Here is a 57,671-nt window from a genome sequence, read left to right as displayed (position 1 = left end):
TTTTGCGGCAGCAAGGCCACCTGAAAGCCCGACATCAAATATTGCAGAATTTCCATTGATACCCACCTTTCAACCGAAAAAGCCCAAAGGCAGGGGCACATCCAAGGCCAAGTCGAACAGCGCGTAAAACAACGCGCCCAAAACCATGCCCGACACCGCGCAGGGCAGCGTGCGCCCGCCGAACAGCCTGCCGACACCAAACGCCATCAGCGCGGTGGCGAGCGGAAAACCCAACACTTCGAACAACGCCGCATAGGCACTCAAAAACACAATGCACAGGCCAACTTTTTTCAAAACAGCAGGGGTGTAACCCAAGTTGATGTGTCCGCCGCGCGGCCGCACCGCCAAAAACAGGCAGCACAGTGCCAACAGCGAAAGAACCAGCATCGGATAAGGGCGGGGGCCGAGAGGGTCGTAAGACACCGGCGCGGTATAGCCGAAAGCCAGGCAGAGCAAGCCTATCGCTGCCGAAAACAGCGCGGCAGAAAACAAACGTTCGATTTTCATCACAATACACTCCGTTTGCAGACAGAAAATAATGTTGTTTGCGGTTGTTTCAGACGGCCCGGGCGGCTCCGCTCAAGGCCGTCTGAAAAACAACCGCAAACAACGGCATCCCGGTTATCTCCGGGTTATTTGACCAACTCAAACTCTTCAGACAACGCGCGCATTTCTTTAGTGGACTGCTCAACATATTGTTTCAACTCGTCGCCGGTAAGCTCAAACGGCAGCAGGTCGCGCCGGCTGCGCAGCTCTGCGAATTTCGGGTCTTTGAGCATCGCGTCAAACTGGGTTTTCCACCAGCGATAAGATTCATCGCTCACTTTCGGCCCCATGTAATAGCCCCGGATAACCGGCCACTGCACATCGAAGCCCTGCTCTTTGGCAGTGGGAATATCTTTGAGCTTGCCCTGCAGACGCTCGGGCGAAAACACTGCCAGCACACGGATTTTGCCCGCCTCAATATGCGGTCCCATCTCGGCGATGCCCGCGCTGACCACATTGATATGGTTGCCCGACACGGCAGTTACCGCTTCGCCGCCGCCTTCCAGTGCAACATAAGCCATATCTTTCGGATTAACGCCGGCGGCTTTGGCCACCATTGCCGTTTGCAGCCAGTCTTGGCCCCCCACGCTGCCCCCTGCGCCGAAGCTGACCGATTTTGGATTCTTTTTCAGCGCATCAACCAAATCCTGCAGGCTTTTCAGCGGAGAATCGGCATTCACCGCCACCATGCCGTAGTCGGTGCCCACAGCCGCCAGCCAGCGCACGTCTTTTTCGGTGTATTGGCCGAACTTGCCTTGCGCCAGGTTCAGCAGCGAGCCGGTAGAAAACGCCACAATGGCATCGTTATTGGCAGGGTCGTTGGCCACGATTTTGTTATAGGCAACCGCGCCCACGCCGCCGGGCATATAGGTTACGCGCATCGGCTTGGCGAGCCGGCCGGTGTCTTTCAAACCGCTTTGCGCAAGTTTGCAGGTTAAATCGAAACCGCCGCCGGGCTTGGCGGGGGCAATACATTCCGGCTTGGCCGGCGCACCCGCTTGACCGCCGTCTTTCTTGCAGGCACCCAACGTTAAGGCTGCCGCAACCGACAAAGCCAATACGGTGTATTTTTTATGATTCATGGCAAATTTCTCCTTGATGGTTATATAAAAAGCCGCCACAGCAGCTTTAAAGGGGGGGGTGCGCACAAAAATTAAATGAGTCTTTGCGCTTTGTCAATATTGCCCAGCCACTGCAAACAAAATCATATCTATCGGCAATATTTGTTAGCAGCACGCTCGAACAGCAGTTGAAAAAAACGGCTGCGGCAAAGCTTCGTAAAAAACAAACAGCCGGTGGATATCGTGATGTTCAGACGGCCTGAGGCCGTCTGAAAACACACGCAACAGCGCCTGCGGTTCCACCTTTCAACCGAACCTGTTTTCCAGTCCCCACGGACAGGCCGGCGCTTGATTGCTGCCCGCTCGTGCAGTTTGCGGCGGCGTGCCTGCCGAAAAAAACAGAGATAAGCAGAAACCGCGCTGCTGTGCAAACATCGCAGGCAAACGGGTTTTCCCAAACCGACACCCCGATCTTGACACCCCGATCTTTCAGACGGCCTGCCCGTGTGTGCGGCTTGCAGGGCGGCCGGTTGATGTTTGATACCGGCTGCCGGCTTTCTTCAGCCGCGATTCTGGCGGATAATCCCTACGGTCGGGTCGATACGCCAACCTGTCGGGCGGGAGCCGACAGCGGCATGCGCCGTGTCCGGTAAACCGCCCCTGCGGGTTTGTCGGGCCGGGCTCTGCCAAAACGTTGGCGGCCTGCCGCAAAAGCATTCGGCGAAAGCCGCTTTTTAACTGAAATTGATTGAAATACTGTTTGAGGCCGTCTGAAAAATCTTTCGGGCGGCCGGCGGAAAATATTATGCAAACCCTGATCCAATCAGCCCTGCACAAGCTTCAATCTGAAAAACGGCAGGCCGTTGAAGCCTACTGCGCCCGGCGGCAGGTGCCGGTGTTTTTCGAACGCCACACCCAGGCTGTCGAGCGCGCGCTGGCGGTGTTGTGGACGGCACTTTTCTCCGATAACACGATGTGCCTGCTGGCCACCGGCGGTTTCGGGCGCGGCGAAATGTATCCTTATTCAGATGTGGATTTGGCGCTTGTGTCGCCCGAACCACTCACAGAAAAACAGCAGGAAAAAGCCGCAATCTTTGTGCAGGCGTTGTGGGATATGCAGCTGGCACCTGCCGTGAAAAGCGGCAGCGTGGAAGAATTGTGCGAAAGTGTATGCGAAGACATCACCGGCGATACCGCTTTTCTTGAGGCGCGTTTTCTGTTTGGCAACCATGATTTGGCCAAGCAGCTTTTGCAGCAACTAGACTTGCAGCGCGACACTTCTGCCTTTATCGAAGCCAAAATGCTGGAAATGCAGCAGCGGCACGCCAAATCGCAAGGTTCGGGCGCGCTGCTCGAGCCCAACATCAAAACCTGCCCCGGCGGCCTGCGCGACATCCACACCATGCTGTGGCTGGCGCGGGTGCAGGGCTTGGCTATGCCTTTAACCACGCTGATTTCGCAGGGTGTGGTCACCCGCCCCGAAGCCGTTATGCTGCTCAACAGCCATAAAAAACTGGCTGCCATCCGCATCGATCTGCATCTGGCGGCAGGCCGCAGTGAAGACAGGCTGATTTTCGACCTGCAAACCCAGGTGGCCGAAAACATGGGCTGGCACGATGACGAGCACCGTATCAAAAGCGAAAAGCTGATGCGTGTGTTTTACCGCGCCGGCAAAACGGTGATGCAGCTCAACGGGATATTGCTGCCGATGCTGCGCGGGCGCGTGTATTCGCAGGCCGGCCGCATCGTCTGCCGCATCGACGACGACTATTACCAAGTGGGCAACCAACTGGCGGTGTACGACAAAAAACTGTTTACCCGCCGCCCCGAGCATCTGTGGAAAGCAATCGGGATTCTGCAGACACGCAAAGACATTCTCACACTCGCCCCGAAAACCCTGCGCAACTGGTGGGCGGCTTCGCGCAAAATCAACCGCGCATTTTACGGCAACCCTGAAAACCGCCGCCGCTTCGCCGGTTTTTTCAAGCACGGCGAAGGGCTCACCCATGTGATGCGCTTTCTCAATCTCTACGGCGCGCTCGAACGCTATCTGCCGGCGTGGGGAAAAATCGTCGGCCTGCTCCAACACGACCTGTTCCACATCTACCCTGTTGACGACCACATCTTAACCGTGCTGCACAATATGCGCCGCCTGGCGATGGATTCGCGCAGCCACGAGCTGCCGTTTGCCTCGGCGCTGATGCACGCATTCGAAAAACAACATATTCTCTATCTGGCCGCCCTGTTTCACGACATTGCCAAAGGGCGCGGCGGCGACCATTCGATAGAAGGCGTTGCCGATGCCCGCCGCTTCGCTGCCGACCATTTTCTCAGCAAAGAAGAAAGCAGCCTTTTGGCCTGGCTGGTAGAAAACCATCTGCTGATGTCGGCAGTGGCGCAGAAAGAAGACATTCAAGACCCCGATGTTATCGACAGCTTCTGCGAGCGCGTGGAAACACAAGAGCGGTTAACTGCGCTTTACCTGCTGACCGTTGCCGACATACGCGGCACCAACCCGAAACTGTGGAACAGTTGGCGCGCCGGCCTGCTGGAAAACCTGTTTCACGCCGCCGCCCGCCGCCTGGCCGGCGAAAGCGGCAGCCGCACTATGGTTGTGGGCCGCCGCCGGCAGGGTGCGGCCGACCAGCTCACCCGCGCCGGCACGCCCGAAAAGCAGCAGCGCCAACTCTGGCAGGCGCTCGGCCCGGCCTATTTCGTGCGCCACGAACTGCGCGAAATCCTCTGGCACACCGCCAATCTCGTCCACCAAACCGAAGCCCCGCAGGTGCGCAGCCGCATTCTGCCCGACAGCGGCACGTTGGAAGTGATGGTGTTTATGCCCAATCAACCGCGCCTGTTTGCCCGCTTGTGCCGCATCTTCAGCCGCCACAGTTTCGATATTCTCGCCGCCCGCGCTTTTGTAACCGAGCACGGCTATATTCTCGACACCTTTATCGTGCAGCTGCCGCCCGGGCGCGCCGCCGCCGATTATCCCAACGTGCAGAGTGCGCTCGAAGCCGAAATCAACAACTTCATCCACGGCTGCGACACCACCGCCGGACACACCGCCTGCGGCATCCGCAGCCGCCGCAGCCGCCACCTGCCCATCGCCCCGGGCGTGCACCTGAGCGCCGAGCAGGATTCCCCGGGCTGGTACACGCTCGAAATCGTGGCCGCAAACCGCCCTTATCTGCTGGCCGATATTGCCGAAGTGCTCTCCGATCAGGAAATCAGCCTGCGCTACGCCAAAATCGCCACCCTCGATGAGCGCGTGGAAGACAGCTTTGTGCTGTTCAGCCCGCATCTGGAAAACCCGAAAAAACAGCTTGCCTTGAAGCAGGCACTGCTGGCGCAGTTATCGGCCTGAATGTGGGAGCCGAAGGGCTGTTTTTGCCGGGGTTAGACAAAATCTGTTCAGGCCGTCTGAAACCTTTCAGACGGCCTGAATGAATGCGCCCCGTTTCCGTTACGGCAGGGGTTGCGCCCGGCCCAAACAAAACGGTGTTGCCGCCGCATCGGCAGCAACGGAACCGGCTCCGCAATCTTTGCGCCGCCTGCGGTTTGCCGCCCTGCGCAAAAAACAAGGCAAACCCACATCACGGAAAGACCGGGCTTCGGAAAAACCGTTCAGGCCGTCTGAAAGTTTTCAGACGGCCTGAACGAATCCGCTTCATTTCTGTTGCGGCACGGTGCGCTCGGCTCAAAACGAACGGCCTTGCCGCCGAACCGCGGGCCCCATGCTCTTTATACTGCCTGCGGTTGCTGCCCCGCCGAAAATAAAGCAAATCCACGGTAACCGGCAAATAAACGGTTTCAGTTTTATCAACCGGCTCCCCAAGTTTTCAGACGGCCTGTGCCGTTAATCGGCCCAATGCTTTTTCTTGGAAGTTTTGCCGATGCCGGGATTGAAACTGTTGGTGGGGTCGAGTTTGCGGTAAAACTGCTTGAGCGCGGGTTGGGCTTCGTATAGGTGGCCGACATTGTGTTCGGCGGGGTATTGTGCGCCGCGTTGGTCGAGCAGGCGCAGCATTTCGTGTTCCAATGCCTGGCAGTCGTGGCCTTTTTTCACGATGTAGTCTTGGTGGAACACGTGGCACATAAAGTGGCCGTAATAGAGTTTGTGGCTGATTTTATTGTCGATTTCAGGCGGGAGTTGCTCAAACCAATCGTTATCGTTGCGGCGCAGGGCGATATCGAGGGCAACGATGTCTTCCACTTCTTTGCTGTGTACGGCGCGGTAGCGCACGGCGGCGGAAGCAACGGCAAAGCGGTGCAGCATGGCGGCTTGGGTTTCTTCGGGGCTGCACTCGAAATAAGCGCCTGATTTTCCGTTGAAATAGTCTTTCAGAAAGGCGCGCGCTTCTTCCACGCCTGCGCCGCCCATTTTCAGAATCAGATGGTGTTCGAAGCGGTTGCGGTAGTCGCGCAGGGATTGCGGCAGGTGTTCGGGCAGATATTTGCCGGCAAACTGCAGGGCTTTGTCGCTGAAATGGGTGGGCAGAATGCCGATCTTTTTGCCGAAGCGGTCGATTTTGGCTTTGAAGGCAAACAGTTGCGGCAGGCGGTGGGTGCCGAATTTTTTGATTGTCCAAAAGGTGTCTTTGCCGTATACCGCCGCTATATCGAAAGCATCGCGGTGGATATACTCGCCGGAAACGGGCAGGTTTTCGAATTCGGCCAGCACGGCGCGGCGGATGGCGGTAAGCTCTTCGGTGCGGTTGGTGCCGATATAGAACACGGCGGTGTGTTTTTCGAGAGGAAAGGTGTCCAGGCGCACGGCAAACACCATCAGTTTGCCCGCGCAGCCCGAGGCTTCGTAGTGGCGCGCCGGGTCGGCATTGAAGCGGGCGGCACTGGGTTCGTCAATCTGGCGCACATGGTTGCAGTAGGCATGGTCGTGGCCTTTGCCGGCATCGGGCGTGATGTCTTTCTGCTGATAATGATGGCCTTGCAGGTTGGTGAGGATTTCTTCGGGCGTGCTGCCCAAATCGATGCCCAAATGGTTGATAAGATGCAGTTCGCCGTTTTCGTCTAATTGGGCAAACAGCGCCATTTCGGTGTAGGCCGGCCCGCGCTGCACCAGCGCGCCGCCGGAGTTGTTGCACACACCGCCGAGCACCGATGCGCCGATACACGATGAGCCGATAACCGAGTGCGGCTCGCGCCCTAAGGGCTTAAGCAGCAGCTCGAGCTGGTTGAGCGTGGCACCGGGCAGGCAGACGACTTGTTCGTTGTTGTTGATGGGGCGGATGATGTTCATGCGCAGGGTGTTAACAATCACGATGTCGCGGTCGTAACCGTTGCCGTCCGGCGTGGATCCGCCGGTGAGGCCGGTATTGGCGGCCTGCGTGAGCACAATAACGTCAGCCGCCACGCAGGCTTGCAGAACTTTCCACTGTTCCAGCAGCGTGCCCGGCCGCACCACGGCCAGCGCGCGGCCTTCGCCGAAGCGGTAGCCTTGGCGGTAGGGTTCGGTTTGGGCGGGATCGGTGATAATGTGGGGCGTGCCGACAATGTCGGTTAAGGTTTGCAGTAGTTGTGTGGCAGTCATGGCGGCGGGCTTTCCGGGGGATTGAAAATGGCAAGTTTGCAGTTTTTTTGGGGTTGGGTCAAATAGGGTTTTGAAACCTTTCGTTGAATGCGTTGAAACAGCCGAAAGGCCGTCTGAAAACCGGTTGCGGGCTTTCAGACGGCCTGTTTTCAATATTTCAATAAATGTTGTGCCTCAGCGTTTGCCATCCTGCCGCCAAACCTGCCACAGCAGCAAACCGGCGGCGGCGAAGATGCGGTGTTTCCAGCTTAAGGGCAGCAGCAGGCTTTTCCAAAGCAGGCTTTGCGGGGGCGCATTGTCGGCCAGACTGAGAACCGTATTGAACCCGGTGTCGATCATGTTTTTCCGTTCCCGCGCCCGCTGCATTTTCAAACGTGCGGCGGTGATTTTCAAGCGCGCCAGCTCGGCCTGCATTGCTAACAGTTTACGCTCTTCATTTTTGGAGGCCATCGCTTTTTCCTTCCTTGTTCTGCACCATGCCGCGCAGACAGGCAATATCCTGCTGCATCTCGCGCAATGTGGCGGCCACTTGTGTGTTTTTGTTTTTCCACGATGAAAGCGACCATGCGGCCAAAACTGCAATTGCCAACAGGCTGCAGACAGACAAGCCGAAAAACACCCAGATTTTGGCTTCGTTGCTCAAAACGTGGTTCAACCCCAACAGCAGGCTGATCATGCCGAACGCAAACAATGCGCCCATCAGCACCACGGCGGCAAAAATCCTCACAATTACGGCAGCTTGGCCGCCCACATCCAGTTGCAGCATACGCAGGCGCAGCAGAAATAAATCTACGCCCCGGTTCAGCAATACTTGGAAATGGTCGATGCGTTGTTTCAAGTTCATGGCTGTCTCTTTGGTGGTTGCAGGCCGGCCGCAATGCCTGCCGGTGAATGGAGAATAACACAAAAAGGCCGTCTGAAAAGGTTTCAGACGGCCTCGGCTGCTGTGTTAGCGGCGGTTGAGCAATACGCCCACCACCAAGCCGGCCAAGGCGGCAAAACCCATCGCATAATAGGGTTTTTCCTGTACCAGCTCATCGGCTTGTTTGGCAGTATGCTTCACTTTGCGGGCGGCCTGCTCTTCAAAATCATACAGCTTGGTTTTGGCCGCGCTCAATTTGTCTTGCAGTTTGGCTTTCAGGGCTTTGGCTTCTTCGCTGCCGCTTTCCACGCCCTCTTGGTATAACTCTTCTACATCATTGAGTACGGAGCGGATTTCTTTCATCAATGCTTCTTTTTGCTGCTCAAAATCGTGTTTCATAAAGCCTCCTTGCAGGTTTTCGGTTAAAAAAGGGTTACAGCGTAATCCCATATAAGGCTGAAATACATATATTCAACAGTATATAGCGAAATTGCCGGCTGCTTTAAAAAAATGGGCTTTCCGCCCATTCCGCCGTGCGCGGTTTATCCCGCTGTTTAAAAGGTGTATAGTTTAAAAGGTGTATAGTAGTATCGGACAAGCCGTCTGAAAACTTTTTCATTTTACTTTAAAGAAAAGATAAAACAGCTTCCCAACCTCAACAGGAGATGAATCATGACTCAAACCGTACAAGGCTATGCAGCCCATTCGCACGACACCCCGCTAGAGCCTTTCAGCTTCGAACGCCGCGATCCGCGCCCGGACGATGTGGTGATCGATATTCTTTACACCGGTGTGTGCCACAGCGATTTGCACACCGCCCGCAACGACTGGGGCTTTACCACTTATCCCGTGGTTCCCGGCCACGAAATCGTCGGCCGCGTAACCGCCGTGGGCAGCGGAGTGGATAAATTCAAAGTGGGTGATTTGGTGGGTGTAGGCTGTTTGGTCGACAGCTGTCGCGAATGCGAACCGTGCCGCAACCATTTGGAGCAATATTGCGACAACGGTTTTGTCGCCACTTACGACTCCACCGACAAACACGACGGCCTGCGCACCTACGGCGGTTACTCGAAAAGCATCACCGTGAGTGATGCTTTCGTGCTTAAAGTGCCCGAAAACCTCGACACCAAAGCCGTGCCGCCGATTTTATGCGCCGGCATTACCACATGGTCGCCGCTGCGCCGTTGGAAAGTGGGCAAAGGCAGCAAAGTGGCGGTGGTCGGCCTCGGCGGTTTGGGGCATATGGCCATCAAACTCGCGCACGCTTTGGGTGCGGAAGTGAGCCTGTTTTCCCGCAGCCCCGGCAAGGCCGATGATGCCTACCGTTTGGGCGCCGACAAGGTGATTTTGTCCACCGACAACGCACAAATGCAGGCTGCCGCCAACCAGTTTGATTTGATTATCGACACCGTGCCTTACGAACACGATGTCAACCCCTATATGCCAACGCTGAAACTCGATGGCACATTGGTGTTTGTCGGCCTGGTGGGCGACATCACCCCCGCGCTTTCCACCATTCCGATGCTTTTCAAACGCCGCAACGTGGCCGGTTCGCTGATTGGCGGTCTGAAAGAAACGCAGGAGCTGCTCGACTTCTGCGGCGAGCATAACATTGTCTCCGATATTGAAGTGATTGATATGAAAGATATTAACGAAGCCTACGAGCGTATGCTGAAAAGCGATGTGAAATACCGTTTTGTAATCGATATGGCCACGTTGTAAGTTTTGCTTTGGTTTAATCGAAAGGCCGTCTGAATGTTTTTCAGACGGCCTGAATCTTTGCAAAAACATTTTCAGGCCGCCTGAAAGTGCTTTTTTAAACTGATTGGCTATCAAGCTCCGGTTAAATCGGCAAAGTCAAGCCGAATAAAAACCCCTTGCAAAAGCTGCAAGGGGTTGGCGGATACCAATACGGTTATTTGACGCGCATATCGCCGGTTTCAACGAAACGCTGGTGCCATGAGAGGGCTTCCAACAGCAAATGCGGTGTGTGCAGGCCGCCGGCTTTTTCGGCGCGGTCGAAATAATCGTTTAATTGGTCACGATATTCGGGATGGGCGCAGTTGTTGATAATCAGCTTCGCGCGCCGGCGCGGTGATTTGCCGCGCAGATCGGCCATGCCTTGCTCGGTTACGATAAACATCACATCGTGCTCGGTGTGGTCGTGGTGGGAAACCATCGGCACGATGCAGGAAATCGCACCGTCTTTGGCCACCGAGGGCGACACAAAAAACGAGAAGAAGGCATTGCGGGTGAAATCGCCCGAGCCGCCTATGCCGTTCATCATTTTGGTGCCCATCACATGGGTGGAGTTCACGTTGCCGTAAATATCGGCTTCAATCATGGCGTTCATGCCGATGATGCCCAAGCGGCGGATAACTTCGGGGTTGTTGGTGTATTCCATCGGGCGCAAAATGATTTTGTCGCGCAGAAATTCGATGTTGTCGTTAAAGCGTTGCAGCGCATCGGGGCTGAACGAGAGGGCTGTGGCGGAAGCCGATTTCATTTTGCCGGCGATAATCAAATCGAGCATACCGTCCTGCAGCACTTCGGTATAACCGGTCAGATCATCAAACGGGGCATCCAAGAGACCGGCCAATACGGCATTGGCCACATTGCCTACGCCGGATTGCAGCGGCAGCAGGTTTTTCGGCAGGCGGCCGGCTTTGACTTCATGCGAGAAGAAATCGATGATTTGCGCAGCGATACGTTTGGAGTTTTCATCTGGATCGGCGAATTTGCTGTTGCGGTCGCCGCTCTCGGTGAGCACTACGGCAACGATTTTATCGGTATCGCATTCCAAATAAGGCGAGCCGATGCGGTCGAACGGGCCGGTAATCGGAATGGGTTTGCGGTGCGGCGGCACGCCGATGTCGTATGCAATATCGTGCATACCCTCGAGCTTGGCATTTTGGGCGGCATTCACCTCCACAATCACTTTCTTGGCCGCTTTGACCGCCTCATTCATATGGCCGATGCCCATGGCGGGAATGATTTTCCCATCGGCAGAAATGCCCGCTGCCTCAATCACGGCAACATCGAAATCCCCATAAAAACCCTGGCGCATCTGCTGTTCCACATGCGATAAGTGCATATCTTGATAGGCGGTGTTGCCGGCGTTGATGCTGTTGCGGATGCCGGGGTCGGATTGGAACGGGTTGCGGAAGCTCACGCAGTTTGCCGCAGCCAACACCCCATCGCACTCGGGAGCGGTGGAAGCCCCGGTAATCATACTGATGGCAAACGCTTCGCTGCGGGCATGGGCGGCTTTGGCACGCTCTGCGATGGCGGTGGGCAATGCTTTGGGGTAGCCGGCACCGGTAAAACCACTGACGGCAACGGTCATGCCGTTGTGTATAAATTCAGCGGCTTGCTCGGCCGGCATGATTTTGGCGCGCAGGCCTTCGTGTTGTACGCGTTCTGCTGCATGGGCAGTCATGGGCATCTCCTCTTGGAAATGGAAACCGCTTTCCCGGTTATCCGGAGCGGTTCCGTTAAACATTCAATAATATGGCGCTTGAAAAAACGGCAGCCATGTAGTGCGGCGTAGCCGGCTCATTGAGCAATATATAGCAAAGGTTTTACTGTGTAAAGAAGGCTTCAGCCGCCGGCCGAAAGAGGCTGAAAACCCATTGAAATGAAATCATAAAATGCCGGCGGGGGAGATTGCGCAAAAATGCCGGGAGACAGCGGACACCCTTCATTTCCGTTACCAGGCCGTCTGAAAGTTTTCAGACGGCCTTTCGTTTAACCCTGCCCTTACCCCTGCCCTGCCTGGCAGATTTTCACCCGACAGCCCTGCCTTGCCGAGATGAAACGCGTCTATCCGCAGGCCGGGGGCCGGCTCCCGCGCCCGAGTGTTTCCAATGCCTGTTTGACCTCGGCGGTTTCTTTCAATGTGCGGATGCGCGAAAACCACTCTCCGGCTTGGGGGTAAACGTGTTTCATCATGCCCAGCCATTGTTTCAGACGGGCAACGGGATATTTGCTGCCGGCTGCTTTGGCGGTGCACAAATCGAAAAACAGCCGAATCCAGCCGGCGATTTCGGTGAAATCTGCTTCCTGTGCGCTGCCGTTTTGCCCGTATTGCTTAATCTGCCGCGCCAAATCAGGGCGCATCACTGCGCCGCGGCCGAGCATAACGCTTGTGCAGCCGCTCACGGTGGTAATGTCGAGATAGTCTTGCAGGGTAAACACATCGCCGTTGGCGGTAACGGGCACGCTGACGCTGTTGCGGATTTTTCTTATCCATTCCCAATGCGCGGGCGGTTCGTAGCCTTCTGTTTTGGTGCGGGCGTGTACGGTGAGGCCGCAGGCACCGCCTTCGGCAATGGCCTGTGCGCATTCGATGGTGCGGGTTTTGTCTTCGAAACCCAAACGCATTTTGGCAGTGAGCGGGATATGTGCAGGCAGGCGCTCGCGCAGGGTGCACACGATGTGGTAAATCAGTTCGGGCTCTTTCAGCAGCACCGCGCCGCCTTTGTGTTTGTTGACGGTGGGGGCGGGGCAGCCGAAATTGAGGTCGATTTTGCCGGCGCCGAAACGCACGGCTTCTAAGGCATTTACCGCCATATTGGCGGCATCGCTGCCTAAAAGCTGCACGGTGCAGGGCACGCCGGCGGGCGTGAGATTGCGGTTGGCCATTTCGGGGGCGTATTTCAGCCAGGTGGGTCGGGAGTGGACGGTGTGTGTGATGCGCACAAATTCGCTCACGCATTCATCGAAACCGCCGATGCGGGTTAATAGGTCGCGCATCACGTCATCAATCAAGCCCTGCATGGGCGCGAGAATCAGCTGCATAGAGATTGGCCGTCTGAAAAAATGCATTGTATAGTAAACGGCCCGGGATAATACAGCATTGCCGGGTGCGGGCTTTAAAGACAATGCTTGCGCAACTGCGGATGCGGCAACAAAACTGTTGTTGTGTTTGCTCGTTTTGGCTTGGCGGCCTTGTTTCATTCTGTGTTGTTTTACCGCCATGCGGAAAAACCTGCAGCGGGTTTGAACATAAAGGCGGCGGCCCTGACTTGCCGCATTTTCCGTTCCGCTGCCTTGAGTTTGTTTGGACGGATTCACGATGAGTGTTTTCAGACGGCCTGAGGCCTTTGCAAAACTCATTCAGGCCGTCTGAAATATTCAACCATCGTCATTCCTGTGCAGGCGGGAATCCGGTCATTTTTTACATAAACTATTGAAATAAAATAATTGATGGTTTTAAGGCTGGATTCCGCCTGCGGAAGGAGGAGCGCAGCGGACTTGCGAAGCTAATAATAACGGAACTTAAGCATTTCAGACGGCATTAAGGGCATGCCTGCAAAGCTCCCGGTCTGTTGAATTTTGCCGAAACCGTAACATAACGGCCGAACACGACAGGGTGTCCGGCCGTTATGTTACAGAGAGAAAACGTTTCACACGGGGTTCATAAAATTCTCGATTTCTTCCAGGCTGATTTCCGGCGTGGCACCGTGATACGATGCCACCAGCGCGCCCAGCGCGCAGGCGAACGAAACGGCTTCCTGCGGCGGGGCGTTGTCGAGCAGTTTGTAGGTGAGGCCGGCCAGGAAGCTGTCGCCGGAGCCTACTGTGTCGGCCACTTTCACGCGGTAGCCGCAATGCCGGAAAAATTCGCCGTTTTCAAAATAAATCGCACCGTGGCTGCCGAGGGTAACGCAAATACGGGGCGTGCCGCTCAGTTTGGCGAGAAACAGGATGTTTTGCTCGATGGAATTGTGTTTGGAACCGTAGGTTTTCGACAATTCGTATAATTCGTCATCGTTGAGTTTGATCAGGTCGGCTTTTTTCATCATTTCGAGCAGACGGCCGGTGTCGTAGTGCGGTGGGCGCAGATTGACATCGAAAATTTTGAATTTGGCTTTTTCTGCCAATCGTGCGAGCGTGTTGCGGGAAACTTCATCGCGGGTAGAAAGACTTCCATAGATGAAAGCATCCGACTCTGCCACGCGCTGCAGGGCGGCTTCTTCCACTTGGATTCTGTCCCATGCGCAGGGATAAACGATTTCGTAAGATGCACTGCCGCAGGCATCAAGATGCACTTTCACCAGGCTGGTGGCTTGGTCTTTGCACACTTGCAGCAAATCGGTATTCACGTTTTTGCTTTCAATCTGGCGCAAAAGCTCTTCGCCGTCTGCATCATCGCCCCGGCTGCTGATCATGGCGGTGTCGGCACCGAGCGAGCACAGGCGGACCAAGACATTAAGCGGCGCGCCGCCGAGTACTTTCCCGCCGGGAAAGTCGTCCCACAATACTTCGCCGAAACTGGTTACTTTCATCATGAATCTTCCTTGATTAACGATTTAGACAATTCCTCCAGCGGCACGCCTTTTGTTTCGGGCATCAGAAAGATAACGAACAAAAGCTGCAATACCATCATGCCGGTGAAAATCATAAATACGGCGCCGGCACCGATGGTGCCGAATAAAAACGGAATCATGGCCGGAATGGCTGCCGCCAGCACCCAGTGGGTAGAGCTGCCGAGCGACTGGCCTTGCGCGCGCAGGTGGTTGGGAAAGATTTCCGAAATAAACACCCAAATCACGGCACCTTGGCCGACAGCATGGGCGGCAATAAACAGAAAAAACAACAAAGGAACAATCTGCCCGCTCCAATTTTGCGAAAATGCCAAAGAAATCAACCCGAGCGAAATAATATAGCCGAAAGAGCAGATATACATTAAAGTGCGGCGGCCGAGTTTGTCGATCAACACCAAGCCGGTCAAGGTGAATACCAAATTAACCAAGCCTACGCCCACGCTGTTGAGCAGGGCGGCATTTTTCCCCAAACCCGCAATTTCAAAGATGCGCGGCGCGTAATACAGAAAAGCGTTAATGCCTGAAAATTGGTTGAAAAAGGCAATCAGAAAAGCCAGCAGAACGATAAAGCGGTATTTAGACTGCCAAATGCTTTCGCTGCCGTGTGCGGCATCTTCCCTGCCCGCTTCGATCACACTGTCGATATCACGCCCGGGGTCGATTTTTTGCAGCACTTCGCGGGCTTCGCTGAAGCGGCCCTTCATCATCAGCCAGCGCGGCGACATCGGAACGGTACAGACCATTAAGGTGTAAATCAGAGCCGGCAGGGCTTCGATGCCGACCATCCAGCGCCATGCCGTGTCGCCCAGCCCCATCTTGGCAAAGGCATAGTTGGATAAAAATGCCGATAAAATGCCGAATACAATGTTGAATTGATACATGGCCACCAAGCGGCCGCGTTTGTCGGCAGGAGCAATTTCAGACACATAGGCGGGGGCGGCGATGGTGGAGGCACCGACACCCAAACCGCCGATAAAGCGGAAGAAGGCAAATGACCACGGGTCGGAAACCAATGCCGAGCCGATTGCGGATACGGTGTAGAGTATGCCGATAATAATCAAGGTTTTTTTCCGACCCAGCGCATTGCTGGGCCAGCCGCCGAACAGAGCCCCGATTACCGTGCCCCACAGGGCGGAGGCCATCACCACATTGCCGTGAAAGAGGGAAGCACTGCCGAACAAGGTGTAATGCCCCCACATTTCGGAAAGGGATTTTTCGGCACCCGAAATCACAACGGTGTCGAAACCGAACAGAAAACCTGCCAGCGCCACCGTAACCGACCAAAAAAGAAGTTTGGATTGGCTCATAAAGCGTCCTTTTCTTTTGAAAATTAAAAGAATTGCCTCTGACAAAAGCTGCCTGAAGGAGCCGGCAGCCAATGAAAGCGTTTCCGAGCCGGATAAGGGGCGGCAACGCCTTGTTAAACTTCTGTTTTTCCGGTAAGTGGTTCGGCACGGGCCTGTGTGTAATATTATTATGCTTGATGTAATAAAACACAAAAAACACTGCGGCTATTATGTTTTAAAATTCTGTGGCGGACAAGCGCGCAAAGAGAACTTGTGCTTGAAGTTTGATTCACGGCAAAGCTCTGCAAAAAACCGTCATAACACAATAAGGCTGCGCATTAAGGCTTTGTTTTGCAATATGGTGCAAACATTTGCCGCGCCAAAGTATGGCGGCAGGCGAAATGTAATTAACTTACAAAATGAGTGAGCTATATCAATGAGGCCGTCTGAAACATTGCTATAATAACGTTGTTTAATTACTCGTTTCAGGTAGCAATATGAGCGATTTGTATCCGGAGCAGATTCTGCAGGCAACGGTTGAAAAAGGCGTAGCGAAGGCAAAGGGGAGTGCTTTCACTTTAAGCATTTTGGGCTTTTTGGGCGGCATGTATATTTCGCTGGGCTATTTGGCCTATATCCGCGTAGTGGGCGGGATGCCGCACGATTGGGGCAGTTTGGCAGTGTTTGTCGGCGCGGCGGTGTTCCCCATCGGGCTGGTGTGCATTCTGATAGGCGGCGGTGAACTGATCACCGGCAATATGATGGTGGTGCCGGTGGCGTGGCTGGCGAAGCGGATTTCTCTGGCGCAATGGGGGCGGAACTGGCTGATTGTTACGCTGGCCAACCTTGCGGGCGCTTTTTTTGTCGCATGGTTTTTCGGCCATTATGTCGGCTTGACCGAAGGCGGAGTGTTGGAAAAAACCATTTCGGCGGCCGAGAGCAAAGTGGCTGCAGATTTCGGCCGCGCACTGGTGTCGGGCATAGGCTGCAACTGGATGGTGTGTATGGGCGTTTGGCTTTGCTACGGTGCGCACAGCTTTTCAGGCAAGATTCTGGGCATTTGGTTTCCGGTGATGATTTTTGTGTTAGTGGGCTTTCAGCACGTGGTGGCCAATATGTTTGTGATTCCCGCCGCGATTTGGGCGGGTGCCGATATTTCATGGGTGCAGTTCGGCTGGAACATGGTGTCGGTGTATTTGGGCAATGCTATCGGCGGTGCGGTGTTTGTGGGGGCGGTGTATTTCTACGCCTACCGCAGCAAGCTCGGTTTGAAGGCTTGAGCCCGTTTTAGAGGCCGTCTGAAACTTTCAGACGGCCTGCGGCCTTTGTAAACACACCAAATGCGGATGCAGTTCAAGGCGCAGCAGCGCAGGCATATCAGATAGACAGGCAAAGATAGATAGGCAAACGGGCGGGCAGCACACAACGCAGAAATACGCCGCAAATGGTGTTTTTACCAAAGTTCCAGCCTTGTTTTGTGTACAATAACGGCTTTACCGTTTAACCGTTTTCAGGCCGTCTGAAAACAAAAAAAGGATTGATTGATATGAATATCCGCATCGGACAGGGGTATGATGTCCACCAACTGACCGAAGGCCGCAAGCTGATTCTCGGCGGCGTGGCCATTCCGTTTGAAAAAGGGCTGCTCGGCCATTCGGATGCCGATGCGCTGCTGCACGCCGTTACCGATGCGCTGTTGGGCGCGGCGGGTTTGGGCGATATAGGCAGCCATTTTCCCGATACCGCCGCCGAGTTTGAAAATGCCGACAGCCGCGTGCTGCTGCGCGCAGCCTATCAAAGCGTGCAGGCGGCAGGCTGGCGGGTGGTGAATGTGGACAGCACCATTATCGCCCAGCAACCCAAGCTCGCCCCGCATATTCCTGCCATGCGCGCCAATCTCGCCGCCGATTTGGGTTTGGACGAAACAGCAGTAAATATCAAAGGCAAAACCAACGAAAAACTGGGCTATCTGGGAAGGCAGGAAGGCATAGCAGCGCAGGCCGCCGTGTTGTTGCAGGCCGTCTGAAAAAGCGGATACTGCGCGGTTGGGTAAAAACTGTTACCATGTTTGCAGACAGCAAACCAAAATCAAAACGGTATCAAGCGCAGAAGCCTCAGGGCAGCAACATCGTACGGAGCCGGTTCTGCCGCCGTTTCAGCGGCTTGCAAAGCCGTTTTCTTTGCACCGGGGCAGTGCCGTATCGTTTTTATTTTGGCTTATATAATGTTCAACCCGTTTCATTTCTGATGGAGAGAAACAGCATGGCATCACAAGACGAACTCAAACGCATGGCTGCCGAAAAAGCCGTAGAGCTTGTAAACGAAAACGAATATATCGGCATCGGCACCGGCACCACCGTTAATCTGTTTATCGAAGCGTTGGCAAAAAGCGGCAAAAAAATCAAAGGCGCCGTTTCCACCTCGAAAGGCACTTCGGAGATGCTGGCGCGTTACGAAATCCCCGAGGTGCAGATGAACGAAGTGTCGCACCTGTCGCTTTATATTGACGGCGCCGATGAGGTGAACCACTCGCTGCAAATGATTAAAGGCGGCGGCGGAGCGCATCTCAACGAAAAAATCGTGGCCAGCATTGCCGACAAATTCGTGTGTATTGCCGATGAAAGCAAATACGTTTCGCGTTTGGGCAAATTTCCGCTGCCGGTGGAAGTGATTCCGATGGCGCGTTCCATGGTTTCACGCAAATTGGTGGCTTTGGGCGGCCAGCCCGAGCTGCGCATGGGTTTCATCACCTTCAACGGGCACCAGATTGTCGATGTGTACGGCTTGAATATCACGCTGCCGGTTACGCTTGAAGACGAAATCAACAAAATCCCCGGTGTGGTGGAAAACGGCCTGTTCGCCCGAAATGCCGCAGATGTGCTGGTGTTGGGCACCAAAGAGGGCGCGAAAGTGATGGTGCCGGGCTAATCCGCAGCAACAGTTGCAACAAGGCCGTCTGAAAAACAAGGTTTCAGACGGCCTTATATATTGCGCGGCAACAATATTGCAACTTTTTCCGTTTTGCCGCACTTCTGATATTGCTCAATATCCAAGCTGTTTTACAGTTTTCATCTTTTGCGAAAAAGCGTAAGATTAACTTTGCTTTTTCTACAGTTTTCCTCCCACATTTCAGAAAGGTAGCATCATGTTTTTCGACAAAATCGAAGCCGCGCCGGCCGACCCGATTCTGGGTTTGGGCGAGGCATTCAAAGCCGAAACCCGCAGCGGCAAAGTGAACCTGGGCATCGGTGTATATAAAGACGCCCAAGGCAGAACCCCGATTGTGAAAGCCGTGAAAGAAGCAGAAAAACGCCTCTTGGAAACCGAAAACACCAAAAACTACCTCACCATAGACGGCGTGGCCGACTATAACGAGCAAACCCAAATGCTGCTCTTCGGCGCCGACAGCGAAATCATCGCTTCCAAACGCGCCAAAACCGCGCAAAGCTTGGGCGGTACCGGCGCACTGCGCGTAGCCGCCGAATTCATCAAACGCCAAACCGGCGCCAAAAACGTGTGGATTTCCGCGCCCACCTGGCCCAACCACAACGCCATTTTCAAAGCCGTGGGCATCAATATCCGCGATTACCGCTATTACGACAAAACCGCCCACTCTCTCGACTGGAGCGGCCTGATTGAAGATTTGGGCCGGGCCGAAGCGGGCGATGTGGTGCTGCTGCACGGCTGCTGCCACAACCCCACCGGCATCGACCCCACGCCCGAACAATGGGAAACTTTGGCCAAAATGTCGGCCGAAAAAGGCTGGCTGCCGCTGTTCGACTTCGCCTACCAGGGCTTTGCAGACGGCCTCGAAGAAGATGCCTACGGCCTGCGCGCCTTTGCCAAACTGAATAAAGAGCTGCTGGTGGCCAGCTCGTATTCCAAAAACTTCGGCATGTATAACGAACGCGTGGGCGCATTTACCATCACAGCTGCCGATGCCGAAACCGCCAACCGTGCCTTCAGCCAGGTGAAAGCCATCATCCGAACCCTGTATTCCAACCCCGCTTCACACGGCGGCACCACCGTGGCGATGGTGCTGAAAGACGAAGCCCTCAAAGCGCAATGGATTGCCGAACTTGACGAAATGCGCACACGCATCAAAGAAATGCGCCGGCAGTTTGTGGATTTGCTGCAAGAATACGGTGCTGGGCAGGATTTCAGCTTCATCGTGAAACAAAACGGCATGTTTTCGTTTTCGGGCTTAAGCCCCGAACAGGTTGACCGCCTGAAAGACGAATTTGCCATTTATGCCGTGCGCAGCGGCCGCATCAACGTGGCGGGCATCACCGCCGACAATATCCGCTATTTGTGCGAAAGCATTGTGAAAGTGCTGTAACGCGGTTTGAAACACACAAGGCCGTCTGAAACTTTTTCAGACGGCCTTTATATTACACCCCATAAAAAGGGGTACATTTTTACATTCTTTCTTTAAACCTACTACCCTGCCTACGGGTTTTCGCTCGGCAGTTCTGCTTCGCTGAGCGGCTCGATAAACCAAATGTTTTTGCAATAATCCTGAATTGAGCGGTCGGAAGAGAAATAGCCCATGTTGGCAATATTGATTAATGCCGAACGCCGCCATTTGGCCGGATTGCTGTAGTGTTTGTCGGCACGTTCCTGTGCTTCGATATAGCTGCGGAAATCGGCGGCAAGCTGGTAGTAGTCGCCAAAGCCGTGCATCACGTTGCTGTAGCGGCTGTGCTCTTCGGGCGAGAAGGTGCCGGTGGACACTTGTTTGATAACGCGGCGCAGGTCGCTGTCTTGCTCGAGATAAACAAACGGATCGTAGCCTTCGCGGCGCAGGGCTTCCACCTGCTCGACTGTGTTGCCGAAAATGAAGATGTTGTCTTCTCCCACTTTCTCGAGAATTTCTACATTGGCACCGTCAAGCGTGCCGATGGTGAGCGCGCCGTTGAGGGCGAATTTCATGTTGCCGGTGCCGGAGGCCTCGGTGCCTGCCAGTGAAATCTGCTCGGAAAGGTCGGCTGCTGGGATGATAATCTGCGCCAGGCTCACGCTGTAGTTGGGGATAAACACCACTTTGATTAAGTCGCGGATGCGTTTGTCGTTGTTGATCACCGCCGCCACATCGTTAATCAGGCGGATGATGCGCTTGGCCGCCACATAGGCCGATGCGGCTTTGCCGGCAAAGATAAACACGCGCGGCTGCCAGTTGGCATCGGGGTTTTCGAGAATTTTGTTGTAACGGTCGATGATGTGCATCACATTCAGGGCTTGGCGCTTGTATTCGTGGATGCGTTTGATCTGCACATCAAACATGGCCTGCGGATTAACCTTGATGCCCAGCTCTTTTTCGATGTAGTCGGCCAGGCGCTGCTTGTTGGCCTGCTTCACTTCGGCAAATTCTGCCTGCACTTCGGGGTCGTCCGCCAGCCCGTTGAGTTTGGCGAGGTGATCCAAATGCAGGCGCCAATCTTGCTCTCCGAGGGTTTTATCCAAAAACTTGGTCAGCGGGCGGTTGGCCACGGCAATCCAGCGGCGGGGGGTTACACCGTTGGTTACGTTGGTGAAGCGGTCGGGGAAAATTTTGGCGAAGTCGGCGAAAATCGAGGTTTTCATCAAATCGGAGTGGATTTTGGCCACGCCGTTCACGCGGTGGGAACCCACCACTGCCAGCCATGCCATGCGCACGCGGCGGCCGTTTTCTTCATCGATGATGGAAACACGGCGGATCAGGTTGGGGTCGGTTTTGCCGATGGCGCGCAACGCGTCCAAAAACTGCTCATTGATTTCAAAAATGATGTCGAGATGGCGCGGCAGCAGGCGGCCCATCAAATCTACCGGCCAGGTTTCCAACGCTTCGCTCATCAGGGTGTGGTTGGTATAGGAAAACACGCGGCAGCTGATGCCCCAGGCCTCTTCCCAATCCATGCTTTCTTCGTCCACCAAAATGCGCATCAGCTCGGGAATCGCCAAAACGGGGTGGGTGTCGTTGAGATGGATCACCACTTTGTCGGCCAGGTTTTTGAGGTTGGGGAAACGGCATTTGTGGCGGGCAATGATGTCTTGAATCGATGCCGACACCAAAAAATATTCCTGCTTCAGGCGCAGCTCCCGACCGCTGTCGGTGGAATCGTTGGGATAGAGCACGCGCGAGATGTTTTCGTCTTGGGTTTGTCCGCGCATGGCGGCGAAATAGTCGCCCTGGTTGAAATTGGCCAAGTCGAAAGTATCGCCCGCGTGCGCCGTCCACAGGCGCAGGGGGTTGGCCACGTTGCCGCCGTAGCCGGGAATCACTTCATCGTAGGCCAGCGCGGTGATGTGTTCGGCAGGTTCCCAATATTTGATGCTGCCGCTGCCGCACACCCGTCCGCCGAACGACACGGGATAACGTTTGGCAGGGCGGGCAAACTGCCACTGCATATCGTGATCCAGCCACAAATCGGGTTTTTCAATCTGCTGGCCGTCAACGATTTCCTGCTTGAACATACCGTATTGGTAGCGGATGCCGTAGCCCACGGCCGGAATGCGCAGCGTGGCCATCGAATCGAGAAAACAGGCGGCCAGCCGGCCCAGGCCGCCGTTGCCCAGGCCAGGGTCTTCTTCCTGCTCGCACACATCGGCAAAATCCAGCCCCAACTGCTCGAACGCTTCGTTAAACACATCATAAACGCCTTCGTTAATCAGCGAATTAACAAACGAGCGCCCCATCAGAAATTCCATCGAAAGATAATAAACCATGCGCTTGCCGTGGTCTTCGTGGCTGCGGCGGGTTTTCAGAAAACTCTCGGTAACCAGGTCGCGGGCAGCAAACATGGCGGCGTTGAGCCATTCCTGCGGGGTGGCGTTGCGGGGATCGACACCCAGAATAAAAATCAGCTTATACACAATGGCGCGGCGCACAAAATCGGCGTCGGGCTTGGGCATGGCATATTCGTATTCGGGCAGGGGGAGCTTGGAAATCATAAATCAAACCTTTTATATCAAAACTTAAATCATTGTTCCTGCGGGCAATTGTAAGGCCGTCTGAAACGCGCTGACAAATTTTCCCATATAAAAATGCCGATTATGCCCACCCGGCATTGAAACTGTTGGTAGTGGGCAACCGGCATTTCCGTTGTTTGGGCAAACCAACCCGTCAGCCCCGCAGGCTGCGGTAGCAGGCATCGTAGCTTTCGGCGGCTTTGTGCCAGCCGAAATCCTGCGCCATCGCCTGCCGCCGCACGGCCGGCCAGACACGCGGTTTGCGCCACAGTGAAAGCGCGTTTTCCAGCGCGCCGCCCAATGCGCCTGCGGTCGGCTCGTCAAACACAAAACCGGTGGCGGTTTTATTTTTCAGCGTTGCTTCATCGGTTTGAACCACGGTGTCGGCCAGCCCGCCGGTGCGGCGCACCAAGGGCAGCGTGCCGTATTTCAGGCCGTAGAGCTGGGTGAGGCCGCAAGGTTCGAAACGGCTGGGGATTAAAATAACATCACCGCCGCCTACCAATTGGTGCGCCAATTCTTCGTTATAGCCGATATACACGCCGACCTGCTGCGGATACTGCTCGGCCAGCCGCACAAATGCCTGCTCCAGCTCGGGCGCGCCGCTGCCGAGCAATACAAACTGCAAATCCGGGTTGGCGGGCAGCTTTTCGTGCAGCGATTCGAGCAGGAAATCTGCCCCTTTCTGCGGGGTAAGGCGCGACACCATCACGGTGAGCAGGGCTTTTTCATCAGCATTCAAACCGAAAAACTGCTGGAGGGCTTTTTTGCCCGCTTTTTTGCCCTGCATGGCTTTGGGGTGGAAAGGCTTGGGCAGTGCGGCATCGGTTTGCGGGTTCCAAACCGCATCGTCCACGCCGTTGAGCACGCCGCTCAAGCGGCCCTGCTGCCTGCGGGTATCCAGCAGCCCCGACAACCCGCCGCCGGCCGGCTCGCGGGTGATTTCATCGGCATAGGTGGGGCTGACAGTGGTAACGTGGCCGGCGTAAAACAGGCCGGCTTTCAAAAACGAAATCTGGCCGTGAAACTCCACGCCGTCCACATGGAACATCTCCCACGGCAGCCCGATTTCGCCCAAGTGTTTCGACTGAAACATGCCCTGATAGGCAATATTGTGGATGGTAAACACGCTCTTGATATAGGCGTTCCATGCGTTGAGATAGGCCGGCGCCAAACCGGCCTGCCAATCGTGCGCGTGAAGCACATCCGCCCTGCCCCACAAACCATCGAGGCCGGTGGCCACGGCAGCGGCCGCCCAGCCGAGTATGGCAAAGCGGATCACATTGTCGGCATAGTCGAAATAATGCTCGTTGTGGTAAGGGTTACCCGGGCGGTCGTAAAGATGCGGCGCATCAATCAGATACAGCCCCAGGCCGCGATAGTCGGCATAACGTATCTGCACGCTGCCGCCGAAGGTGTCGCGCACGGCCACCAAGGCGGCATCGGGCAGCACATCGCGCACATGGCGGTAATAAGGCAGGATAACGCGCACATCGTGCCCCTGCGCTTTCTGCGCAAACGGCAGCGAACCCAGCACATCGGCCAGCCCGCCGGTTTTGATCAGGGGGTAAAGCTCTGAAGCGGCATGTAGAATTTTCATAAACAGATTCCTAGAGATAAATTTTTAAAGCAGCGCGTATGGTTCAGACGGCCTGCGGTGCAATGCCTGCAAGCAGGCCGTCTGAAAGCTGCGGCCTTAGGGGCGGGTTCTGCCTGCTGACGCGGCATCAAGGCCGTCTGAACACGCTTAATATTGCTGCCCCTGCGGTGCGGTATGCGCCTTAGGCTGCCTTGCGGGCAGTTCGGCGGGGCAATGCGCTTTTTTCGGTTTTCAGACGGCCTGCGCTGAAAAGCCTGCAATCAGGCCGTTGGGGTGAAAACCGCATCAAGGCCGTCTGAAAATCCTATGTTCAGGCTGTGAAAATCACATCAGGCCGTCTGAACCCATGCCCGCCCTTTCAATGCGGCGTTCAAGCCGTCTGAAAGCCTGTACGCCTCAGGTGGGTTTGTCAGGCCTGCGGGTGCGGTATGGCAGCCGTCTGAACTGCTGCCTGCCTTGGAAAGGCCGCTGCTCTTGCGGTGCATCTGAACACCCATCAGCCCTTGCGGCGCAGCATTCAGCTTCGGGCTGCCGTTTGGGCGGCTCGGCAGGCTGCGCGGTTTTTTCGGTTTGTGTTCAGACGGCCTGCGCTGAAAAGCCTGCAATCAGGCCGTTGGGGTGAAAACCGCATCAAGGCCGTCTGAACCCATGCCCGCCCTTTCAATGCTGTGTTGCGCCTTGCAGCGTTAAGGCCGTCTGAAAGCGGCGGCACAGGGTATTGCCGTCTGTGCCGCCTGCCGGCAGGTGCGGTTATGCCCGCTCCAGCATGGCAGGTGTTACCAGCACAACGTTGCCGCCGGAGCTGATGCGGAAGCGTTCGGCATCTTCTTCGCGGTTTACGCCGATAACGGTGTTGTCGGGTATCACGCAGTTGCGCTCGATGATGCAGTTTTTCAGACGGCAGTTTCTGCCGATATGCACGCCCGGCAGTATCACGGCCGAATCAATCACCGAACCGCTGTTTACGGTTACGCGGTCGAATAAAACCGATGAGGTGATTTGGGCATCGGTGATCAGGCAGCCGCCGCCCACCAGAGAGTTGTCGAGCGTGCGGCAGTCGGTGTTTTTATAGAAAAACTTGGCCGGCATCGGCTGGGTGGGCAGGCCGATAACCGGCCAGTTGCGGTCGAACAGGTTGAGCTGCGGGTGTTCGGTAACCAAGTCCATATGGGCGCGCCAGTAGCTGTCGAGCGTGCCGACATCGCGCCAGTAGATGCTGCCCTCGGCGTTGCGCCCCATGCACGAACGCTCGAACGGGTGGGCGTAAAGCACACCGTCTTCAAGTGCGCGCGGGATGATGTCTTTGCCGAAATCGTGGTGGGTGTGTTCGTTTACCACTTCTTCTTCGAGCGTTTGGTAGAGATAGTCGGCATCAAACACATAAATGCCCATCGAGGCGAGCGAGTGGTCGGGCTTTTCGCGCATGGCCGGCGGGTTTTCGGGCTTTTCGACAAATTCCTGCACCTTGAGGTTTTCGTTCACGGCCATAATGCCGAATTCTTTGGCTTCGCTGCGTTTCACTTCGATGCAGCCCACCGTGCATTTGGCACTGCTGTAGATATGGTCGCGCAGCATCTGCATATAGTCCATTTTATAGATGTGGTCGCCGGCAAGTATCAGCACGTATTTGGGTTTGTAGTGCTCTTTCATAATCGGCACGTTCTGCCACACGGCATCGGCGGTGCCTCGGTACCACATGCTTTCGTCTATCTGCTGGCGCGCGGGCAGCATATCGACAAACTGTCCGCGTTCGCGCGGCATAAACGACCAGGCGTGCTGAAGGTGGCGCAGCAGCGAGTGGGCTTCGTATTGGGTGATCACGCCGATTTTGAGCAGGTTGGAGTTCAAACAGTTCGACAAAGTGAAGTCGATGATGCGCCAGTTGCCGCCGAAATAAACGGCAGGCTTGGAGCGGCGGTCGGTCATTTCGTGCAGGCGCGAACCGCGCCCGCCGGCCAGAATCAATACCAGGGTGCTTTTGGCAATGTCGGTGTTGTGCAGCATACGCTCAGGCTCGTAAGACAGGGGTTTTTCTTTGTGGTTGCTCATAGAGGCTCTCCAATGCGTGAAAAAATCCAAATGCCCATATCGGCTACGGTGCATTCGGGCGGGGAAACTTCGGCCTGCGAGGGGGCGAGGCGGCAGCCCCAACCGCCATCGGGCAGGCGGTAGGTTTGCGGGCTGCGCTTGGCGTTCACCAGCAGCAGCCACCTGTTGTCTATCAATATCTGCATCGATTTGGTTTCGCGGTTTTCCCAATCGCGGCCGTCCATATCGCGGCCGTCTGAAGCCAGCCAGCGCACGCGCTCTGCGCTCCACCATACGTCTTCGTTCAGCAGGCCGGTTTCGCGGCGCAGCGCCAGCAGGTTTTGCACATAGCGTTCCAAATCTTCATCGCGCGATGCCCAATCGATCCAGGTGGTTTCGTTATCCTGGCAATAGCCGTTGTTGTTGCCCCTCTGGCTGTTGCCGGATTCATCGCCGCCCAGCAGCATGGGCGTGCCGTTGGCCAGCAGCAGCGAAGCCAGCAGGGCTTTGGCGGTGTATGCCCTGGCCCGAACAACGGCAGCATCATCGGTTTCGCCTTCTATGCCGTGGTTCCAGCTCAGATTGTGGCTGTGGCCGTCGCGGTTGCCTTCGCCGTTGGCTTCGTTGTGTTTGTGGTTGTAGCTGAGCAGATCGCACAGGGTGAAACCATCGTGGGCGGTGATAAAGTTCACGCCTGCCGAGGGGCGTTTGCCGCTGTGTTGAAAAATGTCGGAAGAGCCGGCCAGCCGCTCGGCAAATGCGCCGAGATTGCCGCTTTCGTGCACCCAAAACGCGCGCATATCATCGCGGAAACGGTCGTTCCATTCGGCAAACGGGTAGGGAAACTGCCCCAACCGGTAGCCCCCGGCGCCGATGTCCCACGGCTCGGCAATCAGTTTGCGCCCCGCCAAAACGGGGTCTTGCGCCAGCGCCTGGAAAAACCGCCCGTGTGAGTGGAAATCCGGTTCGCGCCCCAACACCGTGCCCAAATCGAAGCGGAAACCATCGATGTGGAACGCTTCCACCCAATAGCGCAGGCTGTCCATCACCCAGCGGGTAACGTGGGTTTGCGACACTTGCAGGGTGTTGCCGCAGCCCGTCCAGTTGCAGTATCCGTTACAGGTCATCCAATACCATGCGGGGTTGTCGATGCCGCGCTGGCACAGCATCAGCCCGGTTTCCAGATCCTGCTCGGCGGTGTGGTTGTAAACCACGTCTAAAATCACTTCGATGCCGGCCGCGTGCAGGGCTCTGACGGCGCGGCGCAGCTCATCGGCGGCATTTTGCGGGTCGGCGGCATAGCGCGGTTCAACGGCAAAATGCGAATAGGTGTTGTAGCCCCAATAATTCACCAAACCGCGTTTTTGCAGGTGGAATTCATCGAGATGCAGGTGCACGGGCAGCAACTCCACGGCGGTGATGCCCAAATCTTTCAGACGGCCTATTACCCGTTTATCGGCCAGTGCGGCATAGGTGCCGGCATCGGGCAGGCCGGGCATCAGTTTGGTGAGGCCTTTGGCATGGGCTTCATAAATCACCGTTTGCGCCCACGACACATCGGGGAAGGCATCGCCCTGCCAATCGAACCCGCCCTCGCCCGTTACCACGCTTTTGGGCGCAACGGCGGTATTGTCGCGCGCATCGTCATAACGGAACCATGCCGACTCTGCTTCGCTGCGGTAGTGCGCGGTGCCTGCCACCGCTTTCGCATAGGGGTCGAGCAACAGTTTCTGCGGGTTGAAAAACAGCCCCGATGACGCATCGGCAGCACCGTGCACGCGGTAACCGTAACGCTGCCCTTCTCCCACGCCTTCGGCAAAACCGTGCCAGATATGGCCGCTGCGGGCAGGCAGCGGCAGACGGGTTTCGCCGCCGTGTTCGTCAAACAGGCAAAGCTCTACCTTGCTTGCGTGTGAAGAAAACAGCGCGAAATTGGTGCCGTCTGCCTTAAGGCTTGCGCCCATCGGATAAGGCAGGCCGTCTGAAAGAGTACAAACAGATTGCGTATGGTTCATTTCTATACCGTTTCGGATAAACCGTGCTGTCTTGTTTCAGACAACTTAAATGTTTTTCAAGCTGTTTTTCAGGCCGTCTGAAAAGCCTGCTGCAAGCCGGATATTATCTGCCGCCGTTGGCAGCAATGCCTTTCGGCTCCTCGGGCTTGCGCAATCCCGTAAGCCGTTCGGACGGCGCATCGATATCGACACGGGCATAGGCAGTGCCTGCAAAATCTTTGCCCGCGCTGCCCGATAACGCTGCGGTGATGGTGTGGTTCATGGTGTTTTCCTTATTGATTGCGGCAGTTATGTTTCAGACGGCCTCAAAGGCTTGGCAGGCCGTCTGAAAGAAAAAAACGGTTCATCTGAAACCCGCATTATTTCTCCAACGCCGGTCAAACCGCAGCCGGCGGCGGCCGGTATTTTCAGACGGCTTCAAGGCTTGGCAGGCCGTCTGAAAGGACGAAAGCGGTTAGCCTGAGCCCGCATTATTTCTCCAATACCAGCCAAACCGTGGCCAGCGGCGGCAGGGTCAGGCTCAGCGACTGCGCCCTGCCGTGCGATGCGGCGGCTTCGGTGCGGACGATCCCGCCCTCGGCCGTGCAAACGCCGCTGCCTTGGTATGGCAGGCCGTCTGAATTCATCACTTCGCGGTAGGTGCCGGCTTCGTTTACGCCGATGCGGTAGTGTTCGCGCACCACGGGGGTGAAGTTGCTCACCACTATCAAGCGGTTGCCTTCGCGGTCGCGCCGCTCGAAAGCAAACACGGAATGGTTGCCGTCATCTGCCACCAGCCACTCGAAGCCTTCGGGCCATTGGTCGAGCTGGTAAAGCGGCGCGTGGCTGCGGTAGGTGTGGTTGAGATCGCGCACACAATCCTGCACGCCTTTGTGCCACAGGCCGCCGTGGGCTTCTTCGAGCAGAAACCAATCGAGCGGTTCGTTGTAGTTCCATTCGCGGCCCTGGGCAAATTCGCCGCCCATAAACAGCAGTTTCTTGCCGGGATAACCCCACATAAAGCCGTAGTAGGCGCGCAGGTTGGCAAACTTCTGCCAGGCATCGCCGGGCATTTTGGCCAGCAGCGAGCCTTTGCCGTGCACCACTTCATCGTGCGAGAGCGGCAAGACAAAGTTTTCGCTGTATTGGTACATCATGCCGAACGTCATCAGATTATGATGGTATTTGCGGTTGATCGGGTCTTCTTTCATGTAGCGCAGGGTATCGTTCATCCAGCCCATGTTCCATTTGTATTGGAAATTCAAGCCTTCGGCGCGGGTAACGTTGGCAAACGAGGTGGATTCTTCGGCGATTTCGGCGGCGGCGGGCGTTTCGCGCTGCAACATGGTGTTGGTGTCGCGCAGAAAGTTGATGGCTTCGAGGTTTTCGCGGCCGCCGTATCGGTTGGGTATCCATTCGCCTTCTTTGCGCGAATAGTCGCGGTAAATCATCGAGGCCACGGCATCCACGCGCAGGCCGTCAAAGCCGAACCGCTCTATCCAGTATAGCGCGTTGCCTTGCAGGTAGTTTTTCACTTCGGTGCGGCCGAAGTTGTAAATCAGGGTGTTCCAGTCTTGATGGTAGCCTTCGCGCGGGTCGGCGTGTTCATACAGCGGCGTGCCGTCAAAATGGTTGAGACCGTGGTCGTCAACGGGAAAATGCCCCACCACCCAGTCGAGTATCACACCTATGCCTTCATTGTGGGCGGCCTGCACCAGCGCCTGAAGCTGCTGCGGCGAGCCGAAGCGGCTGGTGGGCGAATAAAGGCCGGTGGCCTGATAGCCCCAAGAGCCGTCAAACGGGTATTCCGACACGGGCAGAAGCTCGATATGGGTAAAGCCCATGTCTTTCACATAGGCCACCAGCTCGATAGCGAGGTCTTCATAAGTGAGCCAGAAGTTGTTTTCGAGGTTGCGCCGCCACGAGCCCAAATGCACTTCGTAAATGCTGATGGGGCTGTCGATGGCGTTGGCTTGGCGGCGGAACGCGGGCTCGGGCATTTTTTCGGGCAGGCCGCGCACCACCGAGGCAGTGGTGGGGCGCAGCTCCGAGGCAAAGGCAAACGGGTCGGCCTTTTGGCGCACATTGCCTGCGGCATCGCGTATTTCGAATTTATACAGGGCATTGAACGGCACGGCAGGGATAAAGATTTCCCAAATGCCGCTGGCGGCGTGGCGGCGCATCACATGGCGGCGGCCGTCCCAATTGTTAAACTCGCCGATCACCGAAACGCGCTGCGCGTTGGGCGCCCACACGGCGAAATTCACGCCGGCCACACCGTCAAATTCGGCCAAATGCGCGCCCAGGGCTTCATAAGGGCGCAGATGGGTGCCTTCGGTGAGCAGCCATTGGTCGATTTCCTGCAAATGCGGGCCGTAGCGGTAGGGGTCTTCGATTTTTTCAGACGGCCGCTCTGCGCTATATTGCACGCTCAAGGCATAATCGGGCGCGCCCTCGCGCAGCACGGCGGCGAAAAAGCCCCGATTGTCGAGTTTTTCGGCCGCCGCAATCAGCTTGCCGCTGCCGCGTTCCACAATATCCACCGCCAACGCATCGGGCACCAGGCAGCGCACCACTTCGCCGCTGTCCGGCAGCCTGTGCCTGCCCAGATAGGCAAACGGGTTGCCGTGGGTGGCGCAAAACAGGCTGTCGATGGTGCCGCGCTCTTGATCATCGAGCGGCGGATAGGTTTGGGTTTGGCTGTTTTTTCTCATACGGACCTCGTTGAGCATGGCGAGCTGCTGCTCGATGAAAGGGTGTTTGGAAAAGGCTTCGAGAGGCTGAGGCAGTTTGCGCGCCCAGTTGGGATAGCCTTCGGCGATGCCCGGCACGTTGAAATTTTCGGTCATGCCCAGCAGGTTTTCGATTTGCACCGCATAAAGTATGCAGCGGCTCTCGGCGCCGAAACGGTGCACGGCATGAATCATCGCGGCATCTGCCTGTTCAGACGGCCGGTATCCGCAAGGCAGACAGTGTGTTGCTTTCAGCGCGCGGATTAAATCTTCTTTATCGTGCCCGCGCTGCTGCAAGGCCGTCTGAAAAGCAGTTTCGTCCGGCAGCGCGCCCAGGGCATACATAGTTTGCAAATCGCTGCCCGCCCACCAGCCCGCCAGCGGGGCCACGTCGTGGGTGCTGGTAACGCACAACGCCTGCTGCGGGTAATGCTCGGGCAGCTCGAAGCCGTGGTCGCGGCGGCTGAAATACATCACCTTGTATGAAAAAATGCGGTAACGCTCGAGCAGGCGGCGGGTGTCGTCCGGCACGGTGCCCAAATCTTCGCCCACCACCACACAGCGGTTGCGGTGGCTTTCGAGCGCGAGAACGGCAAACAGGATTTCCTGCGGATAATGCACATAGGCACCGTTTGCTGCCGGCGCGCGCAGCGGCTCTTTACCGTGCGCCGCACCACTTCCACCGCCGTGCGCCAAACTGCCCGCATCCACGCCGGCGGCCTGCTGCGGCACCACCCACCACAAACGGTTGAGCGACATCACATGGTCTATGCGCAACACGCCGCAATGGCGCATGTTCTCGCGAAGCACGGCAATAAATTCGCGGCAGCCGCTGCGGCGCATTACCACGGGGTGCCACGGCGGCAGGTTCCAATTCTGCCCCAACGGCCCCAGCGGGTCGGGCGGCGCGCCCACCGACATTTCCATGCAGTATTGGTTGCGTTTGAGCCAGGTGTCGGCTCCGCCGCGCGCCGCGCCCACGGCCAAATCGCCGTAAAGGCCGAGCCGCACGCCGTGTTGCGCCGCCGCTTCTTCGGCCTGCCGCAGCTGCACGGCGCACAACCATTGCAGCCATTGGTAAAAACGGATTTCGCCCGCGTGCGCCTCTGCAAACGCCTGCACCGCTGCACTTTGCGGCAGATGAAATTCAGACGGCCACGCCCTCCAGCCGCGCTCCCCGCCCGCGCCGCCGTAATGTTGGTCTAAGGCCTCAAACAGGGCAAAGCCGTGAAGCGCTCCGCCTTTTTCTTCTGCAAACTGCTCAAAGGCCGTCTGAAAAGGCTGCGCGGCGCGGCTTGTGCTTTTTTCAAAGTCGGCAAACACCAGCAGCAGCGCTTCTTTTTTCAACGCCCACACCGCCGCATAATCCACCGTTTCCGCCGCGCGCACCGCTTCAATGCGGCTTTGCACCTCGGGATTTTCCAGCCACTTGCGCGCTTTGCGGGCAAAACGATATCCGCCGATGATGCCGCCCACATCGAGATACACGGCATTCAGCCACAGGCGCGATGACGGGCTGTAGGGGCTGGCGAAATCCGGCCGCGAAGTAAACAGCGCGTGCAGCGGGTTGATGCCGATAAAATCCAAGCCGCGCCCGCCGCAGAAAGCCGCCAGCCGCGCCAAATCGCCGAAATCGCCCACGCCCCAGTTATGCGCCGAGCGCAGGCTGTAAAGCTGCACGGCCAATCCGTTCATGCGCCCGCCGCCTGCCGTTTCAGGCGGCCGGTAGGCGTGTTCGGGCGCGGCCACCACTAAAACGCGGTGTTTCAGACGGCCTTTGCGAACCGTTAAACGGTAATAGCCGCTCTCTAACGCCGATAAAAAAACAGCAGACCGGCGGCCGTCTGAATCCGATGCCGTAACCGTCTGCTGCTCATCATATTCGTTGGTTAAAGAGTAGCCGCTGTAATTTTCGAAACCCGGCGGCAAAACAATCTCGGCAGGCTGCCGCGCCGTTACCGCCGCCACATCGTCAAACTCCCCCTCCGGCACACCTGTTTCCAAGCGCGCAAGCAACGCTTCCAGCACCGCTTCTTCAGCCGGGTGGTAAACGCCGTTGATGTCGTGGTAGCCCGCAGCCACCCCGCAACGGGCGGCACGCTCAAAAACCGAGTGATTGCTCATATTCATTAATATATTGTTTGTGAAGTTAATTTTTTGTTTAGTGCAGCTTGGGCAATAGTAATATAAATCTGCCGTTTTGTCGTAGGTAATTTCGTGTAGCAAGCGGATTAACTGATATAGGCCAAATCCAACACAGCCGCCTGAATCTGAAAACGTTTTCAAGGTTAATACCGGTTAACCCGCATACGCGTATTATTTAAAGAAATTAACCTGATTGCACAATCAGCGCGCCTGTTGCCATATTGTTTTACCGGCTGCAAACCCTATGTGCAAAAGCGTTGCCAAAAGTGCGGGTAACGCTTTTTTGTCGGGAAAATCCAGAGGGCGGCAAAACCGCCAAGCCGTTATTTCAGCCGTGGCGGCCGCAACACTGCCCGGGAATCTCTGCAAAACCCTCAAAAGTTTATCTGCCGTTATCGGCCCGGCAAGTCCGCTATGCTGCCCGCACGGGCAGGCTTGCCGGGCCGATAACGGAATTCAGCCATTTCAAACGGCCTCACAATAGTTTTGCCAAGACTCCAACCGATAAAGCCTTAACTGCCTTTGGGCTTTCAAACGGCCGCCGCTCCGCCGCGTGCCGGCTCTCAGCCCAAAATATGCTAAGGCCGTCTGAAAAATATTTTCAGACGGCCTTTGTTTTCAGAAATGCCTGCAGGGCTTTTCCCAAACTGAAATTCAAAAACAAAATTCAAAGCTGAAAAACGCTGAAACCGCCGTTATCTGCTTGGCGGTTCTGCCGCGCCACCCTCGATGTTCTCCGGCGTTTCGCTGCCCTGCTCCGGTGCGGTTTCCAAAAACTCGTCCACCCCGCGCCCGCAGCGGGTTTTCTTTTCGTTGAGTGTGGCTTTGAGCAAAGCATCGTTCTGCGGCAGCGCGGCGCGTTCGGCTTCGTGGTGCCACAAGTGGTAGGCTGCACCGCCGAATTTGAGGTTGTGCCGCTTCATGCCGCTATGGTAGCAGCGGGCGGCAAATTCGCTGTCTTCCCGCCCCCAGCCGACAAAATCGTTGTTGAATCCGTTCACGGCCAGCGCATCATCGCGGAAGAAACCCATATTGCAGCTTTTGATGCCTTTGTGCCCGCGGTTGCCGCGCCCGGCCAGCAGCTTCGACAATTTGGGCAGCCGCAGCGCGGAAAGGCGTTTTTTGATACCGCTGCTGTAAAACGACAAATCGGGCAGCGGCAGCAGGCGCTCGGCCAGAATTTCTTCGGTGCGCTGCCGGGAAACCAGCACGCGCGTGCCCTGAATCAAGCGGCCTTTGCGGGCAACGGCGGCATGGTCGGCGATAAACGAAGGGTCGAGCACCATATCGCCATCGATGATAATCAGGTAGTCGGACGAAGCGGCGGCAATGGCGCGGTTGCGCGCCCGGGCAGCGCGGAAGCCTTCGTCTTTCTGCCAGGCGTGTTTGACCGTTACCGGGCTGGTTTGGGCGAATCTGCCCACCACTTCGGTGGTGCGGCGGTCGGAGCCGTCGTCGGCGATGATGATTTCCTGCGGCAGGCGGGTTTGCGCGAGGGCGGATTTCAACACCAGTGCCAGTGCATCGGGGCGGTTGTAGGTGGTGACAATCAGCGACACGCTCATATTGCGGTTGTGTTCGTAGAGTTTGATATATTTGTAATACGAACCCTGGGCGTTGGCGGCGGAAATCATCAGGCCGTCTGCGCCGTAGAAAATGCCCCGTTTCAGAAAATAGTTTTTCAGAAACGCCGTGCCGCCGTGCAGCAGGGCTTTGAACACGGAAGAAGTTTTGCGGTAGCGGTTTTCTTCGGCATAAAGCGTGCTGTATTGCTGCATTTTCTGAATCAGCCCTTCGGCGTTTTGAAACGAATAATGTTTCAGACGGCCTTTGAGCGAGCGCAGGTGGTTTTGCTGCCCGATTTGCAGCGATTCGTGTACGCGCCGGTTGTTGAAACCGGCATAGTTGCGGTGGTAGAGGCGCGGCAGAATATCGGGATACCAGCCGCAGGCTTTGATCAGGCGGCCGTTATAGTGGTTGAGGCGCGAAAGGGTGTAAACGGTGTTGGGGTCGTTGTGCTCCACCGCCGCGCGTATGCTTTCGATTAATTCACGATCGGGCACTTCATCGCTGTCGATGCTGAAAATCCAGGGGTGTTTGGCCAGGGAGGCAGCCAGGTTTTTCATGGGGCCGAAACCGGTGAACCCGTGTTTGCACACGCGCACGTTGGCAAACCCTGCCGCAATTTCAAGCGTGCGGTCGGCCGAGCCGTTGTCCAGCAGCAATACTTCGTCAAAATCGGCCAGCGCGGCAAGCACTTCGGCCAGATAACGTTCGGAATTTTTAACCAGCATGGTTGCGCTGGCGGGTATTTTTTGTGTCGGCATAATCAAACCATTGCAGGCCGTCTGAAAACTTTTCAGACGGCATCTGTTGTGATGAATGTTGCTTGGCACCGGGCAAACTGTAGTGAATCGGCTTTGTGCCGGCACCGGGCAGGCCGCAGGAAATAATCAAAGTTGTACGAAACCGGCTCTATCGCCGCTTCGGCCGCCGGCCAAACCGTTTTCTTCGAAGCGGAGGCGCGGCAACGGAAATAAAGCGGCTTCACCACCAACCGGAGCGAAAAAACGCGCCGCCCGTTTCGTTCACCCGCTATATTTTTCCGACAGCCACGCCAGCGCCTGTTTGGCGGCTTGCTGCTCGGCGGTGCGGCGGCTGCCGGCTTTGGCGGTGGTGATGCAGCCCAGCTCGCCCAAATCGCAGGAAACGGTAAATTCAGTGTGGCAGCCCTCGCCGTGCTGCGCTTCGATGCGGTATTTCGGCAGAGCCAGACGGCGCGCCTGCAAGGTTTCCTGCAACAGGGTTTTGGCATCTTTGCCGCCCTGCCCTTCGGCATCGGCACCGGTCACCCGCTGCGCAAACAGGCGGCGCACGGTTTGCTCGGCGGTGTTGAAACCGGCATCGAAACTGATGGCGGCAAATATGGCCTCCAGCGCATCGGCCAGAATCGAAGGCCGGTTGAAACCGCCGCTTTTGAGTTCGCCCGACCCCAGAAACAGCGCCCCGCCCACATTCAGCGAAACGGCAACGCCAGCCAATGTTTCTTGGTTGACCAGATTGGCGCGCATACGCGAAAGGCGGCCTTCGGGCAGCTCGGGAAAGGTTTCAAACAGCATTTTGGCAACGGTGTAGTTGAGTATGGCATCACCAACAAACTCGAAACGCTCGTTGTTGCGTGAGGAAAAACTGCGGTGGGTGAGCGCCTGCTCCAGCAGCTCGGGGCGTTGGAAAGTGTGGCCGAGCCGCTGCTGCAACTGTTGCAGCGCAGGCTGTTTGACGGGGTCGGGCTTCATGGGGTTCTTTCGTTTTCTTCAGCCCGAATGCTTTTCCACACTTTAATAAAAGAATCAAAACGAAAATGCAGAAAAGGTTTAAGGCTGGTTAATCGTTACCGGCTGGAGATATTTCGGACGGCTTTGCATAAAGGCAGATATTTTTACCATACAAAAGCTTCAGGCCGTCTGAAACGCTGATGGTTTTCAAACGGCCTGCTATTGTATAACAAATGTTTATTTGCCCAAAGCGGCCAACACTTGCGCCTTCACGGCTTCAACGGCCTGTGTGCCGTCCACTTTGATGTATTTTGGCGCGCGCTCGCCGGTGATTTGGCTGTAAAAACCGATTAATACGGCGGTTTGCCCGTGATACACCTCAAGGCGTTTTTTCACCGTTTCTTCTTTATCATCATCGCGCTGGATTAAATCTTCGCCGGTTACATCGTCTTTGCCCTCGGTTTTCGGCGGATTGAACGCAATATGGTAGGTGCGGCCGGAGGGCAGATGCACGCGGCGGCCGCTCATGCGGTTTACAATCACCGCATCGGGCACATCGATTTCCACCACCGCGTCCAAATCCACGCCCGCCTCCACCATTGCTTCGGCCTGCGCCAGCGTGCGCGGAAAGCCGTCAAACAGAAAACCGTTTTTGCAGTCGCCCTGGGCGATGCGCTCTTTCACCATGCCGATGATGATATCGTCCCGCACCAGGCCGCCTTCATCGATGATTTTTTTCGCTTCCAAACCCAAAGGCGTGCCGGCCTTAATCGCCGCACGCAGCATATCGCCGGTGGAAATCTGCGGAATGCCGAAAGCGGCGGTGATAAATTGCGCCTGCGTGCCTTTGCCCGCACCCGGTGCGCCAAGCAGTAATACTTTCATGTGTGTTCCTTCAAACAAGTTGGTATGGCGGATAACCTTACTCCGGCGCAAAGCGGCAGGCCGCAGGCAGTATGCAGAAATCCGACCGCAGGCTGCCGCGCCGCATCAAAGCAAGTTTATCTGCCATAGGGGCAGAAATATTGCGGTATCTATCTTAATATGGTTGGCCGGTTGTGGAAAGGCCGTCTGAAAAGCAGATGAAAACTTTTTCGGGCAGGGGCGATTTATGCGATAATCTGCCCGAAATTTCCAACCGACATTCCACACGAGAACATCATGGCAGACGAAAAAAACAAATCCGAAAAAAACAAACCCGATGATAAAAGCAAAGCCCTTGCCGCCGCGCTGGCGCAGATCGAAAAAAGCTTCGGCAAAGGCTCCATCATGAAGATGGACGGCAGCCATCAAGACGAAAACCTGGAAGTGATTTCCACCGGCTCGCTCGGTTTGGATTTGGCCTTGGGTGTGGGCGGCCTGCCGCGCGGCCGTATCGTTGAAATCTTCGGCCCCGAATCTTCGGGCAAAACCACGCTGTGTTTGGAAGCCATCGCCCAATGCCAGAAAAACGGCAATATCTGCGCCTTTATCGATGCCGAACACGCCTTCGATCCGGTTTATGCGCGCAAACTCGGCGTAAAAGTGGAAGAGCTGTATCTCTCGCAGCCCGACACCGGCGAGCAGGCGCTGGAAATCTGCGACACACTGGTGCGCAGCGGCGGCCTGGATATGGTGGTGGTGGATTCGGTTGCCGCGCTGGTGCCCAAAGCCGAAATCGAGGGCGAAATGGGCGACAGCCATGTCGGCCTGCAGGCCCGCCTGATGAGCCAGGCATTGCGCAAACTCACCGGCCACATCAAAAAAACCAACACGCTGGTGGTGTTTATCAACCAAATCCGCATGAAAATCGGCGTGATGTTCGGCAGCCCCGAAACCACCACCGGCGGCAACGCCCTCAAATTCTACGCTTCCGTGCGCCTCGATATCCGCCGCACCGGCCAGATTAAAAAAGGCGATGATGTGTTGGGCAACGAAACCAAAGTGAAAGTGATTAAAAACAAAGTCGCCCCGCCTTTCCGCCAAGCCGAATTCGATATCCTCTACGGCGAGGGCATCAGTTGGGAAGGCGAACTTGTGGATTTGGGCGTGAAATACGGCATTGTTGAAAAATCCGGCGCATGGTATGCCTACAACGGCGCCAAAATCGGCCAGGGCAAAGACAATGTGCGCGTGTGGCTGAAAGAAAACCCCGCAGTTGCCGATGAAATCGATGCCGCAATCCGCACCAAAGCGGGCACCAACGTGCAGATTACCGAAGGCAGGCTCGATGAAACCGATGGCGACGCGCCCGAAGAATAAGCCGCCGACTGCAATCAAGCAGGCCGTCTGAAACCGTTTTCAGACGGCCTTTCCCCACCCGAACCCCTGAAAACTGCTATACTCCGTGCATTTTCCCGCGCCGGGTTCCGCAGCGGATTGCGTGGAACCAAACCAAGCGGCGCACCGCAGGCCACACCGGTATGCAACCGCACGGCTGCCGCACCTGCGGCCGATAAACTGCCGCAGCGAACCCGCTTATTTCCGCTGCAACAGCAAGCCGCAGGCAATACAAAACCTAACCGCCTCCGCCCCGGCAGCCGGCAAACCGCTCTCTTTGAGCCAAAGCAGATTCACCACAAACAGATCCGTTCTGCATCAGTGCCCGATTCAATCCACCAAGGCCGTCTGAAACATGATTAGCAAACAAGAATACCAAGCCCAAGCCGCCGCAGGCTACAACCGAATCCCGCTGGTGCAGGAGCTTTTGGCCGATCTCGACACCCCCCTGTCGCTTTATCTCAAACTCGCCAACCGGCCCTACACCTACCTGCTCGAATCGGTGGTGGGCGGCGAACGTTTCGGCCGCTATTCCTTTATCGGCCTGCCCTGCCGCACTTATCTCAAAGCATCGGGCAAACACGTTGATGTGTATCACAACGGCGAAATCACCGAACAGTTTGACGGCAACCCGCTGCCTTTCATCGAAGCCTTCCACGCGCGCTTCAAAACACCCGAAATCCCCGGCCTGCCCCGCTTCACCGGCGGCCTGGTCGGCTATTTCGGCTATGAAACCATCTACCACTTCGAACATTTCGCCCACCGCTTTCAAAACAGCGGCAAGCCCGACACCATCGGCACACCCGATATTTTATTGATGCTCTCGCAAGAGCTGGCCGTGATCGACAATCTTTCCGGCAAAATCTACTTAATCGTGTATGCCGACCCCGCAGAACGCAACGGCTACGAAACCGCGCGCGCGCGGCTGGAAGAGCTGCGCACCCGCCTGCGCCAAAGCTGCGCCATCCCACTCTCGCTGGGCAGCCGGAAAACCGAGCCGCAGCATGAAACCGGCAAAGCGCGTTATCAAGAATATGTGCGCAAAATCCGCCGGTATATTCTCGATGGCGACTGTATGCAGGTGGTGCCCAGCCAGCGCATGAAGCTCGAATTTCGCGACAACCCGCTCAGCCTCTACCGCGCCCTGCGCACGCTCAACCCCTCACCCTATCTGTTTTACTACGATTTCGGCGATTTCCACATCGTTGGCTCCTCGCCCGAAATTCTGGTGCGCCGCGAGCGCGGCAACGTTATCGTGCGCCCGATTGCCGGCACGCGGCTGCGCGGCAAAACCCCGGCCGAAGATGCCGCCAACGAACAAGAACTGCTCGGCGACGCCAAAGAAATTGCCGAGCATGTGATGCTGATTGATTTGGGGCGCAACGATGTGGGGCGCATCAGCCAAACCGGCCGAGTGTCGGTTACCGAAAAAATGACGGTAGAACACTATTCGCACGTGATGCACATCGTATCCAACATAGAAGGCCGTCTGAAAGACAACACCGCCAATATGGATATTCTGGCGGCCACCTTTCCGGCGGGCACGCTCTCCGGCGCGCCCAAAGTGCGCGCGCTGGAAATCATTGAAGAACTGGAGCCCGCCAAACGCTGCATCTACGGCGGTGCGGCCGGCTGCTGGGGGTTTAACAACGATATGGACTTGGCCATCGCCATCCGCACCGCCGTGATTAAAAACGGCACGCTCTATGTGCAGAGCGGCGGCGGCATCGTTGCCGACTCGGAAGAAGAAGCCGAATGGCAGGAAACCCAAAACAAAGCCCGCGCAGTGCTGCGGGCGGCGCAGATGGTGCAGGAGGGGTTGGATAGGTAAAATTTTAAGTAGGATGCATCTTTTCAGACGGCCTTTAAGTTTACGGATAAGGCCGTCTGAAAATCCCAATCCTCAAACCGAAAGAATTTATCAGACCGCAAAATGTATTCAGAAACATAAAAACCGTCATTCCCGCGCAGGCAGGAATCCAGAACGTTGATTTTCTGAAATTTCTTAAATTACAGATATACAAAGGTCTGAATTCCCGCCTGCGCGGGAATGACGAAATTGGGTACAGTATCAGCATAAAAACCATTTGGCACAGGGTTTTACTGCGCAATACAACGTGAATCAGCTGGTTTGGTACGAACTGCATCCAACAATAGAAAGTGCCATCGGTAAAGAAAAACAGCTTAAAAAATGGAACAGGCAATGGAAGTTGCGCCTGATTGAAGCAAACAATCCGACTTGGTGCGATTTATGGTCTGAAATTATGGAATAGCCGATGGTAAATCGCGGCGTAATTTTATTTTTACTGTCATTCCCGCGTAGGCGGGAATCCAAAATATTGATTTTCAGAAGCCTTTGAAAATTGCAGAAATCCGAAGATCTGGATTCCCGCCTACGCGGGAATGACGGAGTTAACGTAACCAAAAGAAAAGCAAAGTCATATACGCAGCAAAAGCAGGCAACAGCAGTTTAGGCCGTCTGAAAACTTTTCAGACGGCCTCCCGATAAAAATCTTGATACAAACAAAACCATGCAAAACACCCCCATCCTCCCTCCCGCTATGCTCGGCATTCTCGGCGGCGGCCAGCTCGGCCGTATGTTTGCCGTTGCCGCCAAAACCATGGGCTACCGCGTTACCGTACTCGACCCCGACCCCGGTGCGCCGGCCGCCGAATTTGCCGACCGCCATTTGTGCGCGGCATTCGATGATGCAGCCGCGCTGGACGAGCTGGCGAAATGCGCTGCGGTAACCACCGAATTTGAAAATGTGAATGCCGATGCGATGCGCTTTTTGTCGCAACACACCCGCGTGTCGCCGAGCGGCGACTGCGTTGCCGTTGCCCAAAACCGCATTCAGGAAAAGGCGCGGATTCAACAAGCCGGCCTGCAAACCGCGCCCCATCAGGCCGTCTGCAAGCCCGAAGACATCGGCAAAGAGTGCGAAGCGCTGCTGCCCGGCATTCTGAAAACCGCCACGCTGGGCTATGACGGCAAAGGCCAAATCCGCGTGAAAACTTTGGACGGGCTGCGCGCCGCGTTTGCCGAATTGGGCGGCGTAGCCTGCGTGCTGGAAAAAACGGTGGATTTGCGCGGCGAGATTTCGGTGGTGGTATGCCGTCTGAACAGCGAAAACGTGCAGACTTTCGACCCTGCCGAAAACATTCACGAAAACGGCATTCTCGCCTATTCCATCGTGCCGGCGCGCTTCAACGCCGATATCCAGCAGCAGGCGCGGCAGATGGCGCGCCGTTTGGCCGATGAGTTAGACTATGTGGGCGTGTTGGCGGTGGAAATGTTTGTGGTGGGCAGCACACACGAATTGGTGGTAAACGAAATCGCCCCGCGCCCGCACAACAGCGGCCACCACACTATTGATGCCTGCGCCGCGAGCCAGTTCCAGCAGCAGGTGCGCCTGATGTGCGGCCTGCCGCCGGCCGATACCCGCCTGCTTTCCGCCTGCTGCATGGCCAATATTTTGGGCGATGCATGGGGCGCAAACGGCAGAGAGCCAAACTGGCTGCCGCTGCAAAACCACCCCGCCGCCCATCTGCACCAATACGGCAAAAAAACTGCACGCAAAGGCCGCAAAATGGGGCATTTCACCGTGTTGGCCGCCGATGCGGATGCGGCGTTTGAAAGTGCAAAAACGCTGCACGGCAGTTTGTAAAGCACGCGCATGAAAAGCCGAAGGCCGTCTGAATTATTTTTCAGACGGCCTCTCGCGAACCAGCTTAAGTTATGCACGTCATACTCGGGCTTGACCCGGGTATCCCATATTACTGAAACCCAAGATACTCTATCCGGCTCACAAGCCCAGTTCGTTTAAAAAGCGCACATCGTCTGCCCAGCCCGATTTCACTTTCACCCACACTTTTAAAAACACTTTGCAGTCAAACAGTTTTTCCATATCCAGCCTGGCTTCGGTGGATATTTTTTTCAGTTTTTCGCCGCCTTTGCCGATCACGATGGGCTTTTGGTTTTCTTTATCCACCAAAACGGCAATATAGATATGGTAGATGCTGCTTTCTTCTTTAAACTGCTCGATTTCCACATTCATGGCATACGGCAGCTCTTCGCCCAAATAGCGGAACAGCTTTTCGCGCACGATTTCGGCGGCGAGAAAGCGGCTCGATTTATCGGTAACCATATCTTCGGGATAAAGCGGGGTTCCTTCAGGCAGAAAAGGCTTGATCGCGTGCAGCAATTGGGCGATGCCCAGCCCGTGTTTGGCGCTGACGGTTTCCACTCCGGCAAACTGAAACTCGGCACGCACGTTTTCGATAAAGGCAGCCAGCTCAAGCGGCGATTTTGCTTTGGACAAATCGATTTTGTTCAACACCAGCAACACGGGAATATGTTTGGGCAGCAGGCGCACCACCCGGCGGTCGGCTTCGGTGAAGCGCATGGCTTCGATAACGAACACCACCGTGTCCACGCCGCCCATGGCTTCGGTAACGTTTTGGTTGAGACGCTTGTTTAAAGCATTACGGTGTTCGGTTTGAAAACCCGGCGTGTCCACAAAAACAAACTGGGCGGTATCATCGGTGTAGATACCGGTTACTTTGTGGCGGGTAGTTTGTGCTTTTTTGCTGGTGATGCTGATTTTTTGGCCGATTAAATGGTTCATCAATGTAGATTTGCCCACATTGGGGCGACCCACTATCGCGACAAAACCGCAACGGTAGCCGTTGGCATCAGACAGATTGGCAGAAATATTTTCGTTCATGCGTTTTCTTTCATATTTTTCAGACGGCCTGATGTCTTTGCAAAAATACCCTCAGGCCGTCTGAAAGGTTTCAATATTGTGATGCCCGCGCACAGGCATACGGCCGGGAAATACTGAAGCTCAGGCCAAACGAGTTTCGGTACCCAATGCCCGAATTCCGCCCCGAAAAATGGCGGCAGACAAATTTGTTGCGCTTTTTGAACATTGCAAAAATACCGGCGTTTGCCAAACCCGGCCGTCTGAAACGGCGGCCGCCCTACCCTGCATTTTGTATGTCCGCCAGCAGGCCGCGCCAGCGTTTCACCTGCCGGCGCACCTGCTCGGGCGCGGTGCCGCCCAAATGGTTGCGGGCGTTGAGGCTGCCTTCGGGGGTGAGCACTTCATACACGTCTTCGCCCACCAAATCCGAAAAACCCTGCAGCACATCCAGCGGCAGCCCGCTCAAATCCACACCCTGCCCATCAGCATGGCGCACAGCCAGGGCAACCACTTCGTGCGAGTCGCGAAACGGCATGCCTTTTTTCACCAGATAATCGGCCAAATCGGTGGCGGTGGCAAAACCCTGCATCACGGCGGCGCGCATGTTTTCGGGCTTGACGGTTACGCCGCGCATCATATCGGCATAGATGCGCAGGGTGTCGATTAAGGTATCGGCGGTGTCGAAAAGCGGTTCTTTGTCTTCCTGATTGTCTTTGTTGTAGGCCAGCGGCTGGGATTTCATCAGCAGCATCAGCGCGGTGAGGTGGCCGATAACACGGCCTGATTTGCCGCGCACCAGCTCGGGCACATCGGGGTTTTTCTTCTGCGGCATGATGGAAGAGCCTGTGCAGAAACGGTCGGCAATATCGATAAAGCCGAAGCGCGGGCTCATCCACACAATCAGCTCTTCGGAAAGGCGGCTCAAATGCACCATAACCAGGCCGGCGGCGGCGGTAAATTCAACGGCAAAATCGCGGTCAGACACGGCATCGAGCGAGTTTTGGCAGATGGCTTCAAACCCCAGCAGCGCGGCCGTGGTTTCGCGCCGGATGGGAAAGGTGGTGCCGGCCAGCGCCGCCGCACCCAAAGGCATACGGTTGACGCGCCTGCGGCAGTCGGCCATGCGCTCGAAATCGCGGCCGAACATTTCCACATAGGCCAGCATATGGTGGCCGAAGCTCACGGGCTGCGCCACTTGCAGATGGGTGAAACCGGGCATCACCGCTTCGGCGTTTTGTTCGGCCAAATCGATTAATGCACTTTGCAGATCGCAGATAAGGCTCTGTATATCGGTGATTTGGTCGCGCAGCCACAGGCGGATGTCGGTGGCAACTTGGTCGTTGCGGCTGCGGCCGGTGTGCAGGCGTTTGCCGGCATCGCCGATTTTATCGGTGAGGCGGCGTTCGATGTTCATGTGCACATCTTCCCAATCCAATGACCAAGTCATCTGGCCCGATTCGATTTCTGCTATAATGCCGGCCATTCCTTTGCGGATGGCGGCAAGGTCTTCCGCACTCAACACACCCGCTTCGCAAAGCATCTGCGCATGTGCCAGCGAGCCTTGTATATCCCACTTTGCCAGGCGTTTGTCGAAACCGACTGAGCCTGTATATTTTTTTACCAACTCGGATACAGGCTCGTTAAAACGGCCCGACCAGGTTTTGCCATCGTTCATCATCCGCTCGCTTGCTTATCGCATTATTTAGGGGTTTTATTGCAAAGATGCCTATTATACGTCAAATACACTCTTGGTTTGCAGTGCCGGATTTACGCAATTTCGGCACCATTGCGCGCTTGGTGCTGACCAGCATGCTGGCCTTACTGCTGTTTCCGCTGATTAACCATTCTTCTGAAAACTATCTCAGGCAGGTTTACGAGAATGCAGCCTGGGCAGCACCCACGCTGCTGCTGATTCTGATAAAAGGTTATGCGCTGGCAAACAGGTTTTCAAACGTTACCGAATCCAGATTCGGCGTACCAATCGTACACCTTTCCAACCTTTTGCTGTTTGTATTGGTCGATTATGTGATACTGGGCGAACGCATGGCGTTTTGGCAGCATTTTTTCCTGTTTAATTTTTTTGCTTTGGGTTTTATGTACACCGAAGCATCACGCCGTTACAGCCTGGCTCCCTCGCTTTCCGAAGCACGCCTCTCCGCGCTGACCGCCCGCATCCGCCCGCACTTTCTGTTTAACAGCCTTAACGCCGCCATCAGCCTGATCCGTCTGCGCCCCTATGATGCGGAAACCCTGCTCGAAAACCTGGCCAACCTCTTCCGCGCCCAACTGCGAGACGGCAGCCAAAACAGCACACTGGGCCAGGAAATCGAATGGGCTCAGGAATACATCGCCATCGAACAGATCCGCATGGGGCACACGCGCGTGCAGGTCATGTGGCAGCACCATGCGCCCGATGATGCCGAAACCCCCCACCTGCTGTTGCAGCCCCTGTTGGAAAACGCCGTATTCCACGGCATTGAATCCACCCACCGCCCCGGCTGTATTTCAGTATTGACCACGCGGCAGAAGCATTGGATCTATATCCGCATCGAAAACCCCTACATCCCCACCGACAGCCGGGAAAACGCCAAGCCCCACAAAGGCAACTCTATGGCGCTGCGCAATCTGAAAGAGCGTTTGGTGCTGATGTACGATAACGATGCGGTCATCAAAAGCCGCCAGCTTGACGGTATTTTCCGCGTAGATATCCGCCTGCCCTACCGCCGGAAGGCTTCCGATTTAAAGAAATTGTTCGGTTAAACGTTGCAACCGCAACCGGCCGCCTGAAAAGAGATTCAGACGGCCGGTTGTATCAAAATTCCACCGCCCTTCCCTGCGGTTGCTTTAAACCTTGGGGAGCCGGCATATAATACCGCCATATTTTCACCCGCTAAAGGAATCAAGCCATGCGTTGGCAAGGAAGAAAACAAAGCTCCAATGTGGAAGACCGCCGCGGCCAAAACAGCCGCATCGGCGGCAAAAGCACCGGCATCATCGGCATCATCGTTTTGCTGGTAGGCACCTATTACGGCGTAGATTTATCGGGCGTGGTCGGCACGCCGCAAATCGGCACTGCCGCCCCCCAAACCACGCTCAGCAGCGGGCAGGAAGCCCAATTGAACGAGCTTTCGCGCGTGGTGCTGGCCGACACCGAAACCGTATGGGCAGATTATTTCGGCAAACGCGGCAGCCGCTACACACCCGCCACGCTGGTGCTCTACACCGCCGGCACCCAAACCGCCTGCGGCACCGGCCGGGCTGCGATGGGGCCGTTTTACTGCCCCGCCGACCGCAAAGTGTATCTGGATTTGTCGTTCTACGAAGATATGCGCAAGAAACTCGGCGCATCGGGCGATGCAGCGTTTGCCTATGTGATTGCCCACGAAGTCGGCCACCACGTGCAAAACCTGCTCGGCATTCTGCCGCAGGTAAACCAGGCGCAGCAGGGCATGGGCAAAGCGCAGGCCAACGCGCTTTCGGTGAAACTCGAATTGCAGGCCGACTGCTTTGCCGGCATTTGGGCGCATAACGCCATCAACCAAAAACTGTTTGAACAGGGCGATATCGAAGAAGCCGTGGCCGCCGCCGAAGCAGTGGGCGATGACCGCCTGCAACAACAGGCGCAGGGTTACGTTGTGCCCGACAGCTTCACCCACGGCTCTTCTGCCCAACGCATGAAATGGTTCAAACGCGGTATGCAGAGCGGCGACATCAATCAATGCAATACGTTTTCTTCCAATTGAATGAGAAACAGCAAGCCCGCTGCAACACCATAAAGTATTGCCCGCTTGCCGCACCCGGCACGCCGCCTTGTGCTTATTTCATTGCATCTCGGCTATGTGCTGCCGCCCCAGGATAAATCCCGGCCACACAATATTGTTGAAAGCAAAAACCCTGCCACAAAGGCCGTCTGAACATCATGTTCCAACCCGGCAGCCCCGCCGGGTTTTCAGACGGCCTGAACGGATTTTGCCGAATTCCCGCAACAGCGCAGTTACCCGCCCGCCACTTTCTTATTGCGCAGCAGACACAGCATATCGGCGGCAACGTGTGCGGCCGCAATTGCGGTAATCTCGGCGTTATCGTATGCAGGGGCAACCTCCACCACATCCATGCCGACAATATTCAGGCCGCCCAATGCGCGGACAATGCCTAGCGCGGTATGCGAATTGAGACCGCCCGGCACGGGCGTGCCGGTGCCCGGGGCAAACGCGGGGTCGAGACAGTCAATATCAAAGGTGATGTAAACGGGATGGTTGCCGATGATGTCGTAAATGTGTTTGACGGTGGCTTCGATGCCGTTTTCGTTCACCCAGGGCGCAAACAGCATATTCATGCCCATAAAGTCGCTGTTCCAAGTGCGTATCCCTACCTGCACGGAGGTTTTCGGATTAATCAGCCCCTCTTTAACCGCTTTGTAAAACATGGTGCCGTGGTTGAGCGATTCGGGCGCATCATCGGGCCAAGTGTCGCAATGGGCATCAAAATGCAAGAGGCTCAAGGGCTTGCCGTATTTTTCGGCATGCGCCTGCAATAAGGGATAAGTGATGAAGTGATCGCCGCCGAAGGTGAGCATTTTGGCGTTGCTGCCGGTGATGATACCGAGTGCGTGTTGTTTGATGGTTTCACGTATCGTCCACGGTTGGTGGGCATCAAACCAGCAGTCGCCATAGTCGATAACGGCCAAGTCGTCAAACGGGTCGAACCCCCACGGAAACAGGTTCAACTCGGCCAGTTGTACGCTGGCGGCGCGGATGGCGGCAGGGCCAAAACGCGCACCGGAGCGGAAGGTGGTGGCCAAGTCGAGCGGAACGCCCGATACCGCCACATCCACACCGGTTAAATCGCGGGTGTAGCGGCGGCGCATAAACGATAAGGCGCCTGCATAAGTGTTTTCGATGGTGGAACCTTGCAGCGATTCGCGGCGGAAGGCACCGTCGCCGTAGATGTTTGTATTCATATTGTTTGCCCTCTTGCAAGAAATCAATATGTTCAGGCCGTCTGAAAAGGGAAAAAGGCTTTCAGACGGCCTGAAAACCCTTTTACAAAGATGCCGTCAATCGGCCTGCTTTTCCGCTTCCGCCGCCTTGCGCGCGGCCTTACGCTCTTTACGTTTGGCGCGGATGCTGCGGACATGGTCGCGGAAAAAGCGTTGGCGTTGCCGTTTTTTCCACCAAAAATACAGCAGCACCACGGCACCGATGCCGATTAAAACGAACAACCCCGATTGGAATTGGTGCACTTTGTGCATCAGCCATTCACGGTTTTCGGCGCCATACCCACCCAGATACACCCACACCGGCACTGAAATCAGCGCGGCCAAACCATCCATCATCAAAAAGCGCAGGTAAGACACTTTGCGGCTGATGCCGGCAGTGATGAAAATCGGTGTGCGCAGGCCGGGCAGAAAACGGGCGGCAAACAGCACACGGTTGCCGTATTTATCGAATTTCTCCTGCACCTGTGCATAGCGTTTCGGCGTCATCACGCGGGCAATAAAGCGTACTTTCAAAATTTTATGGCCAAACACCCGGCCGGCAGCAAACATCAGCCCGTCGCCGGCCAACACGCCCAACATCCCCACTGCCACCATCGTGTGCACGTTGGTATAGCCCAAACCCGAAATCACACCGCCGGCCACCAAAGTAACGTCTTCGGGTATCGGCACCCCGAATCCGCAGGCAAGCAGCACTAAAAACACCGCTGCATAGCCGTATTCGATAAAAAATGTTTCTAAAATCGCAAGCATGTGCTTGTCCCTTTTATGGTTGCCCGGCGGCGCAGCGTTGGAAGTGCCTGCCCATCACGGCGTTGCGTTGCGTTGCCCTGCCCCGCCTTGCTGTTGGCAGCAGATGCGGTTTGCTGCACCGGCTGCATGGAAAACCTGCCCGCCGGGATTCAGACGGCCTGAAATGATTTAAATTATTGAAAATCCTTCGGCATCTGCACCGGCTTTCCACTCTGCTTTTCCGTATCAGGCGCGGCAATACACTATAGCGGACGGCACATTATTAATTAAAGCCGTAACCATACCGCCCCGCTTTTCCCCCTGTATCCCCTGCGGCCTGCCTGCTGATTTTAAAAAGCGGACGAGCTGTAGTGAAACAATCGGTTCTGCCCCATCCTAAACGGCTTCGGTTGACTTCACTGCGGCCGTCTGAAACAGGCAGACTGCTGTTTGCTGCACCGGCAGCAGGCAGCGGCCTCTGACTCTCTCCGATAATGCCGAAGCAGCCATCCTCTAGCGGGATGGCGGCGGCCGGCTGTCAGAGGAATATCCATGCAAACACAACCGAACGGTGATATGCCGCAATCTTCGGCAAGGCGGGAATGCGGGAATAATGTGGTTGCCAAACCTGCGGCAGCGTTTGCGCCCGCAGCCGTTTTTCCCGCACGGCTGCGGATACCGCACCGTTTTCAGACGGCTTTTCCAGGCCGCTGCCTGCCTGTTTCCGTTTCAGACGGCCTGAACTATTTTCCGGCAGCATAATCGGTTTTTATGCCGTTGCGGATGACAGCGAATCTGCTTGCCACGCCGCAGCGTTGCCTGCCCTTGCGGTGCCCATGCCGCCTGTTCTTTGCAAGATGCAGCGGAAGCGGATGAATCCGTTACAGTACGGCATATCCGGCAAAAGGCCGTCTGAAAACATCAAAACGCTATGGTTGTTTTACCGCAGGCGCGGCTTTGTCTGCATGGCGGATGGCATCGGCTATGCGCTCGGCTCCCTGTCGCGCCTGGTCAATCTGGCGGGCTTCCACCATCACCCGCACCACGGGCTCGGTTCCCGATGCGCGCAACACCACGCGGCCTTTGCCTTCAAGCTCTGCTTCCACTTCGGCAAGCACATGTTTGGCGGCACCCTGCCAATCCTGCCCTTTTTGAATGCGCACGTTAATCATGGTTTGCGGAAAAGCCTGCCAGTCGGAACACACCGTCATCAAATCCTGCTCCAGAATCTGCAGCGCGGCCAGCACCTGCAAAGCCGAAATGATGCCGTCGCCGGTGTTGTGTTTGTCCATACACAAAATATGGCCGCTGGCTTCACCGCCGAGCAGCCAGCCGCGCTGCTGCAGCTGCTCCAACACATAACGGTCGCCCACTTTGGCGCGGCAAAACGCCACACCCTGCTCTTTCAAAGCCAGCTCCATCGCCATATTGGTCATCACCGTGCCGACCACGCCGCCGATTTCCACGCCTTCGCGGGCGCGGGCTTTGGCAATCACATAAACCAGGCTGTCGCCATCGTAAACCTTGCCGTTTTTATCGACCATCATCAGGCGGTCGCCGTCGCCGTCCAGGGCGATGCCGTAATCGGCTTCGTTTTGCAGCACCGCCGCCTGAAGGGCTTTCGGGTGGGTGGCACCGCATTTTTCGTTGATGTTGTAGCCGTTGGGTTCATCGCCGATGCTCACCACTTTTACGCCCAGCTCGTGAAACACTTTGGGTGCCACGCTGTAGCCCGCACCGTTGGCGGTGTCCACCACCAGCTTCAGGCCGCGTAAATCCAAATTGGCGGGAAAGGTGGATTTGCAGAATTCGATATAGCGGTCATCGGCACCGTTCACGCGGCGGGCGCGGCCGAGTTTGCCGGCAGGCAGGGTTTTCATTTCTTCATCGAGTTTGGCCTCGATTTCCAACTCGATATCATCGCTCAGTTTCACACCGCCTTCGGCGAAAAATTTGATGCCGTTGTCGGAATAAACATTGTGCGATGCGGAAATCATCACCCCCGCCGAAAGCCGCAGCGCGCGCGTGAGATAGGCTACCCCGGGCGTGGGCAGCGGGCCGGTTTGGATAACATTGACGCCGGCGGCGGTAAAACCCGCCACCAATGCGGCTTCGAGCATATAGCCGGAAATACGGGTGTCTTTACCGATAATCACGGTAGGCTTGTGTTCGCTGTCGTGCTGCACCAACACCCGGCCTGCGGCATAGCCGAGCTTCAAGACAAAACCGGGGGTAATCGGAAACTGGCCCACTTCGCCGCGCACGCCGTCAGTGCCGAAATATTTTTTTGCCATATAAAAACACTCCGTTTAATCGAATGTGGTATTGTAAAACAGCGCTGCCGCCGTATCCAGCGGTTTACAAGGTTTTGCGGTTTGCCGCCCGTGTATCATGAATCCGCCCGGCTGTGCGGCGGCCGAACCCTCTAATCTGCAGTAAGAAACAAGCTCTGCACGGTGCAACTTGTTGCACCGTGCGCCGGCGGAATCCGTTAGTTTTCGGAAAAACAAACCGGAAACGGTACAGTCAATATGGAACCGCTGCCGCCCAACCCGCCCTGCCCGATTGAAATAATCCGTCCGAGTTTAAGGCCGTCTGAAACCGAATCGGCTATAATCGCGCTTTCCTTCCAACCCGCAAACCTCCCTATGTTTTCCGAAGCCGATCAACACCTTTTCTCCCTGCGCGACATTTTGCGTTTTGCCGTCAGCCGTTTCAACGAAGCCGGGCTGCACTTCGGCCACGGCAGCGACAATGCCCACGATGAAGCCGCCTATCTGATTCTGCACACCCTCAATCTGCCGCCCGACACGCTCGAGCCCTATCTTGATGCCAGGCTGCTGCCGGCCGAAAAAGAAGCCGTGCTCAAGCAAATCAAACGGCGCGTAACCGAACGCATTCCCGCAGCCTACCTCACCCGCCGCGCCTGGCAGGGCGGGTTTGATTTTTATGTGGACGGGCGCGTGATTGTGCCGCGTTCGTTTATCTACGAACTTTTGGGCGAACCGCTGCTGCCGTGGACAGAACACGAAGAGCTGGTACACCGCGCGCTCGATTTATGCACCGGCAGCGGCTGCCTGGCCGTTCAGATGGCACACCACTACCCCGCCGCCGAAATCGATGCGGTCGATTTAAGCCTGGATGCCCTGGAGGTGGCCGCCGTCAATATCGAGCGCTACGGCCTTGAAGAACGCATCAACCTGATCCACACCGATTTGTTTGAAGGGCTGGAAGGCACTTATGATTTGATTGTAGCCAACCCGCCCTATGTTGATGCCGAGTCGGTGGCAGAGCTGCCCGCAGAATACCTGCACGAACCCGAACTGGCCCTGGGCAGCGGTTCAGACGGCCTTGATGCCGTCCGCACAATCCTCTCTCAGGCCGCCGGATTTCTCACCCCCCAAGGCATACTTTTGGTCGAGATCGGCCACAACCGCGACACATTGGAAGCCGCCTATCCCGAGCTGCCCTTCACCTGGCTGGAAACCAGCGGCGGCGACGGTTTCGTGTTTCTGCTCACCCGCAGGCAGCTTTTAGGGGAAGAATAACAAAAACACCACCGGTGAAACCATATCGTGAACCCTCTTTATTTCTGTTGCGGCGTTGTGCCTTAGTTCAAAGAGAGCGATTTTGCCAGCCATCAAAGCGGCAACAGAACTGGTTCCTTTCTGTCTATACCGTCTGCGCTCCGGCCCTTTATCAGAAATGCCGTGGATTCGCTATAGCGGCAGTAAGGCCGTCTGAAAACATTTGCTCTGAAGCATTTCCTGTTTTCAGACGGCCTCTATTTGTTAGTGAAGCCGATTGGCTTCTGCTTCGGCTCAGCTAAAGAGAACGGGTTTTGCCGGCCGCCCGAGCGGCGGTAGAACCGGCTGCCTACTGCCGGGCGGCATCATCGTTTTGGGTGTAACGCTTCAAACCGCCGCCGAGGGCTTTATACAGGTCGGCAAGGTTTTCCAAGCGGGTGAGCTGGTTGGCCAGCAGCGCGGTGTCGGCGCTGTAGCTGCTGCGTTCGGCATCGAGCAAATCGAGCGCACTGGATACGCCGTGGCGGTAGCGCAGATTAATCAGGCGCAGCGAGTCGGCATACGCCCTGCTTTGTTTGGTTAAAGCGGCGTTGCTTTTATCCAGCTGCTCGCGGGCAACCAGGGCGTTGGCTACATCTTGGAAAGCCGACTGTACGGCGGCTTCGTAGTTTACCACCTGAATCTGCCGGCGGATTTTCGCGGCATCAAGGTTGGCTTTATTGCTGCCCCAGTTGAAAATCGGCAGGTTGATGCTGGGCGCAAACGACCATGTGCCGTTGCCGCCTTTAAACAGGCCGCTCAATTCGGTGGAGCCTGTGCCGATGGTGCTGGTAAGGCTGATGCTGGGGAAAAACGCCGCCCGCGCCGCGCCGATATTGGCATCGGCTTGCCTGAGCGAATGCTCCGCCGCGCGGATGTCGGGGCGGTTGAGCATCACTTCGGAGCTTAAGCCGGCGGGCAGTTTGCTGATTTTAAACTGTTTGTTCAACGGCAGCCCGGCCGGCAAATCAGCCGGCAGCGGCTGGTTTATCAACACCGCCAACGCGTTTGCCGCCTGCTCTTTGGATTTCACGGCATCGGCGTAGTCGGCTTTGGCCGATTCGATCAGAGCTTCCTGCTGACGCAGATCAATGGCGGAAACCACGCCTGCTTTGTGTTTCAATTGGGTGAGCCTGTAGGTTTGCTCGCGGGTTTTCAACACGTTTTGCGCCAGCTTCATGCTCTCTGCGGCATAAAGTTCGTTGAAATAGGCTTTCGCCACCGAAGCCACCAAAGCAAGATGGGCGGCGTCGCGGGTGGCGGCGCTGTTGAAATAGCTTTGCAGAGCGGCTTCGGTGTTGCTGCGCACTTTGCCGAACAGGTCGATTTCATACGAAGTAATCCCCAAGCCGACACTGTATTGCGAAGATATGGCGGGCTGCCCCGCGCTGCGCAGGTCTTGCGCCGTTCTGCCGCGCGAACCGCTGCCGGCGGCATTGATGCCGGGCAGCAGGTCGGCACGCTGAATCATATACTGCTTGCGCAAGGCTTCGGCGTTGAGCGCGGCACTGCGCAAATCGGTGTTGCGCGCCAATGCAATTTCAATCAGACGGTGCAGGCGCGGGTCGGCGAAATAATCCTGCCAGCCCAAAGAGGCCGCCTGAATGCCGGTGCCGGGATAAGTGTCGTATTTGAAACTTTCTGCCACGCTGACTTCAGGCTCCTGATATTTGGGCATCAGGCTGCAGGCGGATAAAACGGCTGCCGCCAACACGGACACGGCAACGGATTTGAAGTTTGGTGTTTTCATATTTTTAAATCCTCTGAGGCCGTCTGAAAGTTTCAGACGGCCGGTGTCGTTCAGCATACTATTCTTGGGCAGCGTTTGCGGATTGCTGCAAATCTTCAACCGCAGCCGGCTCGGGCTTGGCTTTAAAGAGTTTGCGCACGGCCACGAAGAAGGACGGTACCAAAAATACGGAAAGAACCGTGCCGATCAGCATACCCCACAACACGGCGGTGCCGATGGCGCGTTGGCTGGCGGAGCTGGCACCGCTGGCGATATACATCGGCAGCACACCCAAAATGAATGCAAACGAAGTCATCAAAATCGGACGGAAGCGCAGATGTGCCGCTTCTTTTGCCGCTTCGACCGCACTTTGGCCGCGTGCCTGCAAGTCTTTGGCAAACTCAATAATCAAAATTGCATTTTTCGCGCTCAGCCCCATCACGGTGATAAAGCCGATGCGGAAATAGATATCGTTGAGGTAGGCTGCCGAACCGCCGAACAGCATATCGAAAAGATTCCGGCCGGTGGCACCCATCGACACGCCTACCAAACCCAACGGGATAACCAGAATAACGGCCAGCGGAATCGACCAGCTTTCATACAGTGCCGCCAAAACCAGAAATACCGCAATTGCCGACAAAACGTAAATCATGGTGGTTTGCGAGCCGCCCTTGACTTCTTCGCGCGACTGGCCGGCCCACTCCAGGCTGTAGCCGCCCTGCATTTCGTCTACCATCTGCTGAACTGCGGCCATCGCTTCTCCCGAAGAATAACCTGTGGCCGGCGAGCCGGTAATCTGCATGGCGGGATAGCCGTTGAAACGCACGCTCTGCTCCATACCGTTTTCCCACGACACGGTGGCAATGGTCGATAACGGCACGGCCGTGCCCGCGCTGTTGGGCACGGTAATATTCAGAATATCGGCAGGCTGCATACGGGCAGACGCATCGGCTTGAACCACCACGCGCTGCAGGCGGCCTTGATTTGGAAAATCGTTTACATAGCTCGAGCCCAAAGCATTCGACAAGGCCGTCTGAATGCTTGAGAAACTGATGCCCTGTGCGGCGGCGGCCTGACGGTTGATATCGATTTTCAGCTGCGGCGCATCTTCCAAACCGCTGGCGCGGACGGTGCCGGCATCGAAAACCGGGCTTTGGCGCATTTTCTGCATCAGTTCGTTACGGCGTGCCAGCAAGGCTTCATGCCCGCTGTTGTTGCGGTCTTGCAGATAAAAATCCAAGCCCGAGCTGTTGCCCAATTCCTGAATGGCCGGCGGCACAACGGAAATACCGAAACCGTCCCTCAACGAGCCCATCATCGCACCGGTCAGTTTGCCGGCTACAGAAGTTGCATCGCTGCCCGGTGCGGTGCGATCCGCCCAATCTTTCAACATGATGAAGCCCATTGCCATATTTTGACCGGAACCGGAAAAGCTGAAACCCGACACGGCAATCACGTCTTTCACTTCAGGCATAGACTTCGCCAACTCGGTAACCTGCATCAAGGTATGGTCGGTGCGCTCTTTGGTGGCACCGGCAGGCAGCTGGACGCTGGCCATCATATAGCCCTGGTCTTCGATCGGTAAGAATGATGAAGGCAGACGCATCATTAAAAATACGCCCACGGCAACCAAACCTGCATAAATCACAAACATACGGCCGATTTTGCGCAAACCGGCGGCCACCCAGCCGCTGTAACGGTGTGTCAGTCTGTCAAACTTGCGGTTAAACCAACCGAAGAAGCCTTTTTTCTCTGCGTGATGGCCTTTCGGAACCGGCTTCAACATTGTTGCGCACAAAGCCGGTGTCAATGTTAAAGCCAGGAATGCCGAAAACGCAATGGCCGAGGCCATCGTGAGGGAGAACTGCCGGTAAATGTTGCCGGTTGCACCGCTGAGCATCGCCATCGGCACAAACACGGAAATCAATACTGCGGTAATGCCGACCACCGCACCGGAAATCTGCCCCATCGCTTTTTTGGTGGCTTCTTTCGGCGGCAGACCTTCTTCGCCCATAATCCGCTCAACGTTTTCCACCACCACAATCGCATCGTCCACCACAATACCGATAACCAGCACCATGGCAAACATCGTCAATACGTTAATCGACATTCCCATATAGGCGATAAAGGCAAAACCGCCCAAGATGGAAATCGGCACAACGATAGTCGGAATCAGCGTATAGCGGATGTTTTGCAGAAAGATATACATCACGATAAACACCAAAACCACGGCTTCCAGCAGGGTGTGCACCACTTTTTCGATCGACAGGGCTACAAAGGTCGAAGTATCGTAGGGTGCAGACCAAGACATACCGTTTGGAAAATATTTTTCCAGGTTGTCCATTTGGGCTTTTACCGCAGTGGCCGTAGCCAGAGCATTACCGCTGTTGGACAACATCACCGCCATACCGGTTGTGTTTACACCGTTTAATTTGGTGGAAGTCGAGTAATCCTGCATGCCCAAGCTGATTTTTGCCACGTCTTTCAGATAAACATTGGCACCGCCGGCAGTCGAACGCAAAATGATATTGCCGAACTCTTCAACCGTGCTCAGCTGGCCCTGAGCCGTAACCGTGGCCGCTACGGTTTGGCCGGCAACCGCAGGCAGCGCACCGACCGACCCGGCCGAAATCTGAATGTTTTGCGCACTCAGCGCGCTGGAAATATCACTGAACGACAAATTGTAGTTTTGCAGTTTTTTCGGGTCCACCCAAATGCGCATAGCGCGTTGCGAGCCGAATAACTGCACCTGGCCGACACCGTTGATACGCTGCAACTCCGGCACAACGTTACGCTGCGCATAATCGTTCATTTCTTCGACAGATTGGTTTTCAGACGAGAGCATCACCACCATCAAGAAATTGGAGCGCGCTTTCGACACGGTTACGCCGTATTGCTGCACCGTAGCCGGCAAAGACGAGGTTACTTCGGATAATTTGTTTTGCACATCTACCTGCGCCAAGTCTTCATCGGTGTCCGGCGTAAACGTTAATGACACCGTGCCTCTGCCGCTCGAATCGGCAGAAGTGGTCATATAGTCCAAACCTTCGACACCATACATATTGCGCTCGATAACGGCCAATACGCTGTCTTCCATCACTTGCGCAGACGCACCCGGATAAGTGGCCGTCAGCGTGATAGTGGGGGCAGCCACCGAGGGATATTGCGAAACAGGCAGGCTCCGAATGCCGAAGATGCCCGCCGCAATAATGAAAATCGAGATAACCCAAGCAAAAATCGGGCGGTCGATAAAAAATTTAGCCATGTGTTACTTCCTTATTGTTTCTTTTCACCGGAAGCAGCAGACTCGGTTGCATAGGCCGTCT

45 protein-coding genes and 1 pseudogene (2 of these 46 cut by a window edge) are annotated in these 57,671 nt (G+C 56.0%); 16 read left to right on the top strand and 30 right to left on the bottom strand.

Annotated elements, in window-relative coordinates:
• The 3 genes from IR141_RS00500 to IR141_RS00490 form a co-directional block, all read right to left on the bottom strand.
• A protein-coding gene (locus IR141_RS00500) for a tripartite tricarboxylate transporter permease (RefSeq protein ID WP_135033722.1) crosses the window boundary here: on the bottom strand, positions 1 to 56 show its start. 1,441 nt of this gene lie to the left of the window's left edge; only the first 56 of its 1,497 coding nucleotides appear in the window; its start codon is at positions 54 to 56; its stop codon lies beyond the left edge, outside the window.
• 13 nt (positions 57 to 69) lie between these two features.
• Positions 70 to 507, bottom strand: a complete 438-nt coding sequence (locus IR141_RS00495) for a tripartite tricarboxylate transporter TctB family protein (protein ID WP_135033762.1) — start codon at positions 505 to 507, stop codon at positions 70 to 72.
• 125 nt (positions 508 to 632) lie between these two features.
• The gene (locus IR141_RS00490; RefSeq protein ID WP_135033721.1) at positions 633 to 1,628 is read right to left on the bottom strand and encodes a tripartite tricarboxylate transporter substrate binding protein; all 996 of its coding nucleotides are present in this window, start codon (positions 1,626 to 1,628) and stop codon (positions 633 to 635) included.
• A gap of 784 nt (positions 1,629 to 2,412) precedes the next feature.
• On the opposite strand from IR141_RS00490, the gene glnD reads away from it, so the two are divergent.
• Positions 2,413 to 4,974: a [protein-PII] uridylyltransferase gene (glnD, locus tag IR141_RS00485; RefSeq protein WP_135033720.1), complete on the top strand. Its 2,562-nt coding sequence runs from the start codon at positions 2,413 to 2,415 to the stop codon at positions 4,972 to 4,974.
• Positions 4,975 to 5,053: 79 nt separating this feature from the next.
• Positions 5,054 to 5,266 carry a hypothetical protein gene (locus IR141_RS00480; RefSeq protein WP_135033719.1) on the top strand — a complete coding sequence of 71 codons (213 nt, stop codon included), beginning with the start codon at positions 5,054 to 5,056 and terminating at the stop codon, positions 5,264 to 5,266.
• A gap of 200 nt (positions 5,267 to 5,466) precedes the next feature.
• Here the strand turns inward: IR141_RS00480 and dld are convergent, their stop codons facing one another.
• The 4 genes from dld to IR141_RS00460 form a co-directional block, all read right to left on the bottom strand.
• The gene (dld, locus tag IR141_RS00475) at positions 5,467 to 7,158 is read right to left on the bottom strand and encodes a D-lactate dehydrogenase (protein WP_135033718.1); all 1,692 of its coding nucleotides are present in this window, start codon (positions 7,156 to 7,158) and stop codon (positions 5,467 to 5,469) included.
• 174 nt (positions 7,159 to 7,332) lie between these two features.
• Positions 7,333 to 7,608 (bottom strand): hypothetical protein, encoded by a 276-nt coding sequence (locus IR141_RS00470; protein WP_135033717.1) that lies wholly within the window; start codon positions 7,606 to 7,608, stop codon positions 7,333 to 7,335.
• The gene (locus IR141_RS00465; protein WP_135033716.1) at positions 7,592 to 8,002 is read right to left on the bottom strand and encodes a phage holin family protein; all 411 of its coding nucleotides are present in this window, start codon (positions 8,000 to 8,002) and stop codon (positions 7,592 to 7,594) included. Before IR141_RS00465 ends, IR141_RS00470 begins: the two co-directional genes overlap by 17 nt.
• A gap of 105 nt (positions 8,003 to 8,107) precedes the next feature.
• Entirely contained in the window at positions 8,108 to 8,419 is a 312-nt protein-coding gene (locus tag IR141_RS00460; protein WP_135033715.1) for a YqjD family protein, read from the bottom strand.
• Positions 8,420 to 8,692: 273 nt separating this feature from the next.
• Here IR141_RS00460 and IR141_RS00455 point away from each other — a divergent pair, with 273 nt between their 5' ends.
• Positions 8,693 to 9,742 (top strand): NAD(P)-dependent alcohol dehydrogenase, encoded by a 1,050-nt coding sequence (locus tag IR141_RS00455; RefSeq protein WP_135033714.1) that lies wholly within the window; start codon positions 8,693 to 8,695, stop codon positions 9,740 to 9,742.
• Between the two features lie 193 nt (positions 9,743 to 9,935).
• Here IR141_RS00455 and IR141_RS00450 read toward each other — a convergent pair whose 3' ends face one another.
• The 5 genes from IR141_RS00450 to IR141_RS00430 all read right to left on the bottom strand — a co-directional run bounded on the left by IR141_RS00450 (position 9,936) and on the right by IR141_RS00430 (position 15,656).
• A complete protein-coding gene (locus tag IR141_RS00450) occupies positions 9,936 to 11,459 on the bottom strand; it encodes an acetyl-CoA hydrolase/transferase family protein (protein ID WP_135033712.1) in 1,524 nt (507 codons plus the stop codon).
• Between the two features lie 383 nt (positions 11,460 to 11,842).
• Positions 11,843 to 12,820, bottom strand: coding sequence for a tRNA-dihydrouridine synthase (locus IR141_RS00445; protein WP_135033710.1), 978 nt, complete (start codon positions 12,818 to 12,820; stop codon positions 11,843 to 11,845).
• Positions 12,783 to 13,160 carry a hypothetical protein gene (locus tag IR141_RS00440; RefSeq protein ID WP_135033708.1) on the bottom strand — a complete coding sequence of 126 codons (378 nt, stop codon included), beginning with the start codon at positions 13,158 to 13,160 and terminating at the stop codon, positions 12,783 to 12,785. Before IR141_RS00440 ends, IR141_RS00445 begins: the two co-directional genes overlap by 38 nt.
• 268 nt (positions 13,161 to 13,428) lie before the next feature.
• Positions 13,429 to 14,310, bottom strand: coding sequence for a carbohydrate kinase (locus tag IR141_RS00435; protein ID WP_135033761.1), 882 nt, complete (start codon positions 14,308 to 14,310; stop codon positions 13,429 to 13,431).
• On the bottom strand, positions 14,310 to 15,656 hold the full coding sequence (locus IR141_RS00430; RefSeq protein WP_135033706.1) for a sugar porter family MFS transporter: 1,347 nt from the start codon (positions 15,654 to 15,656) through the stop codon (positions 14,310 to 14,312). Before IR141_RS00430 ends, IR141_RS00435 begins: the two co-directional genes overlap by 1 nt.
• A gap of 476 nt (positions 15,657 to 16,132) precedes the next feature.
• Here IR141_RS00430 and IR141_RS00425 point away from each other — a divergent pair, with 476 nt between their 5' ends.
• The 4 genes from IR141_RS00425 to IR141_RS00410 all read left to right on the top strand — a co-directional run bounded on the left by IR141_RS00425 (position 16,133) and on the right by IR141_RS00410 (position 19,974).
• A complete protein-coding gene (locus tag IR141_RS00425; RefSeq protein WP_135033704.1) occupies positions 16,133 to 16,915 on the top strand; it encodes a formate/nitrite transporter family protein in 783 nt (260 codons plus the stop codon).
• A 266-nt stretch (positions 16,916 to 17,181) separates the two neighbouring features.
• Positions 17,182 to 17,661, top strand: a complete 480-nt coding sequence (gene ispF, locus IR141_RS00420) for a 2-C-methyl-D-erythritol 2,4-cyclodiphosphate synthase (protein WP_135033702.1) — start codon at positions 17,182 to 17,184, stop codon at positions 17,659 to 17,661.
• 236 nt (positions 17,662 to 17,897) lie between these two features.
• Complete coding sequence (rpiA, locus tag IR141_RS00415) at positions 17,898 to 18,563, top strand: ribose-5-phosphate isomerase RpiA (protein ID WP_135033700.1); 666 nt, start codon at positions 17,898 to 17,900, stop codon at positions 18,561 to 18,563.
• Between the two features lie 217 nt (positions 18,564 to 18,780).
• Positions 18,781 to 19,974 carry an amino acid aminotransferase gene (locus tag IR141_RS00410; protein WP_135033699.1) on the top strand — a complete coding sequence of 398 codons (1,194 nt, stop codon included), beginning with the start codon at positions 18,781 to 18,783 and terminating at the stop codon, positions 19,972 to 19,974.
• Positions 19,975 to 20,084: 110 nt separating this feature from the next.
• On the opposite strand, the gene IR141_RS00405 is transcribed toward IR141_RS00410, so the two are convergent.
• From IR141_RS00405 to IR141_RS00380, 6 genes are all read right to left on the bottom strand, one after another.
• On the bottom strand, positions 20,085 to 22,565 hold the full coding sequence (locus tag IR141_RS00405) for a glycogen/starch/alpha-glucan phosphorylase (protein WP_135033698.1): 2,481 nt from the start codon (positions 22,563 to 22,565) through the stop codon (positions 20,085 to 20,087).
• Between the two features lie 172 nt (positions 22,566 to 22,737).
• Positions 22,738 to 24,183: a glycogen synthase GlgA gene (gene glgA, locus IR141_RS00400; protein ID WP_135033697.1), complete on the bottom strand. Its 1,446-nt coding sequence runs from the start codon at positions 24,181 to 24,183 to the stop codon at positions 22,738 to 22,740.
• Between the two features lie 329 nt (positions 24,184 to 24,512).
• Positions 24,513 to 24,788: a hypothetical protein gene (locus IR141_RS00395; RefSeq protein WP_135033695.1), complete on the bottom strand. Its 276-nt coding sequence runs from the start codon at positions 24,786 to 24,788 to the stop codon at positions 24,513 to 24,515.
• A gap of 145 nt (positions 24,789 to 24,933) precedes the next feature.
• Complete coding sequence (glgC, locus tag IR141_RS00390) at positions 24,934 to 26,232, bottom strand: glucose-1-phosphate adenylyltransferase (RefSeq protein WP_228068089.1); 1,299 nt, start codon at positions 26,230 to 26,232, stop codon at positions 24,934 to 24,936.
• Positions 26,229 to 28,226 carry a glycogen debranching protein GlgX gene (glgX, locus tag IR141_RS00385; protein ID WP_228068088.1) on the bottom strand — a complete coding sequence of 666 codons (1,998 nt, stop codon included), beginning with the start codon at positions 28,224 to 28,226 and terminating at the stop codon, positions 26,229 to 26,231. Before glgX ends, glgC begins: the two co-directional genes overlap by 4 nt.
• A 103-nt stretch (positions 28,227 to 28,329) precedes the next feature.
• A complete protein-coding gene (locus tag IR141_RS00380; protein ID WP_167742953.1) occupies positions 28,330 to 28,488 on the bottom strand; it encodes a hypothetical protein in 159 nt (52 codons plus the stop codon).
• Here IR141_RS00380 and IR141_RS00375 point away from each other — a divergent pair.
• Positions 28,480 to 28,689 carry a hypothetical protein gene (locus IR141_RS00375; RefSeq protein ID WP_135033693.1) on the top strand — a complete coding sequence of 70 codons (210 nt, stop codon included), beginning with the start codon at positions 28,480 to 28,482 and terminating at the stop codon, positions 28,687 to 28,689. The genes IR141_RS00380 and IR141_RS00375 overlap by 9 nt on opposite strands.
• Positions 28,690 to 28,696: 7 nt before the next feature.
• Here IR141_RS00375 and glgB read toward each other — a convergent pair whose 3' ends face one another.
• The 4 genes from glgB to adk all read right to left on the bottom strand — a co-directional run bounded on the left by glgB (position 28,697) and on the right by adk (position 37,242).
• Positions 28,697 to 33,061: a 1,4-alpha-glucan branching protein GlgB gene (gene glgB / locus IR141_RS00370; protein ID WP_135033756.1), complete on the bottom strand. Its 4,365-nt coding sequence runs from the start codon at positions 33,059 to 33,061 to the stop codon at positions 28,697 to 28,699.
• A 716-nt stretch (positions 33,062 to 33,777) separates the two neighbouring features.
• Positions 33,778 to 35,409 (bottom strand): glycosyltransferase, encoded by a 1,632-nt coding sequence (locus IR141_RS00365; protein WP_135033754.1) that lies wholly within the window; start codon positions 35,407 to 35,409, stop codon positions 33,778 to 33,780.
• Positions 35,410 to 35,670: 261 nt separating this feature from the next.
• Positions 35,671 to 36,378 (bottom strand): ribonuclease III, encoded by a 708-nt coding sequence (gene rnc / locus IR141_RS00360; RefSeq protein WP_135033691.1) that lies wholly within the window; start codon positions 36,376 to 36,378, stop codon positions 35,671 to 35,673.
• A gap of 216 nt (positions 36,379 to 36,594) precedes the next feature.
• Positions 36,595 to 37,242 (bottom strand): adenylate kinase, encoded by a 648-nt coding sequence (gene adk, locus IR141_RS00355; protein ID WP_135033689.1) that lies wholly within the window; start codon positions 37,240 to 37,242, stop codon positions 36,595 to 36,597.
• 276 nt (positions 37,243 to 37,518) lie between these two features.
• Here adk and recA point away from each other — a divergent pair, with 276 nt between their 5' ends.
• From recA to IR141_RS00335, 4 genes and pseudogenes are all read left to right on the top strand, one after another.
• On the top strand, positions 37,519 to 38,598 hold the full coding sequence (gene recA / locus IR141_RS00350) for a recombinase RecA (protein ID WP_135033687.1): 1,080 nt from the start codon (positions 37,519 to 37,521) through the stop codon (positions 38,596 to 38,598).
• A gap of 373 nt (positions 38,599 to 38,971) precedes the next feature.
• A complete protein-coding gene (gene trpE / locus IR141_RS00345) occupies positions 38,972 to 40,447 on the top strand; it encodes an anthranilate synthase component I (protein ID WP_135033685.1) in 1,476 nt (491 codons plus the stop codon).
• 232 nt (positions 40,448 to 40,679) lie between these two features.
• A pseudogene (locus tag IR141_RS00340) lies at positions 40,680 to 40,889 on the top strand (GIY-YIG nuclease family protein); the annotation flags it as partial.
• A gap of 258 nt (positions 40,890 to 41,147) precedes the next feature.
• On the top strand, positions 41,148 to 42,284 hold the full coding sequence (locus IR141_RS00335) for a 5-(carboxyamino)imidazole ribonucleotide synthase (RefSeq protein ID WP_135033683.1): 1,137 nt from the start codon (positions 41,148 to 41,150) through the stop codon (positions 42,282 to 42,284).
• A 138-nt stretch (positions 42,285 to 42,422) separates the two neighbouring features.
• Here IR141_RS00335 and era read toward each other — a convergent pair whose 3' ends face one another.
• On the bottom strand, positions 42,423 to 43,343 hold the full coding sequence (era, locus tag IR141_RS00330) for a GTPase Era (RefSeq protein ID WP_135033681.1): 921 nt from the start codon (positions 43,341 to 43,343) through the stop codon (positions 42,423 to 42,425).
• Positions 43,344 to 43,599: 256 nt separating this feature from the next.
• Positions 43,600 to 44,997 (bottom strand): argininosuccinate lyase, encoded by a 1,398-nt coding sequence (argH, locus tag IR141_RS00325; protein ID WP_135033753.1) that lies wholly within the window; start codon positions 44,995 to 44,997, stop codon positions 43,600 to 43,602.
• 47 nt (positions 44,998 to 45,044) lie between these two features.
• Here argH and IR141_RS00320 point away from each other — a divergent pair, with 47 nt between their 5' ends.
• On the top strand, positions 45,045 to 46,082 hold the full coding sequence (locus IR141_RS00320; RefSeq protein ID WP_135033679.1) for a sensor histidine kinase: 1,038 nt from the start codon (positions 45,045 to 45,047) through the stop codon (positions 46,080 to 46,082).
• A gap of 146 nt (positions 46,083 to 46,228) precedes the next feature.
• Positions 46,229 to 47,065 (top strand): neutral zinc metallopeptidase, encoded by an 837-nt coding sequence (locus IR141_RS00315; protein ID WP_135033677.1) that lies wholly within the window; start codon positions 46,229 to 46,231, stop codon positions 47,063 to 47,065.
• A gap of 251 nt (positions 47,066 to 47,316) precedes the next feature.
• Here the strand turns inward: IR141_RS00315 and speB are convergent, their stop codons facing one another.
• Positions 47,317 to 48,282 carry an agmatinase gene (gene speB / locus IR141_RS00310; RefSeq protein ID WP_135033675.1) on the bottom strand — a complete coding sequence of 322 codons (966 nt, stop codon included), beginning with the start codon at positions 48,280 to 48,282 and terminating at the stop codon, positions 47,317 to 47,319.
• A 96-nt stretch (positions 48,283 to 48,378) separates the two neighbouring features.
• Complete coding sequence (locus IR141_RS00305; RefSeq protein ID WP_135033673.1) at positions 48,379 to 49,071, bottom strand: DedA family protein; 693 nt, start codon at positions 49,069 to 49,071, stop codon at positions 48,379 to 48,381.
• A gap of 531 nt (positions 49,072 to 49,602) precedes the next feature.
• Between IR141_RS00305 and IR141_RS00300 the strand changes: the two genes are divergently transcribed.
• Positions 49,603 to 49,812: a hypothetical protein gene (locus tag IR141_RS00300; RefSeq protein ID WP_135033671.1), complete on the top strand. Its 210-nt coding sequence runs from the start codon at positions 49,603 to 49,605 to the stop codon at positions 49,810 to 49,812.
• A 167-nt stretch (positions 49,813 to 49,979) separates the two neighbouring features.
• Here the strand turns inward: IR141_RS00300 and glmM are convergent, their stop codons facing one another.
• Complete coding sequence (gene glmM / locus IR141_RS00295) at positions 49,980 to 51,344, bottom strand: phosphoglucosamine mutase (protein WP_135033669.1); 1,365 nt, start codon at positions 51,342 to 51,344, stop codon at positions 49,980 to 49,982.
• A gap of 354 nt (positions 51,345 to 51,698) precedes the next feature.
• Between glmM and prmB the strand changes: the two genes are divergently transcribed.
• Positions 51,699 to 52,598, top strand: coding sequence for a 50S ribosomal protein L3 N(5)-glutamine methyltransferase (gene prmB / locus IR141_RS00290; protein WP_135033751.1), 900 nt, complete (start codon positions 51,699 to 51,701; stop codon positions 52,596 to 52,598).
• A 328-nt stretch (positions 52,599 to 52,926) separates the two neighbouring features.
• Here the strand turns inward: prmB and IR141_RS00285 are convergent, their stop codons facing one another.
• The 3 genes in view from IR141_RS00285 to IR141_RS00275 are tightly spaced (at most 58 nt apart) and all read right to left on the bottom strand, a layout consistent with a single transcriptional unit that may run on beyond the window.
• Positions 52,927 to 54,366 (bottom strand): efflux transporter outer membrane subunit, encoded by a 1,440-nt coding sequence (locus IR141_RS00285; RefSeq protein ID WP_135033750.1) that lies wholly within the window; start codon positions 54,364 to 54,366, stop codon positions 52,927 to 52,929.
• A gap of 58 nt (positions 54,367 to 54,424) precedes the next feature.
• On the bottom strand, positions 54,425 to 57,610 hold the full coding sequence (locus IR141_RS00280) for an efflux RND transporter permease subunit (protein ID WP_135033667.1): 3,186 nt from the start codon (positions 57,608 to 57,610) through the stop codon (positions 54,425 to 54,427).
• An 11-nt stretch (positions 57,611 to 57,621) separates the two neighbouring features.
• Positions 57,622 to 57,671 carry the end of an efflux RND transporter periplasmic adaptor subunit gene (locus tag IR141_RS00275; protein ID WP_135033748.1) on the bottom strand. 1,231 nt of this gene lie beyond the right edge of the window, so the window shows 50 of its 1,281 coding nt (coding positions 1,232-1,281); its start codon lies off the right edge, out of view; its stop codon occupies positions 57,622 to 57,624.

The sequence above is a fragment of the Neisseria sp. 19428wB4_WF04 genome, from assembly GCF_015235335.1.
Taxonomy (GTDB): Bacteria; Pseudomonadota; Gammaproteobacteria; order Burkholderiales; family Neisseriaceae; genus Neisseria; species Neisseria musculi.
This window is presented reverse-complemented; position numbering and strand designations above follow the sequence as displayed.

What these genes read in the sequence shown, in the direction of transcription:
- IR141_RS00495 (WP_135033762.1), bottom strand. Translation starts at nt 507, where the DNA reads ATGAAAATCGAACGTTTGTTTTCTGCCGCGCTGTTTTCGGCAGCGATA.
- IR141_RS00490 (WP_135033721.1), bottom strand. Translation starts at nt 1,628, where the DNA reads ATGAATCATAAAAAATACACCGTATTGGCTTTGTCGGTTGCGGCAGCC.
- glnD (WP_135033720.1), top strand. Translation starts at nt 2,413, where the DNA reads ATGCAAACCCTGATCCAATCAGCCCTGCACAAGCTTCAATCTGAAAAA.
- IR141_RS00480 (WP_135033719.1), top strand. Translation starts at nt 5,054, where the DNA reads ATGAATGCGCCCCGTTTCCGTTACGGCAGGGGTTGCGCCCGGCCCAAA.
- dld (WP_135033718.1), bottom strand. Translation starts at nt 7,158, where the DNA reads ATGACTGCCACACAACTACTGCAAACCTTAACCGACATTGTCGGCACG.
- IR141_RS00470 (WP_135033717.1), bottom strand. Translation starts at nt 7,608, where the DNA reads ATGGCCTCCAAAAATGAAGAGCGTAAACTGTTAGCAATGCAGGCCGAG.
- IR141_RS00465 (WP_135033716.1), bottom strand. Translation starts at nt 8,002, where the DNA reads ATGAACTTGAAACAACGCATCGACCATTTCCAAGTATTGCTGAACCGG.
- IR141_RS00460 (WP_135033715.1), bottom strand. Translation starts at nt 8,419, where the DNA reads ATGAAACACGATTTTGAGCAGCAAAAAGAAGCATTGATGAAAGAAATC.
- IR141_RS00455 (WP_135033714.1), top strand. Translation starts at nt 8,693, where the DNA reads ATGACTCAAACCGTACAAGGCTATGCAGCCCATTCGCACGACACCCCG.
- IR141_RS00450 (WP_135033712.1), bottom strand. Translation starts at nt 11,459, where the DNA reads ATGACTGCCCATGCAGCAGAACGCGTACAACACGAAGGCCTGCGCGCC.
- IR141_RS00445 (WP_135033710.1), bottom strand. Translation starts at nt 12,820, where the DNA reads ATGCAGCTGATTCTCGCGCCCATGCAGGGCTTGATTGATGACGTGATG.
- IR141_RS00435 (WP_135033761.1), bottom strand. Translation starts at nt 14,310, where the DNA reads ATGAAAGTAACCAGTTTCGGCGAAGTATTGTGGGACGACTTTCCCGGC.
- IR141_RS00430 (WP_135033706.1), bottom strand. Translation starts at nt 15,656, where the DNA reads ATGAGCCAATCCAAACTTCTTTTTTGGTCGGTTACGGTGGCGCTGGCA.
- IR141_RS00425 (WP_135033704.1), top strand. Translation starts at nt 16,133, where the DNA reads ATGAGCGATTTGTATCCGGAGCAGATTCTGCAGGCAACGGTTGAAAAA.
- ispF (WP_135033702.1), top strand. Translation starts at nt 17,182, where the DNA reads ATGAATATCCGCATCGGACAGGGGTATGATGTCCACCAACTGACCGAA.
- rpiA (WP_135033700.1), top strand. Translation starts at nt 17,898, where the DNA reads ATGGCATCACAAGACGAACTCAAACGCATGGCTGCCGAAAAAGCCGTA.
- IR141_RS00410 (WP_135033699.1), top strand. Translation starts at nt 18,781, where the DNA reads ATGTTTTTCGACAAAATCGAAGCCGCGCCGGCCGACCCGATTCTGGGT.
- IR141_RS00405 (WP_135033698.1), bottom strand. Translation starts at nt 22,565, where the DNA reads ATGATTTCCAAGCTCCCCCTGCCCGAATACGAATATGCCATGCCCAAG.
- glgA (WP_135033697.1), bottom strand. Translation starts at nt 24,183, where the DNA reads ATGAAAATTCTACATGCCGCTTCAGAGCTTTACCCCCTGATCAAAACC.
- glgC (WP_228068089.1), bottom strand. Translation starts at nt 26,232, where the DNA reads ATGAGCAACCACAAAGAAAAACCCCTGTCTTACGAGCCTGAGCGTATG.
- glgX (WP_228068088.1), bottom strand. Translation starts at nt 28,226, where the DNA reads ATGAACCATACGCAATCTGTTTGTACTCTTTCAGACGGCCTGCCTTAT.
- IR141_RS00380 (WP_167742953.1), bottom strand. Translation starts at nt 28,488, where the DNA reads ATGAACCACACCATCACCGCAGCGTTATCGGGCAGCGCGGGCAAAGAT.
- glgB (WP_135033756.1), bottom strand. Translation starts at nt 33,061, where the DNA reads ATGAGCAATCACTCGGTTTTTGAGCGTGCCGCCCGTTGCGGGGTGGCT.
- IR141_RS00365 (WP_135033754.1), bottom strand. Translation starts at nt 35,409, where the DNA reads ATGCCGACACAAAAAATACCCGCCAGCGCAACCATGCTGGTTAAAAAT.
- rnc (WP_135033691.1), bottom strand. Translation starts at nt 36,378, where the DNA reads ATGAAGCCCGACCCCGTCAAACAGCCTGCGCTGCAACAGTTGCAGCAG.
- adk (WP_135033689.1), bottom strand. Translation starts at nt 37,242, where the DNA reads ATGAAAGTATTACTGCTTGGCGCACCGGGTGCGGGCAAAGGCACGCAG.
- recA (WP_135033687.1), top strand. Translation starts at nt 37,519, where the DNA reads ATGGCAGACGAAAAAAACAAATCCGAAAAAAACAAACCCGATGATAAA.
- trpE (WP_135033685.1), top strand. Translation starts at nt 38,972, where the DNA reads ATGATTAGCAAACAAGAATACCAAGCCCAAGCCGCCGCAGGCTACAAC.
- IR141_RS00335 (WP_135033683.1), top strand. Translation starts at nt 41,148, where the DNA reads ATGCAAAACACCCCCATCCTCCCTCCCGCTATGCTCGGCATTCTCGGC.
- era (WP_135033681.1), bottom strand. Translation starts at nt 43,343, where the DNA reads ATGAACGAAAATATTTCTGCCAATCTGTCTGATGCCAACGGCTACCGT.
- argH (WP_135033753.1), bottom strand. Translation starts at nt 44,997, where the DNA reads ATGAACGATGGCAAAACCTGGTCGGGCCGTTTTAACGAGCCTGTATCC.
- IR141_RS00320 (WP_135033679.1), top strand. Translation starts at nt 45,045, where the DNA reads ATGCCTATTATACGTCAAATACACTCTTGGTTTGCAGTGCCGGATTTA.
- IR141_RS00315 (WP_135033677.1), top strand. Translation starts at nt 46,229, where the DNA reads ATGCGTTGGCAAGGAAGAAAACAAAGCTCCAATGTGGAAGACCGCCGC.
- speB (WP_135033675.1), bottom strand. Translation starts at nt 48,282, where the DNA reads ATGAATACAAACATCTACGGCGACGGTGCCTTCCGCCGCGAATCGCTG.
- IR141_RS00305 (WP_135033673.1), bottom strand. Translation starts at nt 49,071, where the DNA reads ATGCTTGCGATTTTAGAAACATTTTTTATCGAATACGGCTATGCAGCG.
- IR141_RS00300 (WP_135033671.1), top strand. Translation starts at nt 49,603, where the DNA reads ATGCAAACACAACCGAACGGTGATATGCCGCAATCTTCGGCAAGGCGG.
- glmM (WP_135033669.1), bottom strand. Translation starts at nt 51,344, where the DNA reads ATGGCAAAAAAATATTTCGGCACTGACGGCGTGCGCGGCGAAGTGGGC.
- prmB (WP_135033751.1), top strand. Translation starts at nt 51,699, where the DNA reads ATGTTTTCCGAAGCCGATCAACACCTTTTCTCCCTGCGCGACATTTTG.
- IR141_RS00285 (WP_135033750.1), bottom strand. Translation starts at nt 54,366, where the DNA reads ATGAAAACACCAAACTTCAAATCCGTTGCCGTGTCCGTGTTGGCGGCA.
- IR141_RS00280 (WP_135033667.1), bottom strand. Translation starts at nt 57,610, where the DNA reads ATGGCTAAATTTTTTATCGACCGCCCGATTTTTGCTTGGGTTATCTCG.